Here is a 54,186-nt window from a genome sequence, read left to right as displayed (position 1 = left end):
GACTGCGCGGCGGGCCAGGGTGGCGCAGGCAGGGCCGAGCGGAACGGCTCGGGCGGCTGCGCGGCGCGGGGCGCGAGCACCAGGGCCTGCACATTGGCAGGCGGCAGGCCGACCGCGCCGTGCAGGTTGCACCAGGGGCAATGGCGCGAGGCGTCGGCCATGGACTTGCCGACATCGGCCATGGCGGCGTTGTCGCCGGCGGCGGCATCGGCCTGCACCCAGACCATGCCGCTGGCGCTGCAGACCTGCACCCAGCCCGGGCCGCCTTGCGCGGAGACCACCGCCTGCGCCACGGTGGGCGCGAGGGCGCCCAGCAGCATGGCGAGCATGGCCAGCCAGGCGGCAAATCGGTGGGTGGTGCGGGACAAGCGCATGGGCGGGCAGTTTATCAGCCAGGCCCGTCAACTGCGGGACGCGTGGGCGCAAGCCCTGGGGCTACGATGGCGCGCACAACCCCAACCGGAGACAGACATGCTCACACTCTGCGGCTTTTCGGCCAGCAATTACTACAACAAGGTCAAGCTCGCCCTGCTCGAAAAGGGCGTGGCGTTCGAGGAGGCGCTGGCCTGGGTCGGCGAGACCGACAAGGCCTGCAGTCCGCTGGGCAAGGTGCCTTACCTGAAGACGGACAAGGGGTCCCTGTCGGAGTCGACGGTGATTCTGGAGTACCTGGAGGACGCCTATCCCGAGGTGCCGCTGTTGCCCCGGGATGCGTTCGAGGCGGCGAAGGTGCGGGAGCTGGTGCGCTATCTGGAATTGCACCTGGAGCTGGTGGCGCGCAACCTGTATCCCGAGGCGTTTTTCGGCGGCAAGGTGAGTGAGTCGGCGAAGGAGAAGATCGGCCAGCAGCTGGAGAAGAACGTGGCCGCCTTTTCCCAGCTGACGAAGTACACGCCGTTCATCGCAGGCTCGACGTTCACGTTGGCCGATTGCGCGGCGGCGGTGCACCTGCCGCTGGTGAGCAGCGCGACCAAGATCATCTACGGCCGCGATTTCCTGGCCGACACGCCGGCTCGGGATTACCTGAAGAAGCTGGGCGAGCGGCCTTCGGTGCAGAAGGTGAATGCGGACCGCAAGGTGAACACCGAGTTGATGCTCAGTCGGGCCAAGGGCTGAGCCTTTCTTCGCGGCGCCCGATAGAGGCCGGCGCCTGCGGGCACCGCCTCTGGCCTGACGCGAGGTCTCCGCCTGAGACGCAGCGAAAGAAATACCTCAGGGAAACCGCCGCACCAACTCCACACCCACGTAGACGGAGCGCCCACCTCCAGGCTCGAAGAACCGGTTGTTCCCCTCGTTGACGATCACCGACCCCGCGTAAGAGCGGTCGGTCACGTTGTCGATGCGCACGAACTCGCGCCAGGTCCAGTCGCCCCGGTTCTGCTCGAACCGCACCCCCAGGTTGAACACCGTGCTCGCGGACGTGAAATCCGTGTTGCGGTCGTTCACCGCCATGCGCCCCGTGTGCAAAGCCTCCAGGGTGAACACACTGTTGGCCCAGCCGGGCTCCCAAGCCACCTGCAGATACGCCTGCTGCTTCGCCAGCCCCGGCAAACGGTTGCCCGCCGCCACCGGCACGGTCGGCGCCGCACACGGCGTGGCCACGCAGGTCAGGAAGCCATCGCGGTAGGTCGCGTCCATCCACGTGTAGGCCGGCGTCACGGTGAACTTCCCCCACTGCATCACACCCGCCAGTTCAAAACCGTGGCGGCGCGTGCGCCCCGCGTTCTGGAACGTGGACCGCCCGCCGGTGTTCGACAGCACCACGATTTCGTCCTTGGTGCGCGTCTCGAACAGCGTGGCGCTCCAGCTGCCCCAGCCCTGGCGCCCGCGCAGGCCCGTCTCCGCGCTCAGGCTGCGCGAGGCGTTCAACGAGGGATTGAGCCCCGTCAGGCCCGAAGCCCGGTAAGCCACCTCGTTGAGCGTGGGCGTCTCGAAACCGCGCCCCACGCTCACGAAGGCCTGCAGTTGCGGCGTGATCTCCCGGCGAACGCCCAGCACCGGGCTGAAGCCGTCGAAATCAGCGGCGCCGCTGTCGTCCGGGTTGCCCGGGCCGATGTAACGGTCGGCCGAGGTAAAGCGCACGCGCGAATGCCGCAGCCCGGCCATGAAGGTCGTCGCCGGCGTGCGCCACTCGGCCTGCACATAGGGGTCGAACGTGCTGGCGCGGTTGGCCTCGTCGCGGCGCAGGCGGCCCTGCACGCCCAGCGTGGTGCCGATGAAGTTCTCGTACCCGAGGCGGTCCTCGGTCTGCCGGTCCGACGCCACGCCGGCGGCCACGGTGAGGCGGCCACTGTCGTAGCTGCGGTCCAGCCGCCAGCGCGCGTTCCAGCCCCAGTAGTCACGGTCCAGGTCGATCACGCCACCGGCGCTGCCGGCCGGGGCCTGCGCGCCCGTGGGAATGGCCTGGAACTGGCGCACGGCACGCTGGCCGCCGTAACCCATGAGCTCGATGCGATGGCCCTGCCCCAACGCCTGTTCCCAGGCCAGGCCGACCTGCGTCTGCGACACGCTCTTGCGCGTGTTGAACTGCGTGGCCGCCGCCGTGGTCTGTCCGGGGTCCGCGTCGAACTCGGCGCGCGTGAGGCCCAGCGGGTCCAGGGCCTGGCTGCTCTGGCGGTTGAGCACGAGCACCGTGCGCCCGCCCTCGTGCGCGCGGCTGAGCTTGAGGTTGCCGGTGCTGCGCGAGGCGGCCGACTGCGGGCGCTCGCCGTCGGTGGCGAACTTGCCTGCGTCCAATGTGTACGACCAGCCGGGCTGCTCGGCGCTGCCGGTCTGCCCGCTGAGCTGGGTGGAGAAGCGCCACAGGCCGTTGGCGCCGGCCGCCACGCCGGTGCGCCATTCGGTGGGGCGCTCGCCGTCCCGTGTGTAGAGGGCAATCACGCCGCCCGCCGAGGCCCCGTACAGCGCCGAGAACGGGCCGCGGATGACCTCGACGCGGTCGGCGCTGCCCAGCGGGAAGTTCGCCGCCTGGCCCTGCCCGTCGGGTGCGCTGGCCGGAATGCCATCCACGTACAGGCGCACGCCCCGCACACCGAAAGGCGCGCGAGCGCCGTAGCCGCGCATGGATATTTGCAGGTCCTGCGCGTAGTTCTGCCGGTTGCGCACCACCAGGCCGGGCACGCGTCCCAGGCCTTCGGAGAGGTTGATCTGCAACTGGCCCGCGCGCAGCTCCTCGCCATCCACCACCTCGACCGAGCCCGGCGCGAGCCAGCGCTGCTGCCAGGCCGAGTCGCCGGTGATCACCACCGGCGCGAGCGCGCCAGCGGTGTCGCCATCCAGCCGCTGCTGGCCCTGTGCTGGCAGCGCCAGCACCACGGTGGCGCCCCACAAGAGCCAGCGCGCGGCGACCGGGCCAGCCGCCGGGCCGCCCCAAGGCAGGCCCAGCCCCCCCGGGGGGCAGCGACCCGCAAAGCGGTGAAGCGTGGGGGCTCTACTACTTCGGCCGAATGGCATCGGCCGTGCCTTGAATGAACGCTTTGATTTTCTGAACATCGTCTTGGCTGAGCTTTCCCGTGAAGTCCGGCATTCCGCGTGCCTGGGCCGGCCCGTTGAAGACGAATTTGTCCAGATTCTCGATGAAGGCGCTGTCCATGTAGCCCAGGTTGGGGATGTTGCCGCCCCGGTCCACGCCAGGCACACCGTGGCAGAACACGCAGTTGCTCACGTACAGCGCGGTACCGGCCGGCACCTGGGCCGGGTCGTACTTCACGCCAGCCACGAGCTTGCCGAGCTGGTAGTTCACGAAGGCCGGGGGCTGCGCCTTGCCGCCCACGGCAAAGGTGTAGACCGTGCCCGGGCCCTGGCGGTCGGTGGCGCGCTGCGCCAGGCCATACACCCCGCCCCAGCCCACCGCGATCGACACATACTGCTTGCCGTCCACCATGTAGGTGGAGGGCGCGGCGATCACGCCGGTGCCGGTGGGCGTTTCCCACAGCTTCTCGCCGCTGGTCGCGTTGTAGGCGATGAAGCGCCCATCGGCCGTGCCCTGGAACACCAGGTTGCCGGCCGTGGTGAGCGTGCCGCCGTTCCAGGGAGAGATCTGCTCCTGCGTCCAGCGCGCCTTCTGCTGCACCGGGTCCCAGGCCACGAGGCGGCCGAAGGGCTTGCTCGACGGTGGCTCCACATTGGCGAAGGTGGCGAGGTTCCAGCCCATGTTGGCGTGCGGTTCACCGGGCCGGTCGGCGTTGAACTTCCAGTCCTTGTTGTCCATCAGCGTGAGCGGCACACCTTGCACCGGCATGTACACGAGGCCGGTGGCCGGGTTGTAAGACATGGAGTGCCAGTTGCGCGCGCCGAAGGCGCTTGGGATGATTTCGCGCGGGCGGTCGGCGGTGCGCGCGATCGCCGTCTCGATCGGGCGGCCATTCTTGTCGTAGCCGGTGGCCCAATTCACGTCGACGAAATTCTTGGCCGAGATGAACTTGCCGTTGGTGCGGTCGATCACGAAGAAGAAGCCGTTCTTGGGCGCGTGCAGGATCACCTTGCGCGGCTTGTTGTCGAGCTTGATGTCGGCCAGGATCATGGGCTGCGTGGAGGTGAAGTCCCAGTTGTCGCCCGGGGTTTCCTGGTAGTGCCAGACATACTTGCCGGTGTCGGGGTTGAGCGCGACGATGGACGCGAGGTAGAGGTTGTCGCCGCCGGCCGGGCTGCGTTTGCTGCGCGCCCAGGGTGAACCGTTGCCGGTGCCGATGTACATCAGGTTGAGCTCGGGGTCGAAGGTCATGGTGTCCCAGGCGGTGCCGCCGCCGCCGGCTTCCCACCACTTGCCGGCCGGGTCCCAGGTCTTGGCGGCCCTGGCCATGGACTCGTCCTCGAACGGCTTGCTCGGGTCGCCCGGCACGGTGAACCAGCGCCATTTCTGGTCACCGGTCTTGGCGTCGTAGGCGGTGATGTAGCCGCGCACGCCGTACTCCGCGCCGCCGTTGCCGATGATCACCTTGCCCTTGAAGACGCGCGGTGCGCCGGTGATGGTGTAGCTGAACTTGCGGTCGATGATGGTGTCCTTGGACCACACCTGCTCGCCGGTGGCCGCGTCGATCGCGATCAGCCGGCCGTCGTAGGCCGCCACGAAGACCTTGCCCTCGTGCAGCGCCACGCCACGGTTGACCACGTCGCAGCAGCCCTTGTAGCCGGCCTCGCGCGAGACCTTGGGATCGAAGGTCCACAGGCGCTTGCCGGTGCGCACGTCCACGGCGTGCACGATGCTCCAGGAGGCGGTGACGTACATGATGCCGTCGACCACCAGCGGCGTGGACTCCACGCCGCGCGAGGATTCGAGGTTGTACGACCAGACCAGACCCAGGTCCTTCACGTTGTCGGTGGTGATCTGCTTGAGCTTGGAGTGGCGCGTCTCGGCGTAGTCCAGGCCGTAGCTGGGCCAGTCCGGCGTCTTGCCGGCGTTGGCCTTCATGAAGCTGGCGTTGACCTTGCCCAGGGCCGCCCGGATGTGTTCCTGGGAACCTTTGATGGGCGCCTGCGGCTGCGCGAAGGCGGCACTGCAGAGCGTGAGCGCGGTGAACAGGCAGGCGGCCGCGCGGCACCTGACCGAGGCAAGTGGTGACGGTTTCATCGTGTCTCCTTGAGCTGCCTGCGGCGCGCAGGCCTGTTTGTGGGGCTGCCAGGGCCTGTCGTGCTCGGCCCAGCTTTGCCATCTTCTGCCTCCCCGCGTCCCGATTCATCTTCGGGATTTCCCTGAAGCCGATGTGTTCCGGCGTGGAACACCCGACGGGCGGCGGGCAGGGCTTACCCGCATGCCACCGCACGCCGAGGAACGGGATACTGACCCAGGAGACGCCCAGCAGGACAAGAACATGCCCCACCCCACGAACGGGCAGGCGAGCACGCCACGCCAGCTCTTTTTCCAGACCACCGAACAGCGCACCGCGCTGGCACGCCAGCGCTTCTTCGACGAAGGCACGCGCCCGTCCGGCCTGGTGGGCGAGGCGGTGATCCAGTCGTGGCTGCGCTGCGCCTCGGCGCGCCAGCAGCCCACCGACCGCGTGAGCTTCGAGCAGGTCACGCGCAGCCGGGCCCACGCCAGCCTGAACCGCAACCGGCAACTGCTGCAGGCCGGCAACCTCGAACTCAACCACATGGAGGCCGCACTGGCCGGCACCGATTGCCGCGTGCTGCTGACCGACGCGCAGGGCGTGATCATTCACGCCACGCAACTGCCTTCGACCAATGAGCACCCGCTGCTCAAGACCGCCTCACGGGTGGGCGTGAACCTCACCGAGGGCCAGGTCGGCACCAATGCGCCGGGCATCGTGGTGCGCACCGGCGAAGCCTGCACCGTCACCGGCGCCGAGCACTTCTTCCAGTGCCTGCAGACCCTGCATTGCGCGGCCGCGCCGATCCGCGACATCCACGGCCAGCTCGCGGGTGTGCTGGACGTCTCGATCGAAGCCGGGCGCTTCCATTTCGACGCGGCCTCGGTGGTGGGCATGTACGCCACCACCATCGAAAACCGGCTGCTGCAGTTGCAGTCGGTCGAGCACCTGGTGCTGCACTTCCAGGCCAGCCCCACGCTGCTGGGCACCCCCATGGAGGCCCTGGCGGGCATCGATGCGGGCGGGCGCGTGCTGTGGCTCAACGGCGCGGGCCGCCGCCTCACGGGCTGCCGCATGGAAGAACGGCACACGGTGGACGACGTGTTCGGCGTGGCGCTGGAGCGCTTGCTCTCGCTCACACGCCAGCACCAGGCGCAGACCCTGCGCCTGCCCAATGGCCTGGGCGTGTGGATGACGGGCACGCTGACCGCGAGCAATGGTGCCGACTTCAAGCACGCGGTGGCGGTCTCGCAGCCCGCACCGGCAACCGCCGAAGCAACGCCCGCACCAGCGGCCCTCACCCCGCCACGGGAAGCCGAGGTCCCCCATGAGCGCACACAGGCGACCCTGCTGGACCACAAGCAGCGCCTGATCGAGAGCACGCTCGCGGCCTGCGGCGGCAACATCGCCAAGGCCGCGCGCGCGCTGGGCGTCTCGCGCGGCATGCTGTACCGGCGAATGCAGAAGGCGCAGGCGCCAGACGCGGGTTAGGGCGTCGACCAGACGGCCAGCTCGTGCCCGTCCGGGTCCAGGAAGTGGAACCGGCGGCCACCGGGAAATGCAAACACCGGCTTCGACACGCGGCCGCCTGCGGCTTCGATGCGCTGCTGCGTGCGGGCCAGATCGTCCGCGTACAGGATGACCAGGACACCGCCCGGGCGAACCGCTTCGCCAGTGGCAAAGCCCCCGGTCATGCGCCCGTCGCTGAACTCGCAGTAGCCCGGCCCGTAGTCAACGAACGTCCAGCCGAAGGCCGCCCCATAGAAGGCCTTGGCGCGTTCGATGTCGCCCACGTTGAACTCGATGTAGTCGATGCGCTGATCGCGCCCTTCGCTGGCCATGGCAGGTCCTTTCCGTTCAAAGCGCGCGCAGGCGATCGATCTCCGCGCGCAGGTCATTGGCCCAGGTGCGGCGATCGCGCCCCAGGTCCCGCTGGGGCTCGCCATAGCGCACCACCGCCCGCAGGCCGTCTGCGTTCAGCGTGGACCAGATCGAACCGATCAGCGTGGTGTCGCCCACGAACACCGGCGCTGGGTGCGGTTCGCCGCTTTCGCGCTGCACGAAGCGCAAGGCGATGGGCAGCACGGGCGCGCGCGCCGCGATGGCGGCCTGCAGCAGGTTGGCATGGAACGGCAACAGCGCACGGCCGTCGCCCGTGGTGCCTTCGGGAAACACGGTGAGGATGTCGCCCAGCGCCAGCCGCTCGGCCATGTGATGCACCATGCGCATGGCCGCACGGCGGCTGCCGCGCTCGAGGTAGAGCGTGCCCGCGCCGGTGATGAGCGAGCCCAGCAGGGGCCAGTGCTCGGCGTCTGCCTTGGAAATAAAGCGGCTCGGCCGCGCCGCATTCATCACCAGAATGTCCAGCCAAGACATGTGGTTGGCCACCTGCAGCAGCGGGCCGTGTTCGGGCGGCGTGCCCTCGACCACCAGCTCCACGCCCAGGATGAGCAGCATGCGGCGCGTCCACTCGCGCACCAGCAGCTCGGTCTGCGGGGGCGTCAGGCGGCCGAACTCGGTGCGGATGGTCCACAGCCCGCTCAGCACGTGCGCGGTGGCCCGCAGGCCGCGCCAGAGCGCGCGCAGGGGCCTCACGCGTGCGCGGTCCGTTCGGTGCCGGCCTGGTAGGCGAACTGCCCCCCCACCAGCGTGGCATGCACGCGCACCGGCATTTCGTGGCCGCCGAAGGGCGTGTGCTTGCCCTGGCTGCGCAATGCCTCGGGCCGCACGGTCCAGCCACTGTCGGGGTTGAAGATGCAGAGATCGGCCACGCCGCCCACGGCGATGCGCCCTGCGCTGGCCTGCAAGGTGCCCAGGCTCGTGCCCAGCACCGCCTGCGGCCCGACCGTGAGCACGCCCAGGGCCTGCATCAGCCCCAGGCCTTCCTGCTGTGCCCAGGTGCAGGCCAGGCCCAGCAGCAACTCGACCGCCGTGGCGCCCGGCTCGGCCTCGGCGAACGGCAGGGTCTTGGCATCGCTGTCCACCGGGTTGTGGTCGGACACCAGTGCATCGATGGTGCCGTCGGCCAGGCCGGCGCGCAGCGCGTCACGGTCGCGCTGCTGGCGCACCGGTGGCTGCAGGCGCAGGCGGCTGTCGTAGTAACCGATGTCCACGTCGGTGAGGTGAAGGTTGTGCACGCTCACGTCGCAGGTCACAGGCAGGCCCTCGGCCTTGGCCTGGCGCACAAGGGCCAGGCCGGCAGCGCTGCTGAGGCGGCACAGGTGCACGCGAGCGCCCTGACCGCTGCCCTTGGCGCTGCGCATCAGCTCGAACAGCGTGTGCAGCGCGATGGTTTCGGCGGCCGCAGGAATGCCCGCCAGGCCCAGGCGCGTGGCCAGCGGGCCGCTGGCGGCCACGCCTTTGCCAAGCCAGAAGTCCTGCGGGCGCAGCCACACCGTGTAGCCGAAGGTGGCGGCGTACTGCAGTGCGCGCTGCAGCACCTGCACGTTGACGATGGGCACCTCGGCCTGGCCGAAGCCGATGCAGCCGGACTCGGTGAGTTCGGCCATTTCCGTGAGCACCTCGCCCTGCAGCCCGCGCGTGAGCGCGCCCAACGGAAACACGCGCGCCAGGTGCAGCTTCTCGGCGCGGAACTTGAGCATGTCCACCAGGCCCGGCTCGTCGAGCACCGGGTCGGTGTCGGGCGGACAGACCAGCGAGGTCACCCCGCCGGCCACGGCAGCGGCCATTTCGCTCTCCAGCATGCCGGCGTGCTCCTGGCCCGGTTCGCGCAGGCGCACCGAGAGGTCCACCAGGCCGGGCGCCACCACACAGCCGCTGGCGTCGAGCGTGCGGTTGGGGTGAAAGTCGGGCGCCACGTTGCCGATGGCGATGACGCGGCCGGCGGCGATCGCCACATCGGCGATGTCGTCGCGGCCGCTGGCCGGGTCCATCACACGGCCGTTCTGAATCAATATCTTCATGAGGTCACCTTCATGCGCACACAGTCAAGAGCTGCCACGGGACCGGCTTTGCCGGGCCGCAGGCTGCGCCCCTTTGAGGGGGTCAGCGACCGCCGGTCGCTGCAGGGGTGGGGCTGTCTCATGCCTCGTTCCCTGCGACGATGCCCATGACCGCCATGCGCACCGCAATGCCGTAGGTGACCTGAGGCAGGATCACACTCTGCGGCCCATCCACCACGGCCGAATCGATCTCCACGCCGCGGTTGATCGGGCCCGGGTGCATGACGATCGCATCGTCCTTGGCCCAGCGCAGGCGCTCGGGCGTGAGGCCGAAGCTCTTGAAGTACTCCTGGCTCGACGGCAGCAGGGCGCCGCTCATGCGCTCGTTCTGCAGCCTCAGCGTGATCACCACGTCGCAATCCTTGATGCCCTCCTCCAGCGTGTGGCACACGCGCACGCCCATGTGCGAGAGATCGCTGGGCACCAGCGTGCGCGGGCCGACCACGCGCACGTCGGGACAACCCAGGGTGGTGAGTGCGTGGATGTCCGAGCGCGCCACGCGCGAATGCAGCACGTCGCCCACGATGGCCACCGAAAGCTGGGTGAAATCCTTCTTGTAGTGGCGGATGGTGTACATGTCGAGCAACCCCTGCGTGGGGTGCGCATGGCGTCCGTCGCCAGCGTTGACCACGTGCACATGCGGGGCCACATGCTGCGAGATCAGGTAGGGCGCGCCCGACTCGCTGTGGCGCACGACGAAGATGTCGGCCGCCATCGCGCTGAGGTTGGCGATGGTGTCGAGCAGCGACTCGCCCTTGGCGGTGGAGCTGCGCGCGATGTCGAGGTTGATCACATCGGCGGAGAGGCGTGTGGCCGCGATCTCGAAGGTGGTGCGGGTGCGCGTGCTGTTCTCGAAGAACAGGTTGAACACGCTTTTGCCGCGCAGCAGCGGCACCTTCTTCACTTCGCGGTTGCTCACGCTCACGAAGTTTGCCGCGGTGTCCAGGATCTGCGTGAGGATGTCGCGCGAGAGGCCCTCGGTGGAGAGCAGGTGAATGAGTTCACCGTTCTTGTTGAGCTGGGGGTTCTTGCGTTGCACGGTCAGGCTTCCTTGGTTTCCAGCACGAAGCTCAGGCGGCCGCTGTCGGCATCGCGCGCGAGCTCCAGCGAGCGACCCGCAGGCACCTCCAGGCGCGCGGCGCACACGTTGGCCTCGATCGGCAGCTCGCGCCCGCCCCGGTCCACCAGCACCGCCAGGCGCACGCTGGCCGGTCGGCCGTAGTCGAAGAGTTCGTTGATCACGGCGCGCAGCGTGCGGCCGGTGTGCAGCACGTCGTCGATCAGCAGGACGTGCGCGCCGTTCACGTCGAAAGGCAGCCGGGTTTGCGCGCTGGAGGCCAGGCCACGCTGCGCGAAATCATCGCGGTGCATGCTCGACGAGATCACGCCCGCCGGCCCGCTCAGGCCGAGGTCGGCCTGCAGGCGCTCGGCGAGCCAGGCGCCGCCGGAGGTGATGCCGGCCAGCACCAACGGTGTGGGCGACGAGGCCAGCAGCTGTTTCACCGCGCGCGCCAGCTCTGCGTAGAGCGCCTCGGCATCGGGCAGGTGGGAAGGTGACGACGACGTCAAGGCAGGCTCCTCAAAAACTGTTCCAGGATGATGCAGGCCGATGCGGCATCGGCGTCTTTGGCCCCGAGGCTGTGGGCCTCGGTGGTGCTGTAGCGCTCGTCCACCTCGAACACCGGCAGGCCGTGGCGACCGCGCAGCTGCCGCGCGAACTTGAGCGCGCGCGCGGTGTTCTCGTGGGCGGCGCCGTCGGGGTGGTAGGGCACGCCCACCACCAGGGCGTCGGGCTGCCATTCCTTGAGGCGCTGCGCGATCTGCGCGAAGCGCGCGTCGCCCTCGGCGGCGATGGTGGGCTGGGGCGTGGCGCTGCGTGTGAGGCGGTTGCCGGTGGCCACGCCGGTGCGCTTGAGGCCGAAGTCGATCGCCAGAAACATCTGGCAGTGCGCCGGCACGTCAGGTTGGGACATCGAGGGAGAGGGCTCCACCGGGCCAGCCGCCGGGCCGCCCCCAAGGCCGGCCCAGCCCCCCTGGGGGGCAGCGACCCGCGCAGCGGCGGAGCGTGGGGGCTCCATACCTACGCGTGCCCCGCGTCGGGCGAGAGCATCCAGGGTTGCAGACCCAGCAAGGCCATGGCGCGCTCGTAGCGCTCGGCCACCGGCGCGTCGAAGATGAGGTTGGGGTCGGCTTCCACCGTGAGCCAGCTGTTCTCGGTGATTTCCGATTCGAGCTGGCCCTGCCCCCAGGAGGCGTAGCCCAGCGAGACGAACACCCGGCGCGGGCCGGCACCGGAGGCCATGGCTTCGAGCACGTCCTTGGAGGTGGTCATCTCCAGGCCGCCGGGGATGGACAGGGTGGAGGCGTAGACCGACTCGCCCTCGCCCGAAACCGCCTCGTGCAGCACGAATCCGCGCTCGGTCTGCACCGGGCCGCCCTGGAACACCGGTAGCCCGGCCAGGTCGTCCCGGCCCATGGGGAGATCGACTTTCTCGAAGAGGCGCGGCAGCAGGATGTCGCTGGGCTTGTTGATCACCAGACCCAGGGCGCCGCGCTCGCTGTGTTCGCACATGAACACCACGCTGCGGCCGAAAAGCTCGTCGCTGAGGCCGGGCATCGCAATCAGAAAATGATTGGTCAGGTTGATGGGGGCAAAATCAGCGGACATGGCGCGATTTTAAGCCGCCTACTCTGCTGGTCATTGCCCGGCAGGGGCAACCCCCGCCCTGGCCCATGAACAGTTACGACAAAGGTCTGATGTGGTTCCGCCGTGATCTGCGTGCGGAGGACAACGCGGCGCTTTACCACGCGCTCAAGGTCTGCCGCCAGGTATGGTGCGTGTTCGTGTTCGACACCGAGATCCTGGACGACCTGCTCGAACGCGGTCTGCGCGCAGACCGGCGCGTGGAGTTCATCCGCGAATCGCTGGTAGAACTCGACGAACGGCTGCGGGCGCTGGGGCGGGCGCACCGGGTGGAAGGCGTGGGGCTGATCGTGCTGCACGCGCCGGCCCGCCAGGCGATTCCCGCGCTGGCGCAGAAGCTCGGGGTGCAGGCGGTGTTCGCCAACCACGACGACGAGCCCGCCGCCCTGGCGAGGGACGCGCGCGTGTTCGGCGACCTCGCTCACGCCGGCATCCTGCTCCACAGCCACAAGGACCACGTGATCTTCGAAAGGCGCGAGGTGCTCACGCAGGCCGGCCACGCCTTCGGGGTGTTCACGCCTTACAAGAACGCCTGGCTCAAGGCGCTCACGCCCTTTCACCTCAAGGCCTACCCGGTGGCCCGGTACGCGGGCACGCTGGCAGGCGTGCCGGCCGAGCACGCGGTGCCGGTCCCCAGCCTGTCGGACATGGGTTTCGAGCCCACCAACCTGGCCCAGCTCGCCCTGCCCACGGGCACGAGTGGGGCCCAGGCGCTGTTCGAGGATTTCGTCGACCGCATCGACCGCTATGAGGACGCGCGCAACTTCCCGGCCGTGAAAGGGCCGAGCTACCTGAGCGCGCATCTGCGTTTCGGCACCATTTCGATCCGCCACCTGGCCTCCGTGGCCTACCAGATGCACCTGCAGGGCATTGCGGGCGCGAGCACCTGGTTGTCGGAGCTGGTCTGGCGCGACTTCTACCACCAGGTGCTGGCGAACTTTCCGCACGTGGTGGACAAGGCCTTCAAGCCCGAGTACGACGCCATCAAGTTCGAGCACGGCAAGCAGGCGAGGGAGCAGTTCGCGGCCTGGTGCGAAGGGCGCACGGGCTACCCGCTGGTCGACGCGGCCATGGCCCAGATCAACCAGACCGGCTACATGCACAACCGGCTGCGCATGGTCGTCGCCAGTTTCCTGGTGAAGGACCTGGGCATCCATTGGCAATGGGGCGAGCGCTACTTTGCCGACCACCTGATCGACTTCGACCTCGCCGCCAACAACGGCGGCTGGCAGTGGGCCAGTTCCAGCGGCTGCGACGCCCAGCCCTGGTTCCGCATCTTCAACCCGGTGACGCAGAGCGAGAAGTTCGACCCGCAAGGCAAGTTCATCCGGAAATACCTTCCGCAGCTCGCCGGCCTGCCGGACGCGGCGATCCACGCGCCCTGGAAAGCCAACGAGATCGAGCTGGCGGCGGCCGGCCTGGAACTGGGCCGGCAGTACCCGAAGCCGATCGTGGACCACAGCGTGGCGCGCGAGCGCACGCTGCTGCGCTATGCGGTGGTGAAGCAGCCGGGCAAGACGCCCGGCTAGGGAAGGCCCTGCCTCCACCGCTGGGCGGGCCGCGGGCCCGCCCAGGGGCGAGCCTGCGGGTCAGGCCTCGGCGGCCGCCTTGGCGTAGTGGCCGATCAGGGCCAGCAACTCGTCTTCCGAGTAGGGCTTGCCGAGGTAGTGATCGACCCCGAGCTCGCGCGCGTGCTCACGGTGCTTCTCCGCGATGCGCGAAGTGATCATGATGACCGGCAGGTCGGACAACCTCACGTCGCTGCGGATGTTGCGCACGAGGTCGAAGCCGTCCATGCGAGGCATCTCGATGTCGGACAGCACCACGGTCGGGCGTTCGGTCTGCAGTTTCTCCAGGGCCTGCAGTCCGTCGGCCGCCAGCGTCACGCGGTAGCCCTCGCGCTGCAGCAGGCGCTGTGTGACGCGCCGCACGGTGATGGAGTCGTCCACCACCAGCACCAGCGGCACCGTGTTCACCTCTGCCGCGCTCTGCGCGAGCGCTTCGCCCAGGGACGTGGCGACCTGCGGCGTCGTGCGCTGGTTCGCCACCCACTCGGCCACCTGGGCGCCGTACACCGTGGCCAGCGCCACCGGGTTGTAGATCAGCGCCACCGCGCCCGAGGCCAGCACCGACATGCCGGCGAGCCCCGGCAGGCGCGAGAGCTGCGTCCCCAGGTTCTTCACCACGACTTCCTGGTTGCCAAGCACTTCATCCACGTGCAGGGCCACACGCTGCGCCGCGCTTCGGAAGATCACCACCGGTTGCGTGCGACCATGCACCTCGGTCGAACGCGCCGAGGACTGAAGCAGCGCGCCGGCCCAGTAGAAGGGGACGTCCTCACCCGCGACGTTGAGCTGGCCACTGGCGTAGGCCTTGGCGAGATCCTCGCCGCTGAGGCGGCGCACCACCTCGACCAGGTTGGACGGCACGCCCACGGTGAGCCCGCCTGCGCGCAGCATCACCACCTGCGTGACCGCGGTCGTCAGTGGCAGCACCAGCTTGAAGCTGGTGCCCTGCCCGGCCTGCGTGGCCGTCTCGATGCGGCCACCGAGCGCCACCACGTCGTTGCGCACCACGTCCATGCCAATGCCACGGCCGGCCAGTTCGGACACCTCGCGCGCCGTGCTGATGCCCGGCTCGAACACGAGCTGGGCGGCTTCCTCGTCGCTCAACTGCGCATCCTGCGGCACGATGCCCTGGGCCACGCCCTTCTCGCGCAGCCGCGCGAGATCGAGGCCGGCGCCGTCGTCGGTGAACACCAGCGAGACGTCGTTGAGCTCATGGCCCAGCACGATCTCGATCTGGCCTTCGGCCGGCTTGCCCGCTTGCTGGCGCCGCTCGGGCGCTTCGATGCCGTGCGCCACGCTGTTGCGCAGCAGGTGTTCGAACGCGGCGGTCATGCGGTCGAGCACGCCGCGGTCCATTTCGATGTTGCCGCCCGTGATGTCCAGCCGCACCTGCTTGCCCGTCTCCTTGGAGGCCTGGCGCACGACGCGGTACAGGCGTTCGGAGATGCCCTCGAACTCCACCATGCGCGTGCGCAGAAGGTCGCGCTGCAGTTCGCGCGTCTGGCGTGCCTGGGCGACCAGGCTGTCCTCGGTGGCTTCCACCGCGCGCTGCAGGTTGCGCTGCACGGTGGCCACGTCGTTCACCGACTCGGCCATCATGCGGGTGAGTTCCTGCACGCGGGTGAAGCGGTCGAACTCCAGTGGGTCGAACGACTGGTCCGCATCGCGCGCCTGGGCCAGCCGCGACTGCATCTGCGTCTCGGCCTGCAGCTCGATGTCGCGCAACTGGCCGCGCAGGCGGTCCAGGTTGCCAGTGAGGTCCTTGAGCGAGCCGCGCAGGGTCACGAGCTCGGACTCCATGCGCGAGCGCGTGATCATCACCTCGCCGGTCTGGTTGACCAGACGGTCCAGCAGTTCGGGGCGCACGCGCACGGCCGCGCCCGCACGGGCCTGCAGGATCGTGGGGGCCTGCGGCAGTGCAATGCCCGTCAGGCCACCCTCCCCGGCCACGACGGAGGTGTCGGCCACCTGAGGTGCCGCGATCTCGGCCACCGGCGCGGCCGGCACGGGCTCGGGGGCGGGCTGCACGATGTCGACGATCTGGGCGTCGGCGCTGCGCAGCTGCTCGAAGCGGGCGCTGATCGCATCGAACGCCGCCTGCAAGGGCTCGAGGTCGGCGCCGCGCTGGAGATCGGAGCCCAACCGCTCGGCGGTGGTTTCCATGCGATGCGCCATCTCGCCCAGCCGCAGGGCGCCGGCCAGGCGCGCGCTGCCCTTGAGGGTGTGCAGATTGCGCAGCACCTCGGCGCGCGCGCTGTTGTTGTCCGGGCGTGCCACCCACTGGCGCAAGGCGCCATCGAGCTGGGGAATGAGTTCCTGCGCCTCTTCGGCAAAGATGGGGAACAGGTCGACGTCCACGGTGTCCGCCACGTCGATGTCGTCGTCGATGTCCTGTACCGCCTCGTGCACCCGGCCCGGGTCGGCGTGAGGCGCGGTGAAAGCGGTGGCTTGGTCGGCGCGGTCGGGCACCTCGAAACCGGTCAGCGCCAGCACTGGCGCGCCACCCTCCTGGGGCACCTGTGCCTCGGCGGGCAGCGGCTGCGGGGCGGCCTCGGGTTCAGGCTGGGGATCGTGCACCACACGGTACAGCGCCTCCATCAGTTCGGCGTTGGGCTCTTTGAGGAAGCCGGCGGCGAACTGGTGCAGCAGACGGCGGATGTCGTCCGAGGCCTGGACGAACAGCTGGGCCTGCGCGGCGCTGGCGGGGTGGCCCGAGCGCTGGTGCGCGCCCACCGTGCCGATGGCATGCTCCAGGGCACGCGCGATGTCCGACAGGGACTGGAAGCCCACCGTGGCCGAGCTGCCGGCCAGCGAATGCGCCAGCCCCTCGGCCTGCTCGGGCACCGGCTCGTGGCGCTCCAGCGCCCACTCGGTCAGCACGGTGTTGAGGCGGCGGGACCACTCGTCGGCCTCGTTGAGGTAGACGTTGTAGAGCTTGAGGCCGATGCGCAGCGGACCGATGACCTTGGTCTGCTCGTCAAGAAGCGGCTCGGGCTCGGGTTCGGGCAGCACGAAGGGTTCGACCGACTGAGCCACCTCCAGGGTGAGGCTGTCGTCCGCGGGAGCCGCCTCGATGGGCTCGGGCGCGGCTTGCGCCAACGCGCCGTCCACCCCCTCGGGCAGGCTTGCCAGGAACGGCTCGTCCACGGGATCGACCACCTGGCCCAGGTCGGGTTCAACCCATTCGGGCTCGGCCAGGGCAGGTTCAGCTTCGACCGATGCGACCTGCGGCTCGGCCGGCGCGGCTTGCGCTGCCGAGGAGAACGCGGCGAGGCTGCCGAAATCGATATCGGCCAGCAGCGGCTCGGCGTCCCGTGGCGCCGCCACCCCGGGCGGCTCGTCGGCCGGTTCGTCCACCGACGGGGCATCGGGGGCGGGCAACGCATCCGCAGGTGCGGCTGCGCTCGAAGCCGCAGCGGCCACGGCATCGAAGTCGAGATCGAATGTGGGTTCGGCCAGGGCCTCCTCCACCGGGGCCGGCGCGGCCGCCTCCGGCGGCACGAACACGGTGGCTTCCACCAGCGGCGCCGGCGCGGACGAGGCCGCTTCGGGCCATTCCAGCGGCAGGTACTGCCCCTGGTCGCGCAGCGCCTCTGCGCTGGCGCGGAAGGGCAATGAGCGCCAGGGCACGTCCCGGCGCGCGGAGATGTCGTCCACCCAGCGCCCGAACGCTGTCATGGCTTCGCCCGAGAGCGTGAGCAGGGGTGGGCTGGCGGGCCGCTGTTCGGCCAGCACCGTGTTGAGCAGCTGTTCCATCGCCCAGGCCGCTTCGCCGAATTCTTCCAGGCCCACCATGCGCGAACTGCCCTTGAGCGTGTGGAACGCCCGGCGCAACGTGGTGAGGTGCTCCAGATCGCTGGGCTGCACCTGCAGGTGCGACACGGCTTCCAGTCCGTTGGCCACCACTTCGCGGGCCTCTTCCAGGAAGATGTCGAGCAGGTCGTCCTCGTCGCTGTCCGCATCGCCGGATGCGTCGGGCTCGGGCGCCTGGGCACCCGCGGAGGATGCCGACAGACCCACCAGGGCCTGCGCACCGGCGGCGGCGTCGTTGCCGACCACCGCCTCGGCCGCTTCGCGCGCGGCGCGCGCCACGCCCGACTGCTCGGCCAGCGAAGCCTGGTCCGCCAGCGAGTCGAGCTGTTCGCTCAGATCGACCAGGCTCAGGCCCCCCTGCACGCCGTCGACCACGCGCTGCACGCCTTCGCTGATCGCCTGCGCTTCCTGCAAGGCCGGCTGGTGCGCGGCATCTGCGCCCACGGTGCGGCCCATCAGGGGCAGCAGCTCCCCTTTCTCCTCGTCGAACACGAAGAGCTTCTTGGCCAGCGCAGGCTGGTAGTTGAGCATGTCCACGAGGAAGCTCATCGCACTGAGGTTGTTGCCCAGTTGCTGGAAGGTGCCGGCCTCGCGGGCCAGTGCCTCGTCCACCTCGGTATCGAGAATCTGGTCCACCGCGTTGCGCATGCGGGCCACGGTGAGCACCGCCTGCTCCAGCCCCAGCACGGAGAGCACGCCGCGCATCTGCCCCAGCTGGGACACCGCCACGTGCAGACCCGCCTTTTCCTGCGGGTTGCGGAAGAACTGGTCGAGCGATTTCTCGGCCTCGCCCAGCGAGGCCTTGAGCTCACCGACCACGCTGCCCATGGTCTGGCGATCGCTCACGCGCCGGTACAACTGCTCCATCCACACTTCGAGCGGCTGCGCGGGCCGACCGGCAAGCACGCCTTCGAGGCGCTCGGCCAGGGCCTGGGTGCGCTCGGTCAGCTCGGGCGCGCTGGGGTCGAAATCCTCGAACGCCGCTTCCAGGTACAGGGTGGTGGTGGCCACTTCCATCGCCAGCTCGGGGCGCACGTTGCCGGCCTCCTGCACGGCCTGATCGGCCGCCTTCACCAGCGCCTGGGCCAGCACGGTGCTGGCCGGGTGCAGCTTGAGCAGCGAGTCGCCGATCAGGCTGAACTGGTCGGCCACCTGGCGGGCACGGCTGTTGTCGCCACCGGCGTACAGGGACCAGACTTCCTTGGCTGCGTGGATGCGCTTGCGCGCCTGGGCGAGCACCGCCGGGTCGTAACGGCCCAGCGTGGCCTGGTGGTAGTCCACCGGGGGCAACTGCCCCAGGCCGAAGGCCTCGCGCACCGCCGCCAGGTGGGGCGTCGTGGCGGCAGAGACCTCCGTGGGCTGGGCACAGAAGAACAGCAGGTCGTGCAGCAGGGTCTCGGACACCTGGGCCTTGCCCTGGCTGAGGTTGACGAACTGCAGCAGGATGCGCGAGGTGGCGCGCTTGACGTAGACGTCGGGCGGCAACAGGCGGTGCGCCATCGCCTCGAAATAACCGGCCGCCACGCGCCAGAAGGTGCGCGATCGCGCATCGGAGGCGCCTGCAGACAGGCCGGCGCTGAGTTTGGCCAACTGCTGCGCGGCGGCCACGCTCTGGGTCTTCACCACCAGCAGGACCAGGCGGTCGAACAGGGAACGCACGGCCGCGCTGGATTCGAGCGCGGCGACATCGGCCGGCGCGCCGACCTCTTTGCCCCGGTGTTCGAAGGGCCACAGATCGGCCGGGTGCACGCGCTCGGCCGCCGCCAGCTCCTGCACCTCGCGGTATTGGGCGAACAGCGCCACCGGCTGGATCGGCTTGTTGTTGAGCACCGCTTCGAGGTACTCGATCAGCGCGAAACTCGCCCGCTCGACTTTGCCTGCGGCCTCTTCGGTGCAGGTGTTCGGGCGTTGCACGAAACGCTGCACCGCGGCTTCCATCGCGCGCAGCACCTGGGCCGGCGAGGTCAGCCCCACCATCTCCAGGGCGCCCACAGCCTGGTGCAGCTGCTGGCGCGCCAGCCGCAGCGAACCCGGGTCCACCGCCTCCAGGTCGTTGTTGCGCGACAGTTCGGTCTCGCGCACGAACCGCTTGATGGCCTTGTTGGCGCCGTCGAGCGATTTGCGCAGCTCCTCGAAAACCCAGGCCAGGGGGCCGAGGTCGGCGATCGGCGCGTCCGCTGGCAGGCTGTCGGTGTCGATGGCGGAGTCGAGCATGTTCTTCCAGTGGGTTGACGCGGGCGCCGACGGGGGCGTCAGGCGATCTTGAATCGGGCCACCGATTGGCGCAGTTCCTCGGCCATGGCCGAGAGCTCGCGCACCTGGGCCGCCGTGGAACGCGTGCCCTCACCGGTCTGTTCGGTCACCGCGAAGATGTGCTGGATATTGCCGGCCACTTCGTTGGCCGAATCGGCCTCGCGGGAGGCGGCATCGGAAATCTGTTCGATCAGCTCGGCCAGGCGGCGCGAGACGCGGTCGATCTCGGACAGGGCGGTACCGGCGTTGTCCGACAGCTTGGCCCCTTCGACCACGCCCTGCGTGGAACGCTCCATGGCGGCCACCGCATCCTGCGTGTCGGTCTGAATCGCCTTCACCAGCGCCGAGATCTGGCGCGTGGCATCGGCGGAGCGCTCGGCCAGCCGCTGCACTTCCTCCGCCACCACCGAGAAGCCCCGACCGGCTTCACCGGCGGACGCGGCCTGGATGGCGGCATTGAGGGCCAGCACGTTCGTCTGCTCGGTAATGTCAGAGATCAGCTCGGTGATTTCGCCGATCTCCTGCGACGACTCGCCCAGCCGCTTGATGCGCTTGGAGGTCTCCTGGATCTGGTCGCGAATGGCGTTCATGCCACCGATGGCGTCCTGCACCGCCTGCAGGCCCGACTCGGCAGCCTGCAGCGAGGCGCGGGCCACCGTGGCCGACTCCTGCGCCTGGCCCGACACCTGGTTGATGCGCTGCGCCATGTCCAGCACCGACTGGCCGGTTTCGCGGATCTCGCGCAGCTGTTCGGTGGACGCGGCGAGCAGTTCGGTCGAGGTGCTTTCCACCGCCGACGTCGTCTGCGCCACGCGCGTGGCCGTGGCCTGCACGTTGCCCACCAGCGAGCGCAGCTCCTCGACCGTGTAGTTCACCGAGTCGGCGATGGCGCCCGTGATGTCCTCGGTCACCGTGGCTTCCTGCGTGAGGTCGCCCTCGGCCACGGTCTGCAATTCGTTCATCAGGCGAAGAATGGCCGCCTGGTTGGCGTCGTTGACGCGCTTGGCATCTTGCTCCAGCGACTCGGCCGCGAGCCGCTGCGCTTCCGCGACCGACTGGCGCTGACGGCTGTCGAGCAGCTGCACATAAGCCAGGCCGCCCGCGCAAACCAGGGCAAACAGCGCCGAGAGCGCCAGGGCCGCCAGCTGGCCACCGCCCAGGCCGGAGCGCGAAGACAGGTCGCCCTGCAGCTTCTCCAGGCTCAGGCGCAAGGGCTCGCTGTCGGCAATGATGCCGGCCTGCGCTTCACGCGCAGAGACCAGGCCCTGCAGGTTGCCCAGGATCGCGCCGGCTTCGACGCGTGTGGCCTCGTACAGCTTGAGCAGGGCGTCCAGGCGCTCGCGCACCTGCGGGTCGCGCGCGGCGGCCAGGCGAAGCTCGTCACTGCCGTTGAGCAGGCCTTCGGCGATTTCCTTGAAGGTGTTCAAGTCCTTGCCGAGCAGAAACACCGCTTCGGGGCTCACGCCCTCCATCGTCAGGAACTCGTTGGCCGATTTGCCGATGCGCTGCGTGAGCATCACCAACTGGCCCGAGGCCGAAATCTCGGCGGCCGGCGCGTTCTGCTGCAGCTTCAGCGAAGACACGGTCTCGGCGATCTCCAGCAGGTCCGACGACTGCCGGTTGATGGTGCGCAGGGCGTTGCCCACCTGGGTCAGGATTTTTTGCTGGGCCAGCACCGCTGCCGCATTGCGCTCGGCCTGATCCACCTTGGGCAGGATGTTGCCAAGGTCTTCCGCGTACTCGGCGCCCAGCGCGTCGAGCGACATCTCACTGTCGCCACCCTGCAGGCCGCGCAGCGCGCGGGCCATCACGGTCGAGCTGTCGCGCACCTCGGGGAATGCCGCCGGGCTGCCGATCAGGGCCTGCGACACGCTCTTGGCCAGCCGCTGCGACTGCATCAGGGCCTGACCGCTGGCAGCCACCTGCTGACCGACCTTTTCGGTCTGGGTCAGGGCATACAGCGTCACGCCACCGAGCACGACCAGGCCCAGGGCCAGCAGGATGGCCAGCGTGCGCTGGTGCTGCTCGGCCGGCTTGCTGCCCAGCAACGGCAGGGTCACGTGGCCGCTGGCATCGGCGCTGTCCTCGTCCGCCATCGCGTTGCCAACGAGGCCTTCCGATGCGAGCGTCGGCGCCAGCCGTGCCGCCGCGAGCTCGGCGACCTCCTGGTCGGTGGCATTGGAAAGGTCGGGTTCGTCGCCGGCTTTGTTCTTGAAGAGACCCTGGAATCGATCAAGCATAGCCATGTAAAAACCTTCCAACTGAAAACAGAATGACGAATGGACCCCATGCGGTCCGCGGGTTCAACCTTCAGGCGGCGATCGCCAGAAACTCGGGCTCGGCCACCAGCATCTGCAGATCCAGCTCCTGCCAGGACTGACCCTGGGCATCGACCAGCGAGCGCGTGAAATACGAAGGCGCGCCTTCGGGGTTGACCCCGAGGGCGGTGAACATGGAGGGGTTGCGCAGACCGAGCAGGCGATCGATCCAGATCACGGCATTGATGCCGAGCGCGGTGTGCAGGCTGACCAGGCGCGACTCGGAGGTCACGCGCTCGCCGGCCTGGGGAGGCAGCGCCGAAGCCGCCGGCCCGACCAGCCGTGCCAGGTCGATCACGCCGTGCAGGCCGCCGCGCAGGCTGGCGACCCCGGCGTACCAGGGCTTGGTGTAGGGCACGCGCTGCAACGCGGACCAGGGGAAGATTTCACCGGACTGCACCAGGGGGAGCAGGTAACGCCGGTCGCCGGCTTCGACCGCCAACCAGGTGGCGGTGACGGCTTCGGTCTTGGCGGCCGTCAAACGCTGAGCCAATCGTTCCTGGAGTTCCTTGAGTGATTGACGTTTGGCCATGCTCGGTGCGGTTCAGGTCGGTGTTGCGGTCAACCCAGCGCGCGAATCTTCGACAGCAACTCTTCCGCGTCGACCGGCTTGGTCACGTAATCGCGTGCGCCCTGGCGCATGCCCCAGACGCGGTCGGTCTCCAGATTTTTGCTCGTGCACATGACGATGGGAATGCTCGAATACTGAGGGTCCCGCGTGATGGCACGCGTGAGTTGAAACCCATTCTGACCGGGCATCACCACGTCCATCAGGATCAGGTCGGGCTTTTCCTCGCCAAGCCGACGGAAGGCCTCGTCCGCGTTCTCAGCGGTGCTCACGGTGTAGCCGTTTTTTCCCAGGAGATCGGACAGGACCATCAGCTCGGTTTTCGAGTCGTCCACCACGAGGATTTTCCGAATGGGCATCACACTGCTCCTGTCAGGTTGGCGCCGAACTGCTGCACGGCTTGCAGCAGCTGGTCTTTGGTAAAGGGTTTGGTGAGGTAGTCCTGGGAGCCGACCATGCGCCCGCGCGCCTTGTCGAACACGCCGTCCTTGGACGAGAGCATCACCACGGGAATGCTGGCGAAGCGGGCATTGCGCTTGATGATGGCGCAGGTCTGGTAGCCGTCGAGGCGCGGCATGAGGATGTCGCAGAACACCAGATCGGGCTGGTAGTCGTTGATCTTGGCCAGGGCGTCGAAGCCGTCGTCGGCCAGCAGGACTTCGTGTCCTCCCTGCTTGAGAAAAATCTCGGCGCTGCGGCGGATGGTGTTGCTGTCGTCAACCACCAGGACTTTGAGGGCAGGCGTTGTGCTCACGTTTCACTAGCTCCAGAGGGTGGGACAGAACGAGGAAAGCGAGACCGGAGACATACCCTACCCGGTTCGCCAGGAAACCACCGAGCGCACAGACCCCGACCTCAGATCTGCACCATCTCAAAATCTTCTTTGCGGGCGCCGCATTCGGGACAGGTCCAGTTCATCGGCACCTCAGCCCAGGGAGTGCCGGCGGCCACGCCATGCTCGGGTGCACCTGTGGCTTCGTCGTAAATCCAGCCACAGATCAGGCACATCCAAGTCTTGGTTTCGGTCATGGTTATAGGGGGCATTGTCTTAGAATGCAAGCATTGTATCGAGCGACATAAGCCGCTCCGCAAGCCAGTTGGACCGGCTGTCGATCACGTTTGGCGCCCTGCGCAAAGCACCACCCCGGTGACCGCGCCACAACCCTTCCCCCACCGTACCCATGCCCGATACACCCGCAACTTCCGCGCCCGAAACGGTCGAGAAGCCCGGCGAGATTTCCCTGCCGTGCGTGCTGACCTTCAACGCCAGCGATCCCAGCGGCGCGGGCGGCCTGAGCGCGGACATCACCGCCATGTCGAGCGCGTCGACGCACGTGCTGCCGATCGTCACAGGCGCCTACATCCGCGACACCTCCGACATCCACGACCATTGCGCCTTCGATGAAGAAGCGGTGGCCGACCAGGCGCGCTGCGCCCTGGAGGACATGCCGGTGCAGGCCTTCAAGGTCGGCTTCGTGGGCAGCCCGGAAAACCTGAGCGTGATCGCGGAGATCACCACCGACTACAGCGAGGTGCCCGTCATCACCTACATGCCCGACCTTTCCTGGTGGGACGAGATGGCGATCGACACCTACCTGGACGCCTGCGCCGAACTGCTGCTGCCGCAGACCACGGTGCTGGTGGGCAACCACAGCACCCTGTGCCGCTGGCTGCTGCCCGAGTGGGAGGGCGACCGCCCGCCGACCGCGCGCGAGGTGGCGCGCGCCGCCGCGGTGCACGGTGTGCCCTACACCCTGGTGACCGGGTTCAACGCGGCCGACCAGTACCTGGAGAGCCACCTTGCCACGCCCGAGACGGTGCTGGCCACGGCGCGCTACGAGCGCTTTGAAGCCACCTTCACCGGCGCGGGCGACACCCTCTCGGCCGCGCTGTGCGCGCTCATCGCCGGCGGCAGCGACCTGCAGGCGGCCTGCGCCGAGGCCCTCACCTACCTCGACCAGTGCCTGGACGCGGGCTTCCAGCCCGGCATGGGACACGCCGTGCCCGACCGTCTGTTCTGGGCCCACGACGACGAGGACGAGGAAGAACAGGCGCCCGCCGAAGGCACGCCCGACAGCACCCTCGATGCCAACGACTTCCCGCTCGACACCACCAGACATTGAACTTCGCTCCCATGACGACCGACCGCAACCAGCAACTGTTCGACCGCGCCAAGGCGCTGATTCCCGGCGGCGTGAACTCGCCCGTGCGCGCCTTCCGCGCGGTGGGCGGCACGCCCCGTTTCGTGCAGCGCGCCCAGGGGGCCCATTTCTGGGACGCCAACGGCCAGCGCTACATCGACTACATCGGCTCCTGGGGTCCCATGATCCTGGGCCATGGCCACCCGGCGGTGGTCGAGGCGGTGCAGAAGGCCGTGCTTGAAGGCTTCTCGTTCGGTGCCCCCACCGAGCGCGAGGTCGAGCTGGCCGAAGCCATCGTCGAACTGGTGCCCAGCATCGACATGGTGCGGCTGGTGAGCTCGGGCACCGAAGCCGGCATGAGCACCATCCGCCTGGCGCGCGGGGCCACCGGGCGCAAGAAGATCATCAAGTTCGAGGGCTGCTACCACGGCCATGCCGACGCCCTGCTGGTCAAGGCCGGCTCGGGCCTGGCCACCTTCGGCAACCCCACCAGTTCGGGCGTGCCGCCCGAGGTGGTGCAGCACACCCTCGTGCTCGAATACAACAACCTCGAACAGCTGGAGGCCGCGTTCGCCGAGCACGGCCCTGAGGTGGCCTGTCTCATCATCGAGCCGATCGCGGGCAACATGAACTTCGTGCGCGCCAGCGTACCGTTCATGAAGCGCTGCCGCGAGCTGTGCACGCAACACGGCGCCCTGCTTGCCTTCGACGAGGTCATGACCGGTTTTCGCGTCGCCCTGGGTGGTGCGCAAAGCGTGTACGCCCAGCTGATTCCCGGCTTCGAGCCAGACATGACCGTGATGGGCAAGGTCATCGGCGGTGGCATGCCGCTGGCCGCCTTCGGCGCCAAGCGCGCGGTGATGGAGCAGCTGGCTCCCCTGGGCGGCGTGTACCAGGCGGGCACGCTCTCGGGCAACCCGGTGGCCACGGCCTGCGGACTGGCCACGCTGAAGGAAATTCGCCAGCCCGGCTTCTACGACAAACTCGCGGCCACCACCCGTTCGCTGGTCGATGGCCTCAAAGCCGCGGCAACCGCCGAAGGCGTGGCGCTGAGCGGCGACAGCGAAGGTGGGATGTTCGGCTTCTTCCTCTTCGACGAGCTGCCACAGAACTACGCCAAGGTGATGACCACCGACGGCCCACGCTTCAACACCCTTTTCCACGGCCTGCTGGACCGGGGTGTCTACATCGCACCGGCGCTGTACGAAGCCGGCTTCGTGAGCGCGGCGCACACCGAACAGGACATCGCCGACACGGTGAGTGCCGCGCGCGACGTGTTCAGGAAACTCTGACGAGCGAAGGGCTTGGCCGAGGCCGCCGCGGAACCGGCGGTGCCTTTGCTTAGTGCCGGAAGTGGCGCACGCCGCTGTAGACCATGACGACGCCGCGCTCGTCCGCCGCATCGATCACCTCCTGATCGCGCATCGAACCACCCGGCTGAATCACGCAGCTCGCGCCCGCATCCACCACCACGTCCAGCCCATCGCGGAACGGGAAGAAGGCATCGCTCGCCACCGCCGTGCCCTGCAGCGAGAGCTTGGCGTGGCCCGCCTTGATGCTGGCGATGCGCGCCGAATCGAGCCGGCTCATCTGGCCCGCGCCCACGCCCATGGTCATGCCGTCCTTGCAGAACACGATGGCATTGGACTTCACGAACTTCGCCACCTTCCAGGCGAAGAGCAGGTCTTCGATCTGCTGCTCGGTCGGCTGCAGCTTGGTGACCACCTTGAGGTCGCTGCGCTGCAGCACGTGGTTGTCGGCGCTCTGGATCAGCAGGCCCGAGCCCACGCGCTTGACGTCGCTGAGGTTCAGGCCCTTGTCCCAGGCGGTGGCGCCGCCGGGTGGCAGCGCGATTTCGAGCACGCGCACATTCGCCTTGGCCTTGAACACCTCCAGCGCCTCGGGCGTGTAGCCGGGCGCCATCAGCACTTCGACGAACTGCTTGCTGATGGCCTGTGCACCCGCGCCGTCGAGCACGCGGTTGAGCGCGATGATGCCGCCGAAGGCGCTGGTGGGATCGGTCTGGAAGGCCTTGCTGTAGGCCTCCAGCGCGTCCTTGCCCACGGCCACGCCGCAGGGATTGGCGTGCTTGACGATCACGCAGGCCGGCACGTCGAAGCTCTTGACGCATTCCCAGGCCGCGTCGGCATCGGCGATGTTGTTGTAGCTCAGTTCCTTGCCCTGCAGCTGCCGGGCGGTGACCAGCGAGCCCGGCGCAGGATAGAGGTCGCGGTAGAACGCGGCGCTCTGGTGCGGGTTTTCGCCGTAGCGCAGGTCCTGCAGCTTGACGAAGCGGCCGTTGCTCTGGGCCGGGTACTCGTTGCGGCGCGGCACGCTGGCGCCTTCCTCGAACTCGATGGACGAGAGGTAGTCGCTGATGGCGGCGTCGTAGTTGCTGATGCGGTTGAACGCGGCGACCGAGAGCGCGAAGCGCGTCTTGTCGCTGAGTTTGCCGGCGGCCTTGAGCTCGTCGATCACGCCGGGGTACTGGGCTGCGTCGGTCAACACCGCCACGTCCTTCCAGTTCTTCGCGGCGCTGCGCACCATCGCCGGGCCGCCGATGTCGATGTTCTCGATCGCGTCTTCCAGCGTGCAGCCGGCCCTGGCCACGGTGGACTCGAAGGGATACAGGTTGACGATCAGCAGGTCGATGGTGTCGATGCCATGGGCCTGGAGCGCGGCCATGTGCTCGGGCAGGTCGCGGCGCGCCAGCAGGCCGCCGTGCACCTTGGGGTGCAGCGTCTTCACGCGGCCATCGAGCATCTCGGGAAAGCCCGTCACCTCGGCCACCTCGGTCACTGGAAGGCCCTTCTCGGCCAGCAGCTTGGCGGTGCCGCCGGTGGAAATCAGGGCCACCCCGAGGCCGTGCAGGGCCTGGGCGAGTTCGACGATGCCGGTCTTGTCGGAGACGGAAATGAGTGCGCGCATGGGCATGGAAGAGAGGGCTTGGAAGGTTGGAAAATCGGTCGGGCTCAGTCGAGCAGTTTGTGCTCAAGGAGCTTCTTGCGCAGCGTGTTGCGGTTCAGACCCAGCCATTGCGCGGCCCGCGACTGGTTGTTCTGCGCCTGCTCCATCACCACTTCGAGCAAAGGCTTTTCCACCGCCTTGACGAGCATGTCGTGCAGGTTGGCCGGATCGGTGCCGTTGAGGTCGCGGAAGAAGTCTTCCATGCTGGCACGCACACAGTCGTGCAATTTGTTCTGTTTCATGCGGCCAGTTTCCAGTCGTCGCTCGGGGTTGTTGTTGTGGTTTCGATGGACGACCACTCGTCCAGGCTCTCGCTCACGCAGCGCAGTTGCGCTTCCACCGTGGTGACCGCGTTGACGCGCGAACGGAACAGGGCCGCCGCACCGGGCGGCAGCGGCAGCGATTGCGCGTACCAGCCCAGGTGCTTGCGCGCGCTGCGCACGCCGGTGTCCTCGCCATACAGGTCGTAATGGTCGTGCAGGTGATCGAGCAGCCAGACCCGCACGTCAGCCAGGTCGGGTGGGGGCAGGTGTTCGCCGGTGGCGAGGAAATGCGCGATCTCGCGAAAGATCCAGGGCCGGCCCTGGGCAGCGCGGCCAACCATGATGGCATCGGCTCCGGTGCGGCGCAGCACCTCGCGCGCCTGCTCTGGGCTGTCGATGTCGCCGTTGGCCACCACCGGAATGCGCACGCGACTCTTGATGTGCGCCACCGTGTCGTGCTCGGCCTGGCCCTTGTAGCCCTGCTCGCGGGTGCGGCCGTGCACGGTCAGCATCTGCACACCCGCGGCTTCGGCCGCGAGCGCGAGCGTGGGCGCGTTGCGCACGCTCGCGCACCAGCCGGTGCGCATCTTGAGCGTGACCGGCACGCCGTGCGGCTCGCAGGCGGCCACCACCGCCTGCACGATCCCGATGGCCAGGGCCTCGTCCTGCATCAGCGCGGAGCCGGCCCATTTGTTGCAGACCTTCTTGGCCGGGCAGCCCATGTTGATGTCGATGATCTGCGCGCCCCGGTCGATGTTGTAGCGCGCGGCATCGGCCATCATCTGCGCATCGGTGCCGGCGATCTGCACCGAGATGGGTGCGGCCTCACCCTCGTGGTTGGCCCGGCGCGAAGTCTTCAGGCTGTCCTGCAGATCCGGGCGCGAGGTGACCATCTCGCTGACCGCATAACCAGCGCCCAGCCGCTTGCACAGCTTGCGGAACGGCCGGTCCGTCACCCCCGCCATGGGCGCGACGAACAGGGCATTGGGCAGGGTGAAAGCCCCGATTTGCATGGCGGTGGGAGAATCGGTGTCGAGCGGTGGAACTGCCGCGATCCCTGCAAACGCGGGGGGCGAAGGAACGCGATTGTATCTGCCTGTTTTTTCAGCAGGCGATATGCCGGGCGCCTTTTTTGCCCTCCCCCCTGCGACTTCCCGAGCGCCGGCTTTTCCCACCCCGGACTTCATCGCCCATGCCCGACTGGATCACCTACCTGATAGAGCTGCTGGCCCTGCCCGAATTCGGCCTGAGCACGGTCTTTGTGGTGTCCTTCCTATCGGCCACCTTGCTGCCCCTGGGTTCGGAGCCGGCGGTGTTCGGCCTGATCAAGATCAACCCGCATCTGTTCTGGCCGGCCATCCTGGTGGCCACCGCCGGCAACACCGCCGGCGGCGCCGTGAGCTGGCTCATGGGCCTGGGCACGCACAAGGTGGTGGACCGCGCGCGCGGCAGCCACGTCGAGCTGCGCGCGCTGCACTGGCTCGAGCGCTTCGGGCCCAAGGCCTGCCTCCTGTCCTGGCTGCCGGTGGTGGGCGACCCGCTGTGCGCCGTGGCCGGCTGGCTCAAATTTCCCTTCTGGCCCTGCCTGGTCTACATGGCCATCGGCAAGTTCGCCCGTTATCTCACCATGACGGCCGCGCTGTTGTGGTTCTTCCCTGGAACCCTGCACCCATGACCGTTGCCAGCCAGCGTCTGCCGCGCTCTTTGTGGGCCCTGATGGTGGGCAACTTCGTGATCGGCACCGGCGTGATGGTGGTGCCCGGCACGCTCAACGACATCAGCCAGTCCCTGGGGGTGTCGATCCCGCAGGCCGGTCAGTTGATCACCGCTGCGGCCATCATGATGGGCCTGGGCGCGCCGCTGTTTGCCAGCCTGGTCGCGGGCTGGGACCGTCGCCGCCTGCTCACCCTCTCGCTGATCTGGTACGGCGTGCTGCTGCTGGCCTGCGCGCTGGCGCCCAACTACGCGGCCCTGTTGCCACTGCGCGTGCTGGCCGTCATCGCCCCGGCGATCTTCACGCCACAGGCCGCCGCCAGCGTGGGCCTGCTGGTCGGGCCGGCCATGCGAGGGCGCGCCATCACTTTCATCTTTCTGGGCTGGTCGGTGGCCTCGGTCATGGGCATGCCGCTGTCGGCCTGGATCAGCGGCGAAATGGGCTGGCGCTGGGCCTTCGGGCTGGTGGCGATCACCGCCTTCCTCATCGGCGCGTGGGTGTGGCGCGAGATGCCCGACGGCATCAAGCCGGCCGCGCTCTCGCGCCAGGCCTGGGGCCGCACCGTCGGCTCGGCCCCGCTCATGACCGCCGTGGCCGTGACCCTGCTCTCGGCCTTCGGGCAGTTCACGCTGTTTTCCTACTTCGCGCCTTACTTCGCGCAGACCCTGGGTGCGGGCGGCGCGCTGCTGTCGCTGATGTTTCTGTGGTTCGGCGTCTTCGGCCTGGGCGGCAATGTCATGGTCACGCGCTTCATCGACCGCATCGGCGCGGCCAACGCCACGCTCATCACCCTGGGTTCCATCGTGCTGAGCCTGCTGCTCTGGCCACTGGGCCGGCACGGCTTCTGGGCCCAGGCCTTCGTGATGGTGCCCTGGGCGCTGGGCTGCTTCTCGAGCAATTCGTCGCAACAGGCCCGGCTGGTGCAGATCTCCCCCGAGCTGGCTTCGGCCACTGTCGCGCTCAACACCTCGGCCATGTATGGCGGGCAGGCGCTGGGGGCTGCCTTGGGCGGCGTCATGATCGCCCAGGGCCGCATGCTGGACCTGCACCAGGTGGGCCTGGTGGTGTTGCTGGTGGCAATGGCCGTGAGCGTGTGGGCCGCGTGGCTTCAGAAGCGCTCGTGCGCAGCGAGGTAGCGCCACTGGCCTGACGGCAGGCCGTCCAGTCCGATGCGGCCCAGGCGCTGGCGCCGCACCGAGGCCAGGCGCAGGCCGGCGCGCTCCGCCAGGTGCGCCACCTGGCCCGGCAGGGTGCCCTTGATGGCCAGGCGCAGGCGCCGCTCGCTCTGCCAGCTCGCGCGCGCCGTGGGCACGGCCCAGCCGTCGAAGAACAGCGCCTTGCCCAGGGACTGCAGCACCGCTTCGCGCCGCGCGCCGTCGTCGAGTTCGGGATCGTCCTGCACCTCCACCAGCCACTCGTGCTCCAGCGGCGAGGAGGCATCGGTGATCTTGCGCGCCACGCCCGGGTTCTGCGTGAAGACCATCAGGCCGCTGGCGAGCACGTCCAGCGGCGCGACCGGCAGCAGCTTGTGGCCATGCGCCTTGAGCGGGCGCACGCCCGAGCGGTCACCCTTGAAGCGCGCGCCCGCCACGAACCAGCGCGCCGCCAGCTCGTCGGGCAAAGGCGATTCGTCGGGCAGCGCCTGGCCCGCGGGCTTGTGCCAGACCAGGGTGACCGGCACCAAAGGTTCCAGCCGCGCCTTGGGGTCGAGCGCGACGACCTGCCCGTCGCGCACGCGCGCCATGGGTTCTTCGACCACGGCACCATCCACCCGCACCCAACCGCCAGCGATGTAGTGTTCGGCATCGCGGCGCGAGCACGGAAGTTGGGCCGCGAGCCGTTTGGCCAGGCGCTGGGGTTCGGGGTGGGTCGGTTCGTTCATTCCGTCGACTCTACGCGCTGTTCGGGTGCGTCCCGGCAGAAGGTGCAAGCGGCGAGGGGGTCCAGTCGCCATCGGCGCGGCGCACGATGGGCCAGCCGCGTTGCCTGCCCCGCGTCAGCATGCGCAACACGGAAGTTGCCCACACCGTTGAGCAGCCGGTATCAAAGACCTCTTCCGGCCATGCCTTCACCATACAAACCGCGCGGTACACCGTGTGTTTCCCAGCGAACGGTCGGCAGGCGAGGTTCTGTCTTATGGTGGTGGCCTCTGCGTTCGACAAAGGTTGTGCCATGTCCACTGAGTTCTCTTCCTGGTTCACGATCGAGACCAACGGCAACCCCGCCCGGGACGGTGTGTACGAAACCACGGCGCTGGGCATACCCGGCGAAAGCCACAGCGTGCTCCAGCACGGCTTCCGGTATTGGGGCCATGCCAGCGGATGGGGCGATCTCGGCGCCACGCCCGACGCCGCCCTGGCGATGAAAGACCACCGCCCGGTGTTTCCGTTCCACGTTCGCCACTGGCGAGGCAAGGCGCTGCCGCCGGATTGACCCGGGCGCCTGCGCAACGCGCCGATCAATCTCAGCTGCTGAACAAGAAGTTCATCACGTCGCCATCCTTGACGACGTAGTCCTTGCCTTCGGCGCGCATCTTGCCTGCGTCCTTGGCGCCCTGCTCGCCCTTGTAGGCGATGTAGTCGTCGAAGCCGATGGTCTGGGCCCGGATGTAGCCCTTCTCGAAGTCCGTGTGGATCACACCGGCGGCCTGCGGGCCGGTGTCGCCCACGTGGATGGTCCAGGCGCGCACTTCCTTCACGCCAGCCGTGAAGTAAGTCTGCAGGCCCAGCAGCTGGTAGGCCGCGCGGATCAGGCGGTTCAGGCCCGGCTCGTCCTGCCCAAGCTCCTTGAGGAATTCGAGCCGGTCGGCGTCGTCCATCTCCGAGAGTTCGGCCTCGATCTTGGCGCAGATGGCGACCACGGGCGCGTTCTGCTTGCGGGCAAATTCCTGGAGGCGCTCGAGCAGCGGGTTGTTCTCGAAGCCATCTTCCGAGACGTTGGCCACGAACATCGCCGGCTTGGCGGTGATGAGGAAGAATTGCTTGAGCTGCGCCTGCTCTTCCTTGCTGAAGTCGATGGTGCGCACGGGCTGGGTGTCGTTGAGCGCCGCCTGGCACTTCTCCAGGATGGCGACCTGCTTGATCGACTCCTTGTCGCCCGATCGCGCGGTCTTGTTCACACGGTGCAGGGCCTTTTCCACGGCGGCGAGGTCGGCCAGGCAGAGCTCGGTCTGGATGACCTCGATGTCGGCGATGGGGTCGACCTTGTTCGCCACGTGGATCACGTTCGGGTCTTCAAAGCAGCGCACCACATTGACGATGGCGTCGGTCTCGCGGATGTGCGCGAGGAACTTGTTGCCCAGGCCTTCACCGGTGCTGGCGCCGGCCACCAGACCGGCGATGTCCACGAACTCCACGATGGCCGGCACGATGCGCTCGGGCTTGACGATCTCGGCCAGTTGCGCCAGGCGCGGATCGGGCACCTCCACCACACCGGTGTTGGGCTCGATGGTGCAGAAGGGGTAGTTCTCGGCCGCGATGCCGGCTTTGGTCAGCGCGTTGAAAAGGGTGGACTTGCCGACGTTGGGCAGGCCCACGATGCCGCATTGGAGGCTCATGGAAATTCCTTATGAATCAACCCCTGTGGCACTGTGCAGCGCCTGTCTGGCAGTGCTACGAACCGAGGTGACAGGCACCGGGTTCCGTGAGGACGCTGTCCTCGTCTTGCCAAGGGGAAACGGGTGTCGATTGTACTGATGGGGGAATGCCACGCGCCCAGGCTCCGCCTGCCGCTCAGCCACCCACGCGCTGGGCCTGTTCACTGACCCAGTGTGCGAAGGCCTCCACCGCGCGGGAGCCTGCGGTCGCGCGCGGGCGGCACAGGTAGTAGCCCCGCCCGGTGTTGGCGCTGCCGGGCACAGGAGCGACCAGGCGACCGGTGGCCAGTTCGGACTGCACCATGCAGCGCTGGACCACCGCCACGCCCATGCCCGAGCGGGCCGCTTCGATCAGGTTCATGACCAGGTCGAAGCCGGTTCCCCGCCATTGAGGAGGCAGCCGTCCGTTCACGGATTCGGCCCACAGGACCCAGTTGTCGCGGTAGTTGCTGTGGTACAGCAGGGGAAGGCTCAGCAGCGCGTCCACGCTGTCGATGCCTTGCGCCAGCGCGGGAGCGCACACCGCCACGATCTCGCGGCCAATGAGGTACCGCGCCGCCACCTGCCGGGGCCAGTGCTTGCCCGCCCGCGCTTTGAGCGCCACCCACAGGTCCACGTCAGAACGGGTGAAGTCCTCGTCGTGGTGGTACTGGCGGAACTCGATATCGATCTCGGGGTGCCGCTGCCGGAAGTCCTCCAGGCGCGGCATCAGCCAGAGGTTGCCCAGGCTGGGCACCACGGACAGGCGCAGTCGCAAGGCTTCGGGCAACGCCCTGACCTGGCCGGCTGCGGCCTCCAGCGCGGCCACGGGCCCTTCCACCTGGCGACGCAACTCGGCGCCGGCCGGGGTCAGGCGCACCCCACCGACCGCGCGGTCGAGCAACTGGACACCCAGGTGTTTCTCGAGCCGGGCCACCGCGCGGCTCACGGCCGCCTGGGTCACACAAAGCTCGTCGGCCGCGCGATGGAAATTGCCATGGCGCACCACACCCAGGAAGGCATGCAGTTCCACCAGGGAAGGGCTTCGGATGCGCATGAGGGTGATTACATCATGTCATCGCTCAGGGCGAAAATGTCGTTTGCGCGCCTCGGTCGGATTTCCTACCCTTCGGCTCCCATCCCCGAGGAGGACCCCTCTCATGAAAACCCGAACCCTGCTGCGCACCGCTCTCACCTTGACCGCTGCGCTCGCCCTGGGCGCTGCCGCCCAGGCCCCCTACCCCAACCGGCCGATCAAGCTGATCGTGCCTTTCGCCCCCGGCGGCTCGACCGACCTGGCCGCGCGGCTGGTGGCGGAGTACGGCGGTCGCGAGCTCGGCCAGTCCATCGTGGTGGAGAACAAGGCGGGTGCCGGTGGCTCGACGGGCATGGAGTTCGTCGCCCGCGCGCCGGCCGATGGCTACACCTTGGGCATGGCCACCGTCAGCACGCATGGCAGCAACCCCGCGGTCTATGGCAACAAGCTGCGCTACAACCCGGTGAAGGATTTCGCACCCATCACCAACGTGGCGACCACGCCCAGCGTCTTTGCCGTGCACCCGGCCACGCCGGCCAACGACATGAAGGCCTTCATCGCCCTGGCCCAGGCCAACCCGGGCAAGTACAGCTTCGCCTCGCCGGGCATCGGCTCCCTGGGCCACGCCAACATCGAGCACTTCATGGCACTGTCCAAGATGAACCTGCTGCACGTGCCGTACAAGGGTGCCGGGCAGGCCATGACCGATGCCATGGCCGGCCAGGTGACGGCCATCACCGACAACCTGCCGTCGGCCCTGCCGAACATCCAGGCCGGCAAGCTGCGCGCGCTGGCGGTGCTGAGCGAGAAGCGCTCGCCGTCGCTCCCGGACGTGCCCACCTATGGCGAACTCGGCTTCCCCCAGATGGGCGGTGGCGGCTGGTTCGGCGTGGTCGCGCCGGCCGGCACACCGCCGGAGGTGGTGGTCAGGCTCAACGCCGCGTTCCACAAGGCCATGAAGCACCCCGAGTTCATCAAGCAGATGGAGGCGTCGGGCGCTGCACTGATCCCCGGCACGCCCCAGGCGTTTGCCCAGCAGATCCAGCAAGCCATGGAACGCTATGAGCGCGTGGCCAAGATGGCCAAGATCTCGGTGGACTGACCGATGCCGCTCGCCCCGCCGTTCACGCTGCACCGCCCCAGCGCCAAGCCCGTTCCCCTGGTGTGCGACTCGCCCCACAGCGGCACCGATTACCCGGCGGACTACGACCACGCCGTGCCCCGGTCGCTGCTGCGGCGCGGCGAAGACACCCATGTGGATGCGCTGTGGGCGGCGGTGCCCGCGGTGGGCGGCAGCCTGCTGGCGGCCCACTTCCCACGCACCTACGTGGATTGCAACCGCTCGGAGGACGATCTTGATCCAGACCTGCTCGACGGCCCTTGGCCGTCGCCGCTGAACCCGAGCGAGAAGACCCGGCTGGGGTTTGGCCTGGTCTGGCGCAACATCGACGCCAGCACCCCGATCTACCGCCGCCGCCTCACGGTGGCGGAGGTGCAGGCGCGCATCGCCCGCTGCTACCACCCGTACCACGCGGCCTTGTCGCAGTGCATCGAAGAGACCGTGGACCGCTTTGGCGCGATCTGGCATCTGAACCTGCACTCCATGCCCAACAACGCCTACGAACGGCTCCAGATCCGCAGCACCCGCGCGCTGGCCGATTTCGTGCTGGGTGACCGCGACGGCACCACCTGCGACCCCGCGTTTGTTGACCTGGTGGAGCGCGAACTGCGCTCGCGCGGCTACTCGGTGGCCCGCAACGACCCTTACAAGGGCGTGCAGCTGATCGCGCGCATCGGCCAGCCCGCGCAACGGCGACACAGCCTGCAGATCGAGATCCGCCGCCCGGTGTACATGGACGAGATCACCCGGGAGCGCAACGCCAGCTTCGACACGGTGCAGCGCGACCTGGGCGAACTGGCGGCCACGCTGGCCCGCTACGCAAGCGAGCAGGCCACCAGCGAGGCTTCGCGCTGAGCGGAGTTCAGTCGAACTTCCAGTCGGCGCTCACGGGCTGGCCCACGCGCAGCATCTGCCCGTCACCCTCGAGCACGATGGCATTCATGCCAAAGGTGATGGCGCCGTCGAGGCGTGGGTCCTGCCGGTAACCCTGCAAGGTGTCGCTCACCTCCGGGCTGGAGGTGGCGGTGGCCGGGTCGATGTTGGGAATGGGGCAACGGCCACAGGGCTTGACCGGCTCGATCAGCGCAGACGCGCCGTGCCCGGTGTCAATGCGCAGGGCACCCACCCGGTCTTCGTCGTGCGCCTCCACGCCGGCCAGCACCACGTTGGGCCGGAAACGCAGTATGCCCACTGGCGCATGGCCGGCCGCGCCCAGGCGGGTGTTGAGCTCATCCAGCGAGGCGGTGCTGGTCACCAGCAGGCTGAAGCCGTCGGCGAACTGCGTGACGGCTTCGCGCCCGCCGGTCCACTTCAGGCTGCACACGCGCCGCACCTCGGGATCGAAGCGCGCCAGGCGCAGGGGCTGGCCGAGGAAGTCGCTGAACCACTGCGCGGCCAGATCGCCCATGTCGTAGGCCTGCACCTCGTCGTCCCACACGCGCACCTTGAGCGGGCCTTCGGCCGCGTCCAGGGCCAGGTGCAGCGCCAGCATGCCAGGAGCGCGCAGCACCAGCTGCCCCATCTTGAAAGCGGTCTGGATGAGGGCCATGCGGGGCAGCTCGCGCTGGGTCACGAACTCGCCGTCCGAGTCCACCACCATCCAGGCGCGGTCGTACAGCAGGCCGGTGTCGGTCAGCTCGGCCTCGGTCAGCGAAATCCCGGCGCAGGACTTGACCGGGTAGACCCAGAGCTGGGCGATGGTGGCCTGCACGTCGGCGGTGGTGGGGTCTGCGCTCATGGTGATGGTCGGGACAGGGTTGCCGGGTATCGCCCGGGGGAAGGGCAGGATTGTGCCCTGCTCCTAGAATCCCCCTATGAACTCCCCTGTCCCCCGCCCCGGCTCCACCCGGCGTTTCGACGTCGCCATCCGAGGGGCTGGCGTGGTGGGCCAGACCCTGGCCCTGCTGCTGGCCCGCGACCGCTTGCGCGTGGCCCTGGTCGGTGCGCCCCGCGGCCCGCAGGACACCCCCGACGTGCGCGCCTACGCGATCAACGCCGCCTCGCGCGATGTGCTGCGCTCGGTGCGCGCCTGGCCCGAGGCCGATCCTCAGGACACCCGCGTGCCCGCCATCACCCCGGTGAGCGCCATGCAGGTGTGGGGCGACGATGGCGGCGAGCTGCAGTTTTCGGCCGACGACCAGGGCGCCGACGCGCTGACCTGGATCGTGGACGTGCCGGCTCTGGAGCAGCGCCTGTCTGACGCGATCGGCTTCCAGAGCGGCATCGAGCGCGTGAGCGAAGCGCCCAACGCCGCCCTGACGGTGGTCTGCGAGGGCAAGCGCAGCCAGACACGCGCGGAACTCGGCCTGGACTTCGACGTGCGGCCCTACCCGCACAAGGCGGTGGCCGCGCGGCTGCGCTGCGACCAGCCGCACGGCGGCATCGCCCGCCAGTGGTTCACCCACGGCGAGGTGATGGCCCTGCTGCCGCTGGGCGGCGCCTTCGGGAACTCTGTGGCGCTGGTGTGGTCTGTTCCTGCACAGCAGGCCGACGCCTGGCTGCAAGCCGACCCGACCACCTTCACCCAGGCCGTGCAGGCGCGCTGCGCCCAGGCCCTGGGCCACATGCATATGGAAAGTCCCGCCCAGGCCTGGCCTCTCGAGCTCTCGCGCGCCCAACGCTGGATTGCCCGCACCGCCCAGGGCGGCGTGGCGCTGGCCGGCGACGCGGCGCACGCCATGCACCCCCTGGCGGGCCAGGGCCTGAACGTGGGCCTGGCCGATGCCGCCGAGCTGGCGCGCGTGCTGCAGCAGCGCGAATACTGGCGCGAGCTGGGCGACCTCAAGCTGCTGCGCCGCTACGAGCGTGCGCGCGCCGCCGAAGTGGGCGCCATGGGCTGGGTCACCGACGGCCTGTTCGGCCTGTTCGCCCATGGCGACTCGCGCGTGCAGGCGCTGCGCAACTGGGGCTTGAACGGCTTCGACCGCAGCGGCCCGCTCAAGCGCTGGATTGCCCGCCAGGCCATGGGCCAGCCCCAGCTCTGAGTCCCTTCTCCTCCCCTTTCCGATTCCCGCACGCCCTCCGAGGCTCCCACGATGAAACTCCTCAAATCCCTGCTGATCGCCGCCTTGGCCGCCTTGTCGATGGCCGCCATCGCCCAGGAGGCCACCATCCGCAAAAACCTCGCCGAGCGCCTGCCCAACCTGCCGGCCATTGACGAGGTCAGCAAGACGCCCATGCCCGGCATTTACGAGGTGCGCGTCAACCAGAGCGAACTGTTCTACACCGACGCCGAGGGCAACTACCTGATCCAGGGTTCGATGATCGACACCAAGGCCCGCGTGGACCTGACCGAGCAGCGCCTGGACAAGCTCACCGCCATTGCCTTCAAGGACCTGCCGCTCAAAGATGCCTTCACCATCGTGCGCGGCAATGGCAAGCGCAAGCTGGCCGTGTTCGAAGACCCCAACTGCGGTTATTGCAAGCGCTTCGAGCGCGACCTGATGAAGATCGACAACGTGACGGTGCACGTGTTCCTCTACCCCATCCTCAGCGCCGACTCGGGCGAGAAGTCGCGCAACATCTGGTGCGCCAAGGACAAGGGCAAGACCTTTGTCGACTGGATGGTGCGCGATGTGACCCCGCCCACGGCCAACTGCGATGCGGCGGCCGTGGCGCGCAACTTCGAATTCGGCAAGAAGGCCCGCATCACCGGCACGCCGACCATCATCTTCGCCAACGGCACACGCGTGCCCGGCGCCATCGGGGTCGAGCAGATCGAGAAACAGCTCGCGGAAGCCAGGCCTTGAGCACCCGGGCGAAGGCGGCCAGGGCCGCGAGCACCATGGCCGCCGTGCGCTACACCGTCTCGGTGCACAGCGCACACGCCCATCTCTTCGCCGTCACGCTGCGCATCGAGCAGCCGGCAAGGAACCAGCGCGTGGCCCTTCCGGTGTGGATTCCCGGCAGCTACCTGGTGCGCGAGTTCTCACAACACCTGCAACAACTGCGTGCGCGGCAGAACGGACAGGCCATCGCCATCAGACAGCTCGACAAACAGCGCTGGCAGATCCTGGCCGAGGCCGGCGAACCGCTGGAGCTGAGCTACGAGGTCTATGCCTTTGACGCCTCGGTGCGCACCGCCTTCCTCGACGCCTCACGCGGTTTCTTCAACGCCACCAGCCTGTGCCTGCGCGTGCTCGGCCAGGAGGACCTGCCCCACGCGCTGGAGCTCGCAACCGGGGAGGCCACGCGGGGCTGGCAGGTCGCCACCGGCCTCACGCCGCAGGCCGTGGACGAGCAGGGCTTTGGCCACTACCTCGCCGAGGGTTACGACGAGCTTGCCGATTGCCCGGTGGAAATGGGCCGCTTCTGGAGCGCCAGCTTCACGGCAGGCGGTGTGGAACACCGCTTCGTGGTGGCCGGCGCAGGCGAGTGGATGGACGGCGAACGGCTGATCGAAGACACCCGCAAGATTTGCGAGACGCAGATCGCCTTCTGGCATCGCCAGCCACCCCCGCCCTTCTCGCGCTATGTGTTCATGCTGTATGCCAGCGCCGACGGTTATGGAGGCCTGGAACACCGCAACTCCACGGCGCTGATCTGCCAGCGCGCCGACCTGCCGCGCGCGCCCGCGCCGGGCGAGAAGCCCGCCGCCCTCAAGGCCACCGACGGCTACACCACCCTGCTCGGCCTGATCAGCCACGAGTACTTCCATACCTGGAACGTCAAGCGCCTGCGCCCGGCCGAGTTCGCGCGCTACGACTACGACACCGAGAACCACACCGAGCTGCTCTGGTTCTTCGAGGGCTTCACCAGCTACTACGACGACCTGATGCTGCGCCGCGCCGGGCTGATCGACGATGCGACCTACCTGCAGCTGGTGGCCAAGACGATCAACCAGGTGCAGCAGACGCCCGGCCGCCTGGTGCAGACCGTGGCCGAGGCCAGCTTCGATGCGTGGGTGAAGTACTACCGCATGAACGAGAACACGCCCAACGCCACCGTGAGCTACTACACCAAGGGCTCGCTGGTGGCGCTGTGCCTGGACCTCACGCTCCGCGCCGAGGGCCACAGCTCGCTCGACGCCGTGATGCGCGAACTCTGGCAGCGCTGCGAAGGCGGCCCGATGCGAGAGGCGGACGTGCTGCGTGCGCTCAAGCGCCTGGGCCGGCGCAGTTACGAAGGCGAGATGGCGGCCTGGGTGCACAGCACCGACGAGCTGCCACTGCCTTCCCTGCTGCAGGACCACGGGGTGAAGGTGGCGCACGACAAGGCGCCGCTGGCGCAGCAGCTGGGCCTGCGGGTGAGCGAGACCGGCGGCAACGTGGTGCTCAAGACCGTGCTGCGCGGCGGCGCGGCCGAGGCGGCCGGCATGGCCGCGAACGACGAGTGGCTGGGCGTGGAGTTCGCCCCCGCACAGCGCGGCGGCGAGGCCGAAGCCTGGCGCCTCCACAAGCTCGACGAGCTGCCCCCCCTGCGTGCGCGGCGCACCCGCATGACCGCGCTGGTTTCGCGCGACAAGCGCCTGCTGCGCCTGCCGCTGGACTGGCCGACCGAGTCCTTCACCGTCCGGCTGGCGGTGGACGATGCGGCCAAGCTCGGCGGCTGGCTGAACTAGCGCCCTCGCTGATCCAGCACGCGCTTGGCCTTGCCCTGGCTGCGCTCCACGCCGCCTTCCGGTTTGAGCTGCACCGTCACGCTGCTGCCCACGAAGACCTTGATGTCGTGCTGGAGCAGGCGTGCGGCGCTTTGCGCCTCGTCGCTCTCGGGCGCCAGGCCGGCGCGCGTCTCCACCACCACGGTGAGGTCGTCCATCGGCCCCTGGCGCGTGAGCACGCACTGGTAGTGCGCGCTGAGTTCCGCGCGCTTGAGGATGAGTTCCTCGATCTGCGTGGGGAACACGTTGACGCCACGCACGATCATCATGTCGTCGCTGCGGCCGGTGATCTTCTCCATGCGGCGCATGGGACGCGCCGTGCCGGGCAGCAGGCGCGTGAGGTCGCGCGTGCGGTAGCGGATGATGGGCAGCGCCTCCTTGGTCAGGCTGGTGAACACCAGCTCGCCCATCTCGCCGTCGGGCACCGGCTCGCCGGTGTCGGGGTCGATGATCTCGGGGTAGAAATGGTCCTCCCAGATCGTCGGTCCGTCCTTGGTTTCCACGCACTCGTTGGCCACGCCCGGCCCCATCACTTCGGACAGGCCGTAGATGTCCACCGCATCGATGCCCATGCGCTGCTCGATCGCCAGGCGCATGTCGTTGGTCCAGGGCTCGGCGCCAAAGATACCCAGGCGCAGGCTGCTCTCGCGCGGGTTCACGCCCTGGCGCTCGAACTCGTCGGCGATCGCCAGCATGTAGCTTGGCGTGACCATGATGATGTCGGGCCGGAAGTCCTGGATCAGTTGCACCTGCCGCTCGGTCTGGCCGCCGCCGAAGGGCACCACCGTCAGGCCCAGCTTCTCGGCGCCGTAGTGCGCGCCCAGGCCGCCAGTGAACAGCCCGTACCCGTAGCTCACGTGCACCAGGTCGCCCGGGCGGGCGCCGCTGGCGCGGATGCTGCGCGCCATGACCGTGGCCCAGGTGTCGATGTCCTTGAGCGTGTAACCAACCACCGTCGGTTTGCCGGTGGTGCCGCTGCTGGCATGGATGCGCGCGCATTGTTCGCGCGGCACCGCGAACATGTCGAAGGGATAGCTGTCGCGCAAGTCCTTCTTGGTGGTGAAGGGGAACTTCGCCAGGTCAGCCAGGCTGCGGCAGTCGTCCGGATGCACGCCGGCCGCATCGAACTTCGCGCGGTACACGCGCGAGTTCTGGTACGCGTGGCGCAGCGTGGCCTGCAGCCGCTTGAGCTGCAGCGCGCGCAGCTCGTCGATGCCCGCTCTTTCGATGGGTTCGAGAGGAAAGGTGTTCATGGCTGCTGGTCCTCGGGAAACACGGTACCGGCGATCACGGCGCTCTTGCCGCGGAACATCGCAACCACTTCACCGCGCTGGTTGCTCACCCGCATGTCGTAGATGCCGTGGCGCCCCGACAAGGTCTGTTCCACACCCTCGCAGGTGAGCACGTCGCCGGCGTGCGCGGGCCGCAGGAACTCGATGCTGCAGCCGGCCGCAACGGCGTTGCGGTTGTGGCTGTTGCAGGCAAAGGCGAAAGTGGAATCGGCCAGCGTGAAGATGAAGCCGCCGTGGCAGATCTGGTGACCGTTGAGGTGCAGCGGGCGCACGGCCATGCGCATCATGGCGCGCCCGGGTTCGCAGGCCAGCAGTTCCATGCCCATGGTGTCCTTGCTCGCGGTGTCCACCGCGAACATGGTCTCGCCGACCTTGCGGGCTTTGTCTTCGGGGCTCATCGTCATTCGCCCTTGAACTGCGCCGGGCGCTTCTCGCGGAACGCCATCACGCCTTCGATGTAGTCGTGCGTGCGGCCCAGGGCCGACTGGGTGTCGCGCTCCACGTCAAGCTGCTGATCCAGCGTGCGCGTGCCGGCCTCGCGCAGCAGGGCTCGCGTGGCCACCAGCGCCTTGGTGGGCATGGTGGCCAGGCGCGCGGCCAGGGCCATCGCCGCGCCCACGCAGTCATCGGACACGTCCCAGACCAGGCCCCATTCCCTGGCCTGTGCGGCCGGCAGTTTGTCGCCCGTCATCGCCAGAGCCATGGCGCGCGCCAGGCCCAGGCGCTCGACCAGGAACCAGCTGCCGCCGGCGTCGGGCACCAGCCCGATCTTGCTGAAAGCCTGGATGAAGCTCGCCCCCGAAGCGGCGATGGCAATGTCGCAGGTCATGGCCAGCGAGGCGCCCGCGCCCGCCGCCACCCCGTTGACGGCGGCGATGGTGGGCATGCGCAGCCCCTGCAGACGGCGCGCCGTGGGGTTGAAGGCCTGCTCGATCACGGGGCCGGGGTCGGCGCGCTTGACCAGATCAGGGCCGGGCTCGAAATCGAATTCGGCCAGATCGGCACCGGCGCAGAAACCGCGCCCCGCACCGGTGAGCACCAGCGCGCGCACCGCCGGGTTGGCCTCGGCGCGGTCCAGCGCGGCCCAAAGCTCGCGGTGCATCTGGCGGGTGAAGCTGTTCAGGGCTTCGGGGCGGTTGAGCGTGACCAGGGCCACGGCCCCTCGCTCTTCGTACACCACGGTGGCGTTGCTGCTCATGTCGGTGGGTCTCCAGTGTGGTCTTTGGGCAATGGGTCGCAATTTACCATTAGCCAACCAATCGGTCGGTTAATGTTTTCCCGGGGGGCGGGCCCGATATAGTGGTGGGCTTTCAACCCGACGCCATTGCCCCAGGAGACACCATGACCGCCGCCACCCCACCCGAATGCATCACCGTGCGCACTGAAGGTCGCGTGGGCATCGTCACGCTCAACCGGCCCAAGCAGCTCAACGCGCTGAACAACCAGCTCATGGACGAGCTGGGCGCGGCGCTCAAGGCCTTCGACGCGGACGAGGGCATCGGCTGCATGATCGTCACTGGCAGCGAGAAGGCCTTCGCGGCGGGCGCCGATATCGGCGCCATGGCCACCTACACCTTCGCCGACGTCTACAACGGCGACTACATCACGCGCAATTGGGAAACCATCCGCAGCATCCGCAAGCCGGTGATCGCGGCCGTGAGCGGCTTCGCCCTGGGCGGTGGCTGCGAGCTGGCCATGATGTGCGACTTCATCATCGCGGCCGACAACGCCAAGTTCGGCCAGCCTGAGATCAAGCTGGGCATCATCCCCGGCGCGGGCGGCACGCAGCGCCTGCCGCGCGCGGTGGGCAAGGCCAAGACCATGGACATGGTGCTCACCAGCCGCATGATGGACGCCACCGAGGCCGAGCGCGCCGGGCTGGTCAGCCGCGTGGTGCCTCTGGACAAGCTGATGGACGAGGCCCTGGGTGCCGCGCTGGTGATCTGCGGGCTCTCGCTGCCCAGCGTGATGGCCGCCAAGGAGGCGGTGAACCGCTCCTTCGAGGGCACGCTGTCCGATGGCGTGATGTTCGAGCGCCGCCTGTTTCATGCGATGTTCGCCACCGAAGACCAGAAGGAAGGCATGGACGCCTTCGTCAACAAGCGCAAGCCGGTTTTCCAGCACCGCTGAACCGCCAAAAATTCTGGCTATAATGCGCGCTTCGCTGGCGATATAGCTCAGTTGGTTAGAGCGCAGCATTCATAATGCTGATGTCGGTGGTTCAAGTCCACCTATCGCCACCAGCATCTCAAAAAGCGGGTTCCGGCAACGGGACCCGCTTTTTTCATTCCAATCCATTTTCGCGGCGCGGAGCCAGCCGGAGGCGACGCGGGGGGTGTTTCGCTCATGGCACTCAAATCCACCATCTTCAAGGCGAATCTGCAGATCGCCGACATCGACCACGGCTACTACGCCGACCACGCGCTCACCCTGGCCCGCCATCCCAGCGAGACGGACGAACGCATGATGGTCCGTCTGGTGGCGATGGCGCTGCATGCCCACGAGCTGCAGGACACCTGCCGGGGCGACGGCACGCTGGCCTTCGGTGCCGGACTCTCCGACCCGGACGACCCGGACGTGTCGCTGACGGACTTCACCGGCCGCAAGCGCCTGTGGATCGAAGTCGGCCAGCCGGAGGACAAGCCGCTGGCCAAGGCGTGCAGCAAGGCCGACGCGGTGGTGGTCTACGCCTTCGGCAGCGCGGCCGATGTGTGGTGGCGCGGCATCGAGGGCAAGCTCACGCGGCTCGACCGCCTGCAGGCCTGGCGCCTGCCGACCGAGGTGGCGCCCGCGCTGGCGCAACTCGCCGAGCGCAGCATGCAACTGCAGGCCACGGTGCAGGAAGGCGCGCTCACGCTCTCCAGCGAACGCGGCAGCGTGCACATCGAGCCCGTGCGCTGGAAGTAGCCCCGCCGGACTTCGCGCCATGCGCTGCCCCGTCTGCGAAGGCCCCGATGGCCGGGCATTCCAGGTCATCGGCGAGCGCGCCTACGGCCGCTGCACGCGCTGCGAGGCCACCTTTCTTTTTCCTGAACACCGGCCCTCGCGCCAAGCCGAGCGCGCCGAGTACGAACTGCACCGCAACACGGGGGACGACGCGGGCTACCGAGCCTTCCTCTCCCAGGTGGCCACCCCGCTGCTGCAGCGCCTGGCCCCCGGGCGCAGCGGCCTCGACTACGGCTGTGGGCCCGGCCCGGTCCTGGCCACCATGCTGCGCGAGGCGGGGCACACCGTGGCGCTGTACGACCCCTTCTTCCACCCCGACCAGGCCGCGCTGGCCACGCCGCACGACTTCATCACCTGCACCGAGGTGGCCGAGCACTTTCACCAGCCCGCCGCCGAGTTCCGGCGCCTGGACGCCATGCTGCGCCCGGGTGGCTGGCTGGCGCTGATGACGCGCTTCCAGACCGACGACGCGCGCTTCGCGCAGTGGCATTACCGGCGCGACCCGACCCACGTGGTGTTCTACCGCGAGACCACGCTGCGCTGGCTGGCGCAGCACCATGGCTGGCATTGCGAAGTGCCCGGCGCCAACGTGGTTCTGATGCAAAAGCGCACCGCCCCCGCGTGAGACAATCGCCTCTCCCCACAGCCTCTGGACACATACCATGAACCGCTGCCCACCCGCCCTCGTGGCCACCCTCGCCGGCCTGAGCACCGCGCTCGCCGCCGCCCTCCTGCTTCCCACGAGCGCCGCCCACGCCCAGGCCGTGCAACGCGAGTTCCCGGCCAAGGCGCTGCGCGGCACCATGGTGGTGGTGCAACCGCCGCTGGTGACCATGGACGACCGCGACACGCGCTTCGCCCCGGGCGCGCGCATTCTCGACAGCACCAACAAGCTGGTCATGTCCTCCAGCCTGATCCGTCAGGAGCTGGTGGTGAACTACACCCTCGACCAGCGCGGCCAGGTCCACCAGGTCTGGCTGCTGACCGAGGCCGAAGCGAAGGTCAAGCGCCCGGGCTACGGCACGCAGCGCAACTTCGTTTTCGAGTCGCAACAGACCCTGCCCGCCGGCACGCCGGCACGCACCACGAACTGAGTCTCCCAGCGCCTGCTGCGGCCGCCGTGGCCGCGGCCGCGCCCATGGCGTGCGCCCGCGGCGCGGCGCCCTTTCCCGAATGGAATTCCCCATGAGCAAAAAAGTCTTCATCAAAACCTTCGGCTGCCAGATGAACGAGTACGACTCGGACAAGATGGCCGACGTGCTGGGCGCCGCGCAAGGCTACGAACCGACGCAGGACGTGGAGGAGGCCGACCTCATCCTTTTCAATACCTGCTCGGTGCGCGAGAAGGCACAGGAAAAGGTCTTCAGCGACCTCGGGCGCGTGAGACACCTCAAGGAAAAAGGCGTGCTGATCGGCGTGGGCGGCTGCGTGGCCAGCCAGGAAGGTGCCGAGATCATCAAGCGCGCGCCCTACGTGGACGTGGTGTTCGGCCCCCAGACCCTGCACCGCCTGCCCGAACTGCTCAACCAGCGCGCGCGCCAGGCGCTGCCGCAGGTGGACATCAGCTTTCCCGAGATCGAGAAATTCGATCACCTGCCGCCGGCCAAGGTGGAGGGTGCCTCGGCCTTCGTGTCCATCATGGAAGGCTGCTCCAAGTACTGCAGTTACTGCGTGGTGCCCTACACGCGCGGCGAAGAGGTGAGCCGTCCCTTCGACGACGTGCTGGTGGAGGTGGCGGGTCTGGCCGACCAGGGCGTGAAGGAGGTGACGCTGCTGGGCCAGAACGTGAACGCCTACCGCGGCGCGATGGGCGATACCAGCGAGATCGCCGACTTCGCCCTGCTGCTGGAGTACGTGGCCGAGATTCCCGGCATCGAACGCATCCGCTACACCACCAGCCACCCCAACGAGTTCACGCCGCGCCTGATCGAGGCCTACGGCAGGATTCCGCAGCTGGTGAACCACCTGCACCTGCCGGTGCAGCACGGCAGCGACCGCATCCTGATGGCGATGAAGCGCGGCTACACCGCCATGGAATACAAGAGCACCATCCGCAAGTTGCGCGCGATCCGGCCCGAATTGGCCATGAGCAGCGACTTCATCGTCGGCTTCCCCGGCGAGACCGAGGACGACTTCCAGAAAATGATGAAGCTCATCACCGACGTGGGTTTCGACACCAGCTTCAGCTTCATCTTCAGCCCGCGCCCGGGCACGCCAGCGGCCAACCTCACCGATGACACGCCGCACGAGGTCAAGCTCAAGCGGCTGCAGCACCTGCAGGCCGTGATCGAGGAGAACGTGCGCCGCATCAGCAGCAGCCGCGAAGGCACGGTGCAGCGCATCCTCGTGGAAGGCCGCTCGCGCCGCCCAGGCAAGAACGGCGAACCCGAACTGATGGGACGCACCGAGTGCAACCGCATCGTCAACTTCGATGGCGGCCCGCAGGCCGAGCGCCTGATCGGCCAGATGCTCGACGTGCGCATCACCGAGGCCCGCCCGCATTCGTTGCGCGGCGAGGTGCTGGTGCGCGAGGCGGCCTGACGTTCCCGTGAAACCGCTGCGCTTCTCCTTCCAGCAGCTGCTGCTGGTCGCCTTCCTGCTGATCGGGGCGCTGCTCGGCGTGGCGGCGGTGCGTGCGCTGTTCTCGCTCGAAACCCTCATGGCGCAAAGCCGCGAGAGCGCGGCGCAGGCCATCGCGCTGTCGACGGCGGCGCAGTCGCTGTCCGAACGCAGTCTGACCATGGAGCGCGCGGCGCGCCAGTCGCTGGTGCTGCGCGACCGGCAACTGCGCCAGCGCTTCGACGAAGCCGCCGGCAACGCGCGCGACATCCTGCGCCGACTGGAAGACAACGAACTGCCACCCGACTTCGCCTACAACTGGCGCGACCGGCTGGACGCCATCACCGTGCTGCTGGACGGGCCGCCCGAGACCGCGCTGGACCGCGAGCGCGAGGTGGCCCAGGTCTTCCGCGAGATCGATGGTCACAGCGCGTCCATCGCACAGAAGGTGCAGTCCATCATCACCAGCCGCAACGAGGCCCTGCAGGCGCGCTTCGAGACCAGCCGGCAGGAACTCACGCAGCAGGTGGTGGGCTCCATCGGCATCGCGGCCATCCTGGCCCTGGCCTTCGGCATCTGGCTTGCACGGCCATTCAAGCGGCTGGAGAAAGCCATCCAGGGTTTGGGCGAGAACCAGCTCGACGTGCCGATCGACATTCCGGGGCCGTCCGACGTGCGCCGCGTGAGCCAGCAGCTCGAATGGCTGCGGCTGCGGCTGACCGAACTCGATGCCGACAAGGCGCGTTTCTTGCGCCACATCTCGCACGAGCTCAAGACGCCGCTGGCCTCGCTGCACGAAGGCGTGGCGGTGCTGGGTGATGGCGTGGCCGGCGCGCTCAACCCCAGCCAGGCCGAGGTGGTCAACATCCTGCAGCACAACACGCAACTGCTGCAGCACCAGATCGAAGCGCTGCTGCGCTTCAACGCGGCGGCCTTCGAGGCCCGCCAGCTCAAGCGGGAGCGCACCGACCTGCTGGCGCTGCTCGAGGACCAGGTGGACACGCAGCGGCTGCAGTGGCAGGCCCAGTCGCTGAACGTGCGCGTCGAAGGCGTGCCGACCACGATGCCGCTGGACCGCGAGAAGATCGCCTCGGCGGTGGGCAACCTGCTGTCCAACGCGATCCGGTTCTCGCCACCGGGCGGCCACATCCGCCTCGTGCTGCTGGACCTGCCGGGCCGCGCCTGCATCGACATCGTGGACCAGGGGCCAGGTGTGGCCGAGGCCGACCGCGACCGGATCTTCGAGCCCTTCTACCGTGGCGAACGCCAGCCGACGGGTGCCGTGCGCGGCACCGGCATCGGCTTGTCCATCGTGCACGAGTACATTCTGGCCCACGGGGGCCGCATCACCCTGCTGCCCCAGCGCCAGGGTGCCCACTTCCGCATCGAACTGCCCCATGCCCACTAGCCCATCCCACCCCCACCGCCCTGCAGGGCGCCTGGCTGGCCTCGCCGTGGCGCTGGCCCTGTCGCAGACCGCCTGCGGCACCACGCCGGCGCGCGAGAGCGCGGACAGCGGCACGATCTCCATTCAGGTGAGCCAGCCGCCCGCGCCCACCGAGGCCGCCACGCCGCCGCGCGTGACGCCGGTGACGGCACCGCCCGCGCAGCCGCCCGTGGTGCTCAGCGGGGAGACGGCCCCGGTGCCCGATGTGGTGACGGCTCTGTTGAGCTACGCAGACCGGTTGCACGCCCTCAGTCCGGCCGACCTCGCCGCCGAGATCGTGGTGCAGGGCGACCCCGGCAATGTGGCACTGCGCCAGATGCAACTGGCCTTGGCGCTGACCCAGCTGCGCCAGCCGGCCGATACCGCGCGCGCGCTTGGCCTGTTCCAGCGCGTGATCGCCCACCCTGGCCCGGAGAGCCTGCCGCTCAAGCCGCTGGCCCGGCTGCTCGCCAACCGCCTGCTGGACCAGCGCAAGCTGGAAGAAACCGCCGACCGCCAGGCCCAGCAACTGCGCGACAGCCAGCGCCGCATTGACCAGCTCAATGAGCGGCTGGAGGCCATGCGCGCCATCGAGCGCAGCCTCACCACACGCCCACCGGCGGCCGCGCCCAACGGCGCGCGCCCGACGGCGCCATGAACGCCAGCCCCCAGCGGCCTTCGGCCCCACGCGCGCGGCTGCTCGTCGTCGACGACGACGCCGACATGCTGCGCCTGCTGGCCATGCGCCTGGGCGCAGCGGGCTACCAGGTCACCTCGGTGGGTTCGGCCGAGGCCGCGCTCAGCCAGCTCGACATCGAGCGCCCCCAGCTCGTGCTCTCCGACGTGCGACTGCCCGGGCGGGACGGCCTGGCCCTGTTCGACGAGATCCGCGCGCGCCACCCCTCGCTGCCGGTGATCCTGCTGACCGCGCACGGCACCATCCCCGACGCGGTGGAGGCCACGGCGCGCGGCGTGTTCACCTACCTCACCAAGCCCTACGACGCCAAGGAGCTGCTGGAGAAGATCGCGCAGGCGCTCGCCCTGGGCGCGCCCGCGCACCAGAGCACCCATGTGGACGAGGCCTGGCGCAGCGAAATCGTGAGCCGATCCAACCGCATGGCCGACCTGCTGGCCGAGGCGCGCATGGTCGCTCAGTCCGACGCCAGCGTGCTGCTGCGCGGCGACTCCGGCACCGGCAAGGAAATGCTGGCGCGCGCCATCCACAAGGCCAGCGCGCGCGCCAACCGCCCCTTCATCGCGGTGAACTGCGGCGCGATCCCCGAGGCCCTGCTCGAATCCGAGCTGTTCGGCCACATGAAGGGCGCGTTCACCGACGCCGTGGCCAACCACAAAGGCCTGTTCCAGGCGGCCGACGGCGGCACGCTGCTGCTCGACGAGATCGGCGACATGCCCCCGGCCCTGCAGGTCAAGCTGCTGCGCGTGCTGCAGGAACGCGCGGTGCGCCCGCTGGGTTCGAGCCAGTCGCTGCCGGTGGACGTTCGCATCATCTCGGCCACCCACCGCGACCTGGAAGACGCGATGGCCGCCGGCCAGTTCCGCGAGGACCTTTACTACCGGCTCAACGTGGTCACGCTCACGCTGCCGACCCTGGCCGAGCGGCGCGAGGACATCGCGTTGCTGGCCAACCACTTCCTGGCTCGGCTGGCGGCCAAGTACGGCAAGCGCAGTTCGGGGTTCGCCCCGGAAGCGCTCAAGGCGCTCACCATGGCGGCCTGGCCTGGCAACGTGCGCCAGCTCTACAACGTGGTGGAGCAGGTCTGCGCCCTGTCGACCACGCCGCTGGTCTCGCTCGCGCTGGTGCAGCGCGCGCTGCGCACGCCGTCGATCGAGGTGCTCAGCTTCGCCGACGCCAAACAGCGGTTCGAGCGAGAGTACCTGGTGGACCTGCTCAAGATGACCGACGGCAACGTGGCCGACGCGGCCCGACTGGCGCAGCGCAACCGCACCGAGTTCTACCGCCTGCTGCAAAAACACGCCCTCACCCCGGGGCTGTTCAAGAGCGACTCGCCCGGCGCCGCCAGCGAGGCTGTCGCCGAAGAGTGACAAGGCCAAGCCCTTGTTTTTACTGGACTTTTCCTGAACGAAGGTCCCACCTGTCGCCATTCGGCGACAAAAACCGGCCTGAAAAGGCCTTCTGCCGCGGCGAAACGGCGGATACACATCTGGATACCTGAAAAGCCGTTGATCTGATTCGGTTTTTTCAGGTTGGCACAGGGTTTGCCCTTATACCGGCATGCCCTTCACGATTCGCCCTTTTTTCACCACCCGCCGCCTGCGCGGCTGGGGTGTGCTCGGCGCCCTGCTGGCCGTGTTCTGCGGGGCGTCGGCCCACGCGCAGCGCGTTGACTGGGATCACATCACGCAGGTCGCCAAGGCGCGTGCCCAGCAGCCCTTTCAGGCAAACAGCGACAAGCTGCCCGCCGAGCTTGCGACCATCACCTACGACCAGTTGCGCGACATCCGGTTCAAGACCGACCAATCCGTCTGGCGCGCACAGAACCTGCCCTTCGAGGCCCAGTTTTTCCACCTCGGCCTGTACCAGACCGAACCGGTGCGCATCCACGAGCTGACGGCCGACGGCACGGTGAACCACCTGCCCTACCGGGGCACCGATTTCGACTACGGCAAGAACACCTTCGACACCAGCCGCTGGGGCGACCTCGGCCACGCTGGCTTCCGCCTGCACTATCCGCTCAACGGCCAGGCCTACAAGGACGAGCTGATCGTGTTCCAGGGCGCGAGCTACTTCCGTGCGCTCGGCGCGGGCCAGCAATACGGCCTCTCGGCCCGCGGCCTGGCCATCGACACCGTGGGCGGCAGCGGCGAAGAATTCCCGCGCTTCTCCGAGTTCTGGCTGCAGCGCCCGGCAGCGGGCGCGACCGAGGTCACGGTGTTCGCACTGCTCGAATCGCCTCGCGCCACCGGCGCCTACCGCTTCGTCATCCGTCCCGGCCAGCAGACCACCACCACGGTGACGGCACGCGTGTTCCTTCGTGCCGGCGCCGGTCCCGTGAACACCCTGGGCATCGCGCCGCTCACCAGCATGTTCCTCTCCGGCGAGAACCAGCCCCTGCCGGGCGACTTCCGCCCGGAAGTGCACGACTCCGACGGCCTGATGATGGTCAGCGGCGAAGGCGAGTGGCTGTGGCGCCCGCTGCAGCGTCCCAAGGCGGTCACGGTCAGCTCCTTCACGCTGCAGAATCCGCGCGGCTTTGGCCTGATGCAGCGCGACCGCGCTTTTGCCAACTATGAAGACGTGGAAGCGCGCTACGAGCGCCGCCCGAGCGCCTGGGTCAAACCGATGGGCGACTGGGGCGCGGGCCGCGTGGAGCTGGTGCAGCTGCCCACTCCCGACGAGACGCACGACAACATCGTCGCCTACTGGGTGCCCGCCCAGCTGCCTGCCGCCGGCCAGCCGCTGGAGCTGAGCTACGAACTGGCCTGGCAGGGTGACACCCAGCAGCGCCCCCCGTCGAGCTGGGTCACCCAGACCCGCAAGGGCTATGGCTTTACCCGGCTCTCGCCGGCCGAGCAGGCCCGCCAGCCCCAGTACGTGATCGATTTCGCCGGCCCGGCGCTGGACAGCCTGCCCGCCGGTGCGCCGGTCAAGGCAGTGGTCACGGCCAATGCCAACGGCCGCGTGCTCGAAACCCTGGCCTACCCGAATCCCGCCACGCGCACCTGGCGCGTGACCGTGCGCGTCGAGCGCGTGGACCCGGCCCAGCCGGTCGAGCTGCGCGCTTTTCTTCAACACCACAACGACACCGTGAGCGAAACATGGACACATCTGCTGCTTCCCGAATGAGCACGGCCCACCCCAGTTCGCACCTCGGTGCGACGCCTGAAAGCCTCCCCATGCCCCAGCATGCCTTGACCCAGCTGCGCCAGGAGCGCCATCCCAACTCCGTCACGGCACCGCCGATCAACCGAGGCTCCATGGTGCCGCGCCCCTGGCGCGGCTTCTGGAACAGCATCGGCACCGCGCTGCTGAGCACGGCCAGCCGCGTGCTGCCCCCGCGCACGCCGCCCGCGGCGTCGTCGGAGGTCGCCGAAGCGCCCATGGCCTGGCAGAGCGCGGCCAACCGCCGACGCCTCGTGTTCGCGCTGCTCACCGTGCTGAGCACCGCTTTCGCCACCACCCTGTTCGCCGACGCGCAACCGGAGCACCACAACGCCTGGCTGCAATATGGCCAGCTGGCGCTGTTCAGCCTGCTCTCGGCCTGGGTCGTCACCGGCTTCGTGACGGCGCTCATGGGGTTCTGGGTCTCGCTGTTCGGTGACCGCCACACGCTGCGCGCGGCCGACGTGAAAGACCACGCCATGAACCCCGATGCGCGCACCGCGATCATCATGCCGATCTGCAACGAAGACGTGGCCACCGTGTTCGCCGGCCTGCGCGCCACCTGCGAGTCGCTCGCGGCCACCGGCCACGCCGGCCAGTTCGACGTGTTCGTGCTGTCCGACAGCTACAACCCCGAGATCGCCCAGGCCGAACGCAAGGCCTGGGAAGACCTGCGCGCCGCGTTGGCCGCGCAGCCCGAACTGCCGCCGATCGAGGTGTACTACCGCCTGCGCACGCGCCGCACGCACCGCAAGGCCGGCAACGTGGCCGACTTCTGCCGTCGCTGGGGCAAGGACTACCGCTACATGGTGGTGCTCGACGCCGACAGCGTCATGAGCGGCAACTGCCTGGTGTCCATGGTCAAGCTGATGGAAGCCAACCCCAGGGCCGGCATCGTCCAGACCGCCACCCAGGCCATTGGCCACGCCACCCTGCATGCGCGCGCGCAGCA

General features: G+C 68.6%; 49 protein-coding genes and 1 tRNA gene. 24 read left to right on the top strand and 26 right to left on the bottom strand.

Translation table 11 applies throughout. The annotated features are described in order from the left end of the window. The coding region (locus KIT86_RS09875) for a DUF2946 family protein (protein ID WP_297397781.1) at nt 1-374 on the bottom strand (374 nt) is incomplete at its 3' end. A gap of 97 nt (nt 375-471) precedes the next feature. Here KIT86_RS09875 and KIT86_RS09870 point away from each other — a divergent pair. Further along, nucleotides 472-1,116 carry a glutathione S-transferase gene (locus KIT86_RS09870; protein ID WP_297397779.1) on the top strand — a complete coding sequence of 215 codons (645 nt, stop codon included), beginning with the start codon at nt 472-474 and terminating at the stop codon, nt 1,114-1,116. Between the two features lie 96 nt (nt 1,117-1,212). Here KIT86_RS09870 and KIT86_RS09865 read toward each other — a convergent pair whose 3' ends face one another. After that, a complete protein-coding gene (locus KIT86_RS09865; RefSeq protein WP_297397777.1) occupies nt 1,213-3,453 on the bottom strand; it encodes a TonB-dependent receptor in 2,241 nt (746 codons plus the stop codon). Further along, entirely contained in the window at nt 3,434-5,569 is a 2,136-nt protein-coding gene (locus KIT86_RS09860) for a PQQ-dependent dehydrogenase, methanol/ethanol family (RefSeq protein WP_297397775.1), read from the bottom strand. Before KIT86_RS09860 ends, KIT86_RS09865 begins: the two co-directional genes overlap by 20 nt. A 241-nt stretch (nt 5,570-5,810) precedes the next feature. On the opposite strand from KIT86_RS09860, the gene KIT86_RS09855 reads away from it, so the two are divergent. Continuing rightward, nucleotides 5,811-7,040 carry a helix-turn-helix domain-containing protein gene (locus KIT86_RS09855; RefSeq protein WP_297397772.1) on the top strand — a complete coding sequence of 410 codons (1,230 nt, stop codon included), beginning with the start codon at nt 5,811-5,813 and terminating at the stop codon, nt 7,038-7,040. On the opposite strand, the gene KIT86_RS09850 is transcribed toward KIT86_RS09855, so the two are convergent. From KIT86_RS09850 to KIT86_RS09820, 7 genes are all read right to left on the bottom strand, one after another. Beyond that, the gene (locus tag KIT86_RS09850) at nt 7,037-7,390 is read right to left on the bottom strand and encodes a VOC family protein (protein ID WP_297397770.1); all 354 of its coding nucleotides are present in this window, start codon (nt 7,388-7,390) and stop codon (nt 7,037-7,039) included. The two genes, KIT86_RS09855 and KIT86_RS09850, sit on opposite strands and share 4 nt — an antisense overlap. Nucleotides 7,391-7,406: 16 nt before the next feature. Then, entirely contained in the window at nt 7,407-8,144 is a 738-nt protein-coding gene (locus KIT86_RS09845; protein ID WP_297397768.1) for a 1-acyl-sn-glycerol-3-phosphate acyltransferase, read from the bottom strand. Beyond that, on the bottom strand, nt 8,141-9,472 hold the full coding sequence (locus KIT86_RS09840; protein WP_297397766.1) for a dihydroorotase: 1,332 nt from the start codon (nt 9,470-9,472) through the stop codon (nt 8,141-8,143). The genes KIT86_RS09845 and KIT86_RS09840 overlap by 4 nt, the downstream gene beginning before the upstream one ends. Before the next feature lie 118 nt (nt 9,473-9,590). Then, nucleotides 9,591-10,556, bottom strand: coding sequence for an aspartate carbamoyltransferase catalytic subunit (locus KIT86_RS09835; protein ID WP_297397785.1), 966 nt, complete (start codon nt 10,554-10,556; stop codon nt 9,591-9,593). Further along, the gene (pyrR, locus tag KIT86_RS09830; RefSeq protein WP_297397764.1) at nt 10,553-11,080 is read right to left on the bottom strand and encodes a bifunctional pyr operon transcriptional regulator/uracil phosphoribosyltransferase PyrR; all 528 of its coding nucleotides are present in this window, start codon (nt 11,078-11,080) and stop codon (nt 10,553-10,555) included. Before pyrR ends, KIT86_RS09835 begins: the two co-directional genes overlap by 4 nt. After that, on the bottom strand, nt 11,077-11,484 hold the full coding sequence (ruvX, locus tag KIT86_RS09825; RefSeq protein WP_297397762.1) for a Holliday junction resolvase RuvX: 408 nt from the start codon (nt 11,482-11,484) through the stop codon (nt 11,077-11,079). Before ruvX ends, pyrR begins: the two co-directional genes overlap by 4 nt. A gap of 107 nt (nt 11,485-11,591) precedes the next feature. Further along, nucleotides 11,592-12,179 carry a YqgE/AlgH family protein gene (locus tag KIT86_RS09820; protein ID WP_297397760.1) on the bottom strand — a complete coding sequence of 196 codons (588 nt, stop codon included), beginning with the start codon at nt 12,177-12,179 and terminating at the stop codon, nt 11,592-11,594. Nucleotides 12,180-12,244: 65 nt separating this feature from the next. Between KIT86_RS09820 and KIT86_RS09815 the strand changes: the two genes are divergently transcribed. After that, complete coding sequence (locus KIT86_RS09815; RefSeq protein ID WP_297397758.1) at nt 12,245-13,744, top strand: deoxyribodipyrimidine photo-lyase; 1,500 nt, start codon at nt 12,245-12,247, stop codon at nt 13,742-13,744. Nucleotides 13,745-13,804: 60 nt separating this feature from the next. Here KIT86_RS09815 and KIT86_RS09810 read toward each other — a convergent pair whose 3' ends face one another. The 6 genes from KIT86_RS09810 to KIT86_RS09785 form a co-directional block, all read right to left on the bottom strand. After that, on the bottom strand, nt 13,805-19,810 hold the full coding sequence (locus KIT86_RS09810; protein WP_297397756.1) for an Hpt domain-containing protein: 6,006 nt from the start codon (nt 19,808-19,810) through the stop codon (nt 13,805-13,807). Nucleotides 19,811-19,848: 38 nt separating this feature from the next. Beyond that, nucleotides 19,849-22,095, bottom strand: a complete 2,247-nt coding sequence (locus KIT86_RS09805) for a methyl-accepting chemotaxis protein (RefSeq protein ID WP_297397754.1) — start codon at nt 22,093-22,095, stop codon at nt 19,849-19,851. Nucleotides 22,096-22,159: 64 nt separating this feature from the next. Then, the gene (locus KIT86_RS09800; RefSeq protein ID WP_297397752.1) at nt 22,160-22,699 is read right to left on the bottom strand and encodes a chemotaxis protein CheW; all 540 of its coding nucleotides are present in this window, start codon (nt 22,697-22,699) and stop codon (nt 22,160-22,162) included. A 29-nt stretch (nt 22,700-22,728) separates the two neighbouring features. Beyond that, nucleotides 22,729-23,094: a response regulator gene (locus KIT86_RS09795; RefSeq protein WP_291120771.1), complete on the bottom strand. Its 366-nt coding sequence runs from the start codon at nt 23,092-23,094 to the stop codon at nt 22,729-22,731. Continuing rightward, on the bottom strand, nt 23,094-23,489 hold the full coding sequence (locus KIT86_RS09790; RefSeq protein ID WP_297397748.1) for a response regulator: 396 nt from the start codon (nt 23,487-23,489) through the stop codon (nt 23,094-23,096). The genes KIT86_RS09795 and KIT86_RS09790 overlap by 1 nt, the downstream gene beginning before the upstream one ends. A 101-nt stretch (nt 23,490-23,590) precedes the next feature. After that, on the bottom strand, nt 23,591-23,764 hold the full coding sequence (locus KIT86_RS09785) for a rubredoxin (RefSeq protein ID WP_297397746.1): 174 nt from the start codon (nt 23,762-23,764) through the stop codon (nt 23,591-23,593). A 152-nt stretch (nt 23,765-23,916) separates the two neighbouring features. On the opposite strand from KIT86_RS09785, the gene KIT86_RS09780 reads away from it, so the two are divergent. Together KIT86_RS09780 and hemL are read left to right on the top strand one after the other, a co-directional pair. Then, complete coding sequence (locus tag KIT86_RS09780) at nt 23,917-24,858, top strand: bifunctional hydroxymethylpyrimidine kinase/phosphomethylpyrimidine kinase (protein WP_297397744.1); 942 nt, start codon at nt 23,917-23,919, stop codon at nt 24,856-24,858. Between the two features lie 11 nt (nt 24,859-24,869). Next, complete coding sequence (gene hemL, locus KIT86_RS09775) at nt 24,870-26,168, top strand: glutamate-1-semialdehyde 2,1-aminomutase (protein ID WP_297397742.1); 1,299 nt, start codon at nt 24,870-24,872, stop codon at nt 26,166-26,168. Between the two features lie 49 nt (nt 26,169-26,217). Here the strand turns inward: hemL and purH are convergent, their stop codons facing one another. The 3 genes from purH to dusB are packed head-to-tail and all read right to left on the bottom strand — an operon-like array spanning nt 26,218 to nt 29,119. Continuing rightward, a complete protein-coding gene (purH, locus tag KIT86_RS09770; RefSeq protein ID WP_297397740.1) occupies nt 26,218-27,810 on the bottom strand; it encodes a bifunctional phosphoribosylaminoimidazolecarboxamide formyltransferase/IMP cyclohydrolase in 1,593 nt (530 codons plus the stop codon). Between the two features lie 38 nt (nt 27,811-27,848). Further along, nucleotides 27,849-28,085, bottom strand: coding sequence for a helix-turn-helix domain-containing protein (locus tag KIT86_RS09765; protein ID WP_297397738.1), 237 nt, complete (start codon nt 28,083-28,085; stop codon nt 27,849-27,851). After that, a complete protein-coding gene (gene dusB, locus KIT86_RS09760; RefSeq protein WP_297397736.1) occupies nt 28,082-29,119 on the bottom strand; it encodes a tRNA dihydrouridine synthase DusB in 1,038 nt (345 codons plus the stop codon). Before dusB ends, KIT86_RS09765 begins: the two co-directional genes overlap by 4 nt. A gap of 179 nt (nt 29,120-29,298) precedes the next feature. On the opposite strand from dusB, the gene KIT86_RS09755 reads away from it, so the two are divergent. Together KIT86_RS09755 and KIT86_RS09750 are read left to right on the top strand one after the other, a co-directional pair. Then, on the top strand, nt 29,299-29,781 hold the full coding sequence (locus tag KIT86_RS09755) for a YqaA family protein (protein ID WP_297397734.1): 483 nt from the start codon (nt 29,299-29,301) through the stop codon (nt 29,779-29,781). Beyond that, nucleotides 29,778-30,956 carry an MFS transporter gene (locus tag KIT86_RS09750; RefSeq protein WP_297397732.1) on the top strand — a complete coding sequence of 393 codons (1,179 nt, stop codon included), beginning with the start codon at nt 29,778-29,780 and terminating at the stop codon, nt 30,954-30,956. Before KIT86_RS09755 ends, KIT86_RS09750 begins: the two co-directional genes overlap by 4 nt. Here KIT86_RS09750 and KIT86_RS09745 read toward each other — a convergent pair. Beyond that, on the bottom strand, nt 30,929-31,702 hold the full coding sequence (locus KIT86_RS09745) for an RNA pseudouridine synthase (RefSeq protein ID WP_297397729.1): 774 nt from the start codon (nt 31,700-31,702) through the stop codon (nt 30,929-30,931). The genes KIT86_RS09750 and KIT86_RS09745 overlap by 28 nt on opposite strands. 290 nt (nt 31,703-31,992) lie before the next feature. Between KIT86_RS09745 and KIT86_RS09740 the strand changes: the two genes are divergently transcribed. After that, nucleotides 31,993-32,253, top strand: a complete 261-nt coding sequence (locus KIT86_RS09740) for a hypothetical protein (protein WP_297397727.1) — start codon at nt 31,993-31,995, stop codon at nt 32,251-32,253. Between the two features lie 31 nt (nt 32,254-32,284). Here KIT86_RS09740 and ychF read toward each other — a convergent pair whose 3' ends face one another. Both ychF and KIT86_RS09730 read right to left on the bottom strand, forming a co-directional pair. Further along, entirely contained in the window at nt 32,285-33,376 is a 1,092-nt protein-coding gene (ychF, locus tag KIT86_RS09735; protein ID WP_297397725.1) for a redox-regulated ATPase YchF, read from the bottom strand. Between the two features lie 175 nt (nt 33,377-33,551). Continuing rightward, nucleotides 33,552-34,451 (bottom strand): LysR substrate-binding domain-containing protein, encoded by a 900-nt coding sequence (locus tag KIT86_RS09730; RefSeq protein ID WP_297397724.1) that lies wholly within the window; start codon nt 34,449-34,451, stop codon nt 33,552-33,554. Between the two features lie 103 nt (nt 34,452-34,554). On the opposite strand from KIT86_RS09730, the gene KIT86_RS09725 reads away from it, so the two are divergent. Together KIT86_RS09725 and KIT86_RS09720 are read left to right on the top strand one after the other, a co-directional pair. Then, nucleotides 34,555-35,532, top strand: a complete 978-nt coding sequence (locus KIT86_RS09725; protein ID WP_297397722.1) for a tripartite tricarboxylate transporter substrate binding protein BugE — start codon at nt 34,555-34,557, stop codon at nt 35,530-35,532. Between the two features lie 3 nt (nt 35,533-35,535). After that, nucleotides 35,536-36,405, top strand: a complete 870-nt coding sequence (locus tag KIT86_RS09720; protein ID WP_297397720.1) for an N-formylglutamate amidohydrolase — start codon at nt 35,536-35,538, stop codon at nt 36,403-36,405. A 7-nt stretch (nt 36,406-36,412) separates the two neighbouring features. Here KIT86_RS09720 and KIT86_RS09715 read toward each other — a convergent pair whose 3' ends face one another. Then, nucleotides 36,413-37,288 carry an MOSC N-terminal beta barrel domain-containing protein gene (locus tag KIT86_RS09715; RefSeq protein ID WP_297397718.1) on the bottom strand — a complete coding sequence of 292 codons (876 nt, stop codon included), beginning with the start codon at nt 37,286-37,288 and terminating at the stop codon, nt 36,413-36,415. Nucleotides 37,289-37,364: 76 nt separating this feature from the next. On the opposite strand from KIT86_RS09715, the gene KIT86_RS09710 reads away from it, so the two are divergent. Genes KIT86_RS09710 through KIT86_RS09700 form a run of 3 tightly spaced genes read left to right on the top strand, consistent with a single transcriptional unit; the run spans nt 37,365 to nt 41,110 of the window. Beyond that, on the top strand, nt 37,365-38,534 hold the full coding sequence (locus KIT86_RS09710; protein WP_297397716.1) for an FAD-dependent monooxygenase: 1,170 nt from the start codon (nt 37,365-37,367) through the stop codon (nt 38,532-38,534). A gap of 51 nt (nt 38,535-38,585) precedes the next feature. After that, nucleotides 38,586-39,299, top strand: coding sequence for a DsbC family protein (locus tag KIT86_RS09705; protein WP_297397714.1), 714 nt, complete (start codon nt 38,586-38,588; stop codon nt 39,297-39,299). 35 nt (nt 39,300-39,334) lie between these two features. Further along, nucleotides 39,335-41,110, top strand: a complete 1,776-nt coding sequence (locus tag KIT86_RS09700; RefSeq protein ID WP_297397783.1) for a peptidase M61 — start codon at nt 39,335-39,337, stop codon at nt 41,108-41,110. Here the strand turns inward: KIT86_RS09700 and paaK are convergent. From paaK to KIT86_RS09685, 3 genes are read right to left on the bottom strand one after another with little or no spacing between them, the layout of a single operon-like run. Next, nucleotides 41,107-42,402, bottom strand: a complete 1,296-nt coding sequence (gene paaK, locus KIT86_RS09695) for a phenylacetate--CoA ligase PaaK (RefSeq protein WP_297397712.1) — start codon at nt 42,400-42,402, stop codon at nt 41,107-41,109. The genes KIT86_RS09700 and paaK overlap by 4 nt on opposite strands. Continuing rightward, nucleotides 42,399-42,839 carry a hydroxyphenylacetyl-CoA thioesterase PaaI gene (gene paaI, locus KIT86_RS09690; protein ID WP_297397711.1) on the bottom strand — a complete coding sequence of 147 codons (441 nt, stop codon included), beginning with the start codon at nt 42,837-42,839 and terminating at the stop codon, nt 42,399-42,401. Before paaI ends, paaK begins: the two co-directional genes overlap by 4 nt. A 2-nt stretch (nt 42,840-42,841) precedes the next feature. Next, nucleotides 42,842-43,639: an enoyl-CoA hydratase-related protein gene (locus KIT86_RS09685; protein WP_297397708.1), complete on the bottom strand. Its 798-nt coding sequence runs from the start codon at nt 43,637-43,639 to the stop codon at nt 42,842-42,844. 143 nt (nt 43,640-43,782) lie between these two features. On the opposite strand from KIT86_RS09685, the gene KIT86_RS09680 reads away from it, so the two are divergent. The 11 genes from KIT86_RS09680 to KIT86_RS09630 all read left to right on the top strand — a co-directional run. Next, nucleotides 43,783-44,571, top strand: a complete 789-nt coding sequence (locus tag KIT86_RS09680; protein ID WP_297397706.1) for an enoyl-CoA hydratase — start codon at nt 43,783-43,785, stop codon at nt 44,569-44,571. Between the two features lie 36 nt (nt 44,572-44,607). Next, nucleotides 44,608-44,684 (top strand) — tRNA-Met (locus tag KIT86_RS09675). 103 nt (nt 44,685-44,787) lie between these two features. Beyond that, on the top strand, nt 44,788-45,348 hold the full coding sequence (locus tag KIT86_RS09670) for a YaeQ family protein (protein ID WP_297397705.1): 561 nt from the start codon (nt 44,788-44,790) through the stop codon (nt 45,346-45,348). 19 nt (nt 45,349-45,367) lie between these two features. Beyond that, nucleotides 45,368-46,012 (top strand): class I SAM-dependent methyltransferase, encoded by a 645-nt coding sequence (locus KIT86_RS09665; protein WP_297397703.1) that lies wholly within the window; start codon nt 45,368-45,370, stop codon nt 46,010-46,012. 37 nt (nt 46,013-46,049) lie between these two features. Continuing rightward, nucleotides 46,050-46,481: a hypothetical protein gene (locus tag KIT86_RS09660; protein WP_297397701.1), complete on the top strand. Its 432-nt coding sequence runs from the start codon at nt 46,050-46,052 to the stop codon at nt 46,479-46,481. Between the two features lie 91 nt (nt 46,482-46,572). After that, complete coding sequence (miaB, locus tag KIT86_RS09655; RefSeq protein ID WP_297397698.1) at nt 46,573-47,928, top strand: tRNA (N6-isopentenyl adenosine(37)-C2)-methylthiotransferase MiaB; 1,356 nt, start codon at nt 46,573-46,575, stop codon at nt 47,926-47,928. 7 nt (nt 47,929-47,935) lie between these two features. Then, entirely contained in the window at nt 47,936-49,354 is a 1,419-nt protein-coding gene (locus KIT86_RS09650; protein WP_297397696.1) for an ATP-binding protein, read from the top strand. Next, nucleotides 49,344-50,030, top strand: a complete 687-nt coding sequence (locus KIT86_RS09645; protein WP_297397694.1) for a hypothetical protein — start codon at nt 49,344-49,346, stop codon at nt 50,028-50,030. The genes KIT86_RS09650 and KIT86_RS09645 overlap by 11 nt, the downstream gene beginning before the upstream one ends. Then, nucleotides 50,027-51,436, top strand: coding sequence for a sigma 54-interacting transcriptional regulator (locus KIT86_RS09640; RefSeq protein WP_297397691.1), 1,410 nt, complete (start codon nt 50,027-50,029; stop codon nt 51,434-51,436). The genes KIT86_RS09645 and KIT86_RS09640 overlap by 4 nt, the downstream gene beginning before the upstream one ends. Nucleotides 51,437-51,626: 190 nt before the next feature. Next, complete coding sequence (locus KIT86_RS09635; protein WP_297397689.1) at nt 51,627-53,198, top strand: glucan biosynthesis protein G; 1,572 nt, start codon at nt 51,627-51,629, stop codon at nt 53,196-53,198. A 50-nt stretch (nt 53,199-53,248) separates the two neighbouring features. After that, nucleotides 53,249-54,186, top strand: a 938-nt coding sequence (locus tag KIT86_RS09630) for a glycosyltransferase (RefSeq protein ID WP_297397687.1), incomplete at its 3' end; no start/stop codon positions are given.

The organism is Hydrogenophaga sp. (genome assembly GCF_026125825.1).
Classification (GTDB): Bacteria; Pseudomonadota; Gammaproteobacteria; order Burkholderiales; family Burkholderiaceae_C; genus Hydrogenophaga.
Note: the sequence above shows the minus strand (reverse complement) of the source record. Positions and strands in the feature narration are given on the sequence as shown.

What these genes read in the sequence shown, in the direction of transcription:
- KIT86_RS09850 (WP_297397770.1), bottom strand. Translation starts at nt 7,390, where the DNA reads ATGGCCAGCGAAGGGCGCGATCAGCGCATCGACTACATCGAGTTCAAC.
- ychF (WP_297397725.1), bottom strand. Translation starts at nt 33,376, where the DNA reads ATGAGCCTCCAATGCGGCATCGTGGGCCTGCCCAACGTCGGCAAGTCC.
- ruvX (WP_297397762.1), bottom strand. Translation starts at nt 11,484, where the DNA reads ATGTCCCAACCTGACGTGCCGGCGCACTGCCAGATGTTTCTGGCGATC.
- KIT86_RS09645 (WP_297397694.1), top strand. Translation starts at nt 49,344, where the DNA reads ATGCCCACTAGCCCATCCCACCCCCACCGCCCTGCAGGGCGCCTGGCT.
- purH (WP_297397740.1), bottom strand. Translation starts at nt 27,810, where the DNA reads ATGCCCATGCGCGCACTCATTTCCGTCTCCGACAAGACCGGCATCGTC.
- KIT86_RS09745 (WP_297397729.1), bottom strand. Translation starts at nt 31,702, where the DNA reads ATGAACGAACCGACCCACCCCGAACCCCAGCGCCTGGCCAAACGGCTC.
- KIT86_RS09840 (WP_297397766.1), bottom strand. Translation starts at nt 9,472, where the DNA reads ATGAAGATATTGATTCAGAACGGCCGTGTGATGGACCCGGCCAGCGGC.
- KIT86_RS09720 (WP_297397720.1), top strand. Translation starts at nt 35,536, where the DNA reads ATGCCGCTCGCCCCGCCGTTCACGCTGCACCGCCCCAGCGCCAAGCCC.
- KIT86_RS09660 (WP_297397701.1), top strand. Translation starts at nt 46,050, where the DNA reads ATGAACCGCTGCCCACCCGCCCTCGTGGCCACCCTCGCCGGCCTGAGC.
- KIT86_RS09795 (WP_291120771.1), bottom strand. Translation starts at nt 23,094, where the DNA reads ATGCCCATTCGGAAAATCCTCGTGGTGGACGACTCGAAAACCGAGCTG.
- paaI (WP_297397711.1), bottom strand. Translation starts at nt 42,839, where the DNA reads ATGAGCCCCGAAGACAAAGCCCGCAAGGTCGGCGAGACCATGTTCGCG.
- KIT86_RS09865 (WP_297397777.1), bottom strand. Translation starts at nt 3,453, where the DNA reads ATGCCATTCGGCCGAAGTAGTAGAGCCCCCACGCTTCACCGCTTTGCG.
- KIT86_RS09860 (WP_297397775.1), bottom strand. Translation starts at nt 5,569, where the DNA reads ATGAAACCGTCACCACTTGCCTCGGTCAGGTGCCGCGCGGCCGCCTGC.
- hemL (WP_297397742.1), top strand. Translation starts at nt 24,870, where the DNA reads ATGACGACCGACCGCAACCAGCAACTGTTCGACCGCGCCAAGGCGCTG.
- KIT86_RS09765 (WP_297397738.1), bottom strand. Translation starts at nt 28,085, where the DNA reads ATGAAACAGAACAAATTGCACGACTGTGTGCGTGCCAGCATGGAAGAC.
- miaB (WP_297397698.1), top strand. Translation starts at nt 46,573, where the DNA reads ATGAGCAAAAAAGTCTTCATCAAAACCTTCGGCTGCCAGATGAACGAG.
- KIT86_RS09680 (WP_297397706.1), top strand. Translation starts at nt 43,783, where the DNA reads ATGACCGCCGCCACCCCACCCGAATGCATCACCGTGCGCACTGAAGGT.
- KIT86_RS09710 (WP_297397716.1), top strand. Translation starts at nt 37,365, where the DNA reads ATGAACTCCCCTGTCCCCCGCCCCGGCTCCACCCGGCGTTTCGACGTC.
- KIT86_RS09670 (WP_297397705.1), top strand. Translation starts at nt 44,788, where the DNA reads ATGGCACTCAAATCCACCATCTTCAAGGCGAATCTGCAGATCGCCGAC.
- KIT86_RS09685 (WP_297397708.1), bottom strand. Translation starts at nt 43,639, where the DNA reads ATGAGCAGCAACGCCACCGTGGTGTACGAAGAGCGAGGGGCCGTGGCC.
- KIT86_RS09725 (WP_297397722.1), top strand. Translation starts at nt 34,555, where the DNA reads ATGAAAACCCGAACCCTGCTGCGCACCGCTCTCACCTTGACCGCTGCG.
- dusB (WP_297397736.1), bottom strand. Translation starts at nt 29,119, where the DNA reads ATGCAAATCGGGGCTTTCACCCTGCCCAATGCCCTGTTCGTCGCGCCC.
- paaK (WP_297397712.1), bottom strand. Translation starts at nt 42,402, where the DNA reads ATGAACACCTTTCCTCTCGAACCCATCGAAAGAGCGGGCATCGACGAG.
- KIT86_RS09780 (WP_297397744.1), top strand. Translation starts at nt 23,917, where the DNA reads ATGCCCGATACACCCGCAACTTCCGCGCCCGAAACGGTCGAGAAGCCC.
- KIT86_RS09810 (WP_297397756.1), bottom strand. Translation starts at nt 19,810, where the DNA reads ATGCTCGACTCCGCCATCGACACCGACAGCCTGCCAGCGGACGCGCCG.
- KIT86_RS09805 (WP_297397754.1), bottom strand. Translation starts at nt 22,095, where the DNA reads ATGGCTATGCTTGATCGATTCCAGGGTCTCTTCAAGAACAAAGCCGGC.
- KIT86_RS09785 (WP_297397746.1), bottom strand. Translation starts at nt 23,764, where the DNA reads ATGACCGAAACCAAGACTTGGATGTGCCTGATCTGTGGCTGGATTTAC.
- KIT86_RS09870 (WP_297397779.1), top strand. Translation starts at nt 472, where the DNA reads ATGCTCACACTCTGCGGCTTTTCGGCCAGCAATTACTACAACAAGGTC.
- KIT86_RS09750 (WP_297397732.1), top strand. Translation starts at nt 29,778, where the DNA reads ATGACCGTTGCCAGCCAGCGTCTGCCGCGCTCTTTGTGGGCCCTGATG.
- KIT86_RS09635 (WP_297397689.1), top strand. Translation starts at nt 51,627, where the DNA reads ATGCCCTTCACGATTCGCCCTTTTTTCACCACCCGCCGCCTGCGCGGC.
- KIT86_RS09815 (WP_297397758.1), top strand. Translation starts at nt 12,245, where the DNA reads ATGAACAGTTACGACAAAGGTCTGATGTGGTTCCGCCGTGATCTGCGT.
- KIT86_RS09700 (WP_297397783.1), top strand. Translation starts at nt 39,335, where the DNA reads ATGGCCGCCGTGCGCTACACCGTCTCGGTGCACAGCGCACACGCCCAT.
- KIT86_RS09715 (WP_297397718.1), bottom strand. Translation starts at nt 37,288, where the DNA reads ATGAGCGCAGACCCCACCACCGCCGACGTGCAGGCCACCATCGCCCAG.
- KIT86_RS09855 (WP_297397772.1), top strand. Translation starts at nt 5,811, where the DNA reads ATGCCCCACCCCACGAACGGGCAGGCGAGCACGCCACGCCAGCTCTTT.
- KIT86_RS09755 (WP_297397734.1), top strand. Translation starts at nt 29,299, where the DNA reads ATGCCCGACTGGATCACCTACCTGATAGAGCTGCTGGCCCTGCCCGAA.
- KIT86_RS09665 (WP_297397703.1), top strand. Translation starts at nt 45,368, where the DNA reads ATGCGCTGCCCCGTCTGCGAAGGCCCCGATGGCCGGGCATTCCAGGTC.
- KIT86_RS09820 (WP_297397760.1), bottom strand. Translation starts at nt 12,179, where the DNA reads ATGTCCGCTGATTTTGCCCCCATCAACCTGACCAATCATTTTCTGATT.
- KIT86_RS09740 (WP_297397727.1), top strand. Translation starts at nt 31,993, where the DNA reads ATGTCCACTGAGTTCTCTTCCTGGTTCACGATCGAGACCAACGGCAAC.
- KIT86_RS09730 (WP_297397724.1), bottom strand. Translation starts at nt 34,451, where the DNA reads ATGCGCATCCGAAGCCCTTCCCTGGTGGAACTGCATGCCTTCCTGGGT.
- KIT86_RS09800 (WP_297397752.1), bottom strand. Translation starts at nt 22,699, where the DNA reads ATGGCCAAACGTCAATCACTCAAGGAACTCCAGGAACGATTGGCTCAG.
- KIT86_RS09640 (WP_297397691.1), top strand. Translation starts at nt 50,027, where the DNA reads ATGAACGCCAGCCCCCAGCGGCCTTCGGCCCCACGCGCGCGGCTGCTC.
- KIT86_RS09705 (WP_297397714.1), top strand. Translation starts at nt 38,586, where the DNA reads ATGAAACTCCTCAAATCCCTGCTGATCGCCGCCTTGGCCGCCTTGTCG.